The sequence below is a fragment of the Enterobacter asburiae genome (genome assembly GCF_008080435.1).
Classification (GTDB): Bacteria; Pseudomonadota; Gammaproteobacteria; order Enterobacterales; family Enterobacteriaceae; genus Enterobacter; species Enterobacter asburiae_C.
In genome coordinates this window covers 1-57,261 of sequence record NZ_VRKN01000018.1, presented here as the reverse complement: position 1 = coordinate 57,261, position 57,261 = coordinate 1, and the positions used below count along the sequence as shown (strand labels likewise).

The following is a 57,261-nucleotide window of genomic DNA, read 5'->3' as shown; positions in this document are numbered from 1 at the left end:
GCGTTTTACCAGCGAATTCCCGTGGGGCATGTTGAGGCGGGTCTGCGTACCGGCAATCTTTATTCTCCATGGCCGGAAGAGGCCAACCGCACGTTAACGGGCCATCTGGCGATGTACCACTTTGCGCCAACGGAAAACTCGCGTCAGAACCTGCTGCGTGAAAATATCGCCGATAATAAAATCTTTGTGACCGGCAATACGGTCATTGACGCGTTAATTTGGGTACGTGACCGCGTCCTGGCAAACAGCGATCTACAGAAAGAGCTCGCTGCCCGCTATCCGTTCCTCCACAACGGCAAAAAAACCATTCTGGTCACTGGCCACCGACGCGAAAGCTTTGGCCGGGGTTTTGAGCAAATCTGCCATGCGCTGGCTGAAATCGCCGCGCAGAACGACGATGTGCAGATTGTCTATCCAGTACACCTTAATCCTAACGTCAGCGAGCCGGTTAACCGTATTCTGGGCCACGTCGAAAATGTCCTTCTGATTGAACCTCAGGATTACATGCCGTTTGTCTGGCTGATGAACCATGCCTGGCTGATCCTCACCGATTCCGGCGGTATTCAGGAAGAAGCGCCATCCCTCGGCAAACCGGTGCTGGTGATGCGTGAAACGACCGAACGTCCGGAAGCCGTCAAAGCCGGTACGGTACGTCTGGTCGGTACCAACGCGCAGCTCATTGTCGAAGAGGTCACGCGCCTGCTGCACGACGATGAAGCGTATCAGGCGATGAGCCGGGCCCATAATCCGTATGGAGACGGGCAGGCTTGTGGTCGTATTTTGCATGCACTTAAACACAATCGGGTATCGCTATGAGTTTTACTACCATCTCTGTCATTGGTCTTGGCTACATTGGCTTGCCCACCGCGGCGGCGTTTGCCTCTCGTCAAAAACAGGTTGTCGGTGTGGATATCAACGCACGCGCGGTGGAAACCATTAACCGTGGCGAAATTCATATTGTGGAGCCCGATCTTGACCGCGTGGTGAAAGCGGCGGTTGAAGGAGGTTTCCTGCGTGCCAGCACGACCCCAGTTGAAGCGGATGCCTACCTGATTGCCGTTCCAACGCCCTTTAAAGGCGACCACGAACCCGACATGGCGTTCGTCGAGGCGGCGGCAAAATCCATCGCACCTGTGCTGAAGAAAGGGGCGCTGGTGATCCTGGAATCGACCTCTCCGGTCGGTGCTACCGAGCAGATGGCACAGTGGCTGGCCGACGCGCGCCCTGATTTACGTTTCCCGCAGCAGGCGGGGGAGCAAGCGGATATCAACATCGCCTACTGTCCGGAGCGCGTGCTGCCGGGCCAGGTCATGGTCGAACTGATTAAAAACGACCGCGTCATTGGCGGTATGACGCCCGTCTGTTCCGAACGTGCCAGCGCGCTGTACAAGATTTTCCTGGAAGGCGAGTGTGTGGTAACCAATTCCCGCACCGCCGAGATGTGCAAGCTGACGGAAAACAGCTTCCGCGACGTCAATATCGCCTTTGCGAACGAACTGTCGCTGATCTGTGCCGATCAGGGGATTAACGTCTGGGAGCTGATTAGCCTGGCGAATCGCCATCCGCGTGTAAACATTCTCCAGCCTGGCCCGGGCGTGGGCGGACACTGTATCGCCGTCGACCCGTGGTTTATCGTGGCGCAAAATCCGGCACAGGCGCGTCTGATTCGCACCGCGCGTGAAGTGAACGACAGCAAGCCTCACTGGGTGCTCAATCAGGTTAAAGCGACGGTAGCGGATTGTCTGGCAGAGAGCGGCAAGCGCGCCAGCGAGCTGAAAATTGCCTGCTTTGGTCTGGCATTTAAACCCAATATTGACGATCTGCGTGAAAGCCCGGCAATGGAAATTGCTGAGATGATTGCCGAATGGCACAAGGGTGAAACGCTGGTGGTTGAGCCGAATATTCATGAACTACCGGCAAAACTGGCGGGGCACTGCACGCTGACGGCGCTGGACGACGCGCTGGCGACGGCGGACGTGCTGGTGCTGCTGGTGGATCATAAAGAGTTTAAAGCGACGTCCGGTGATGCCGTTCGTCAGCAGTATATTGTGGATACCAAAGGTGTCTGGCGTTGAACAGCCTGAATGGGGTACTCGAGTCCCTGCAGTGGGAGAGTGCCTTTTTCGGCCTGCCGTCGGCCATCGTGCGTCTGCGCGATGACGCGCCGGTGCTGGCCGAATCGGATTTTATCGCCTGGCAACGGGTGCAGGCTAAGATCCCGGCGGAGCGTGCCGATCTGCTTGACGCGCTCCAGCAACACGGCTTTCAGCTGGTTGAAGGTGAGGTAGACCTTTCCATTACCGTCACCCGGCACGAGGCGTCCGGCGCGGAAATTGCAACGGAACAGGACATCCCCGTGCTGCGTCAGATGGCGGCCCAGGCGTTTGCACAGAGCCGCTTTCGCGCGCCCTGGTATGCACCTGACGATAGCGGGCGTTTCTATGCCCAGTGGATAGAGAATGCGGTCAAAGGCACCTTTGACCACGTCTGCCTGGTTTTCCGTGCAGGGGACGGTCAGATCCAGGGGTTCGTCTCGCTGCGTAAGCTCAACGAGCACGAGGCGCGTATTGGCTTATTAGCCGGGCGCGGCATGGGGGAGAAACTCATGCAGGCGGCGCTGCACTGGGCGCAGCAGCAACAGCTTGTGACGCTGCGGGTAGCGACCCAACTGGGCAACACCGCCGCGCTTAAACGTTATATTGCGAGTGGTGCCAACATCGACGCCACCGCCTACTGGTTATACAGGTGACAAGATGATTCCATTTAACGCACCACCCGTTGTCGGAACTGAACTCGACTATATGCAGTCTGCCATGGGCAGCGGCAAACTCTGTGGTGACGGTGGTTTTACCCGTCGCTGTCAGCAGTGGATGGAACAGCGTTTTCGCAGCGCCAAAGTGCTGCTGACCCCGTCCTGTACGGCATCGCTGGAAATGGCGGCACTGTTGCTGGATATCCAGCCCGGTGATGAAGTGATTATGCCGAGCTATACCTTCGTTTCCACGGCGAACGCCTTTGTTCTGCGCGGAGCGAGAATCGTCTTTGTGGATATCCGCCCGGATACCATGAACATTGATGAGACGCTGATTGAAGCAGCGATCACCGACAAAACGCGCGCGATCGTGCCGGTTCACTACGCGGGTGTGGCTTGTGAAATGGACACCATCATGGCCATCGCCAAAAAACATAATCTGTTCGTGGTGGAAGATGCCGCGCAGGGCGTGATGTCCACCTACAAGGGACGCGCGCTGGGCACTATCGGCCACATCGGCTGCTTTAGCTTCCACGAAACCAAAAACTACACGGCGGGCGGAGAAGGTGGCGCGACGCTGATTAACGACCGGGCTCTCGTGGAGCGTGCGGAAGTGATCCGCGAGAAAGGCACCAACCGCAGCCAGTTCTTCCGGGGCCAGGTAGACAAATACACCTGGCGCGATATCGGCTCCAGCTATCTGATGGCGGATCTGCAGGCGGCGTACCTGTGGGCGCAACTGGAAGCGGCGGAACGTATCAACCTGCAGCGTCTTTCACTGTGGCAAACGTATTACGATGCGCTTGAACCTCTGGCCAAAGCCGGGCGTATTGAACTGCCAACCATCCCGGCAGATTGCGTCCACAATGCGCACATGTTCTACATCAAGCTGCGCGATAACGACGACCGCAGCCAGCTCATCGCCTGGCTGAAAGAGGCCGAAATTATGGCGGTGTTCCACTATATCCCGCTGCACTCCAGCCCGGCCGGAGAAGCGTTTGGCACGTTTGTGGGTGAAGACCGCTACACTACCAAAGAAAGTGAGCGTTTGCTTCGCCTGCCACTGTTCTACAACCTCGCGCCTGTTAACCAGCGTACGGTGATTAATACCCTTCTGAGTTATTTCGGCTGATATGTCTCTGGCAAAAGCATCGGTGTGGACCGCCGCGTCCACGCTTGTAAAAATTGGCGCCGGGCTGCTGGTCGTCAAGTTGCTGGCCGTCTCATTTGGCCCCTCTGGTGTGGGGCTGGCGGGTAATTTCCGCCAGCTTGTCACCGTCCTTGGGGTGCTGGCCGGTGCCGGTATCTTCAACGGCGTGACCAAATACGTTGCTCAGTACCATGATGATGCGGCTCAACTGCGCAGGGTGGTGGGCACCGCTTCGGCGATGGTCACGGGTTTTTCGACCCTGATGGCGATTGTCTTTCTGCTGGCAGCGGCGCCCATCAGCCAGGGATTGTTCGGTCACACCCATTACCAGGGGCTGGTGCGTCTGGTCGCGTTGGTTCAGATGGGCATTGCCTGGGCTAACCTGCTGCTGGCGCTGATGAAAGGTTTTCGTGATGCTGCCGGGAACGCGCTTGCTTTAATTCTGGGCAGCGTCATCGGCGTGATTGCCTATTACTTCTGCTATCGCCTGGGCGGCTATGAAGGCGCACTGCTGGGGCTGGCGCTGGTCCCGGCACTGGTTGTTATGCCTGCAGCGTTCATGCTGATGCGTCGGGGCGTTATCCCACTGAGCTACCTGAAACCGCAATGGGATAAGGTGCTTGCCAGCCAATTGGGTAAGTTTACCCTGATGGCGCTCATCACCTCCGTCACGCTGCCGGTGGCCTACGTGATGATGCGAAACCTGCTGGCGGCGCATTATAGCTGGGATGAAGTGGGGATCTGGCAGGGCGTAAGCAGTATTTCCGACGCCTATCTCCAGTTTATTACGGCTTCCTTTAGCGTTTACTTGCTGCCAACCTTATCGCGACTGACGTCCAGACAAGAAATAACGCGCGAGATTTTCCGATCGCTGCGCTTTGTGTTGCCGGCCGTCGCGGCTGCCAGCTTGACCGTCTGGTTATTGCGCGATGTCGCCATCTGGCTGCTGTTCTCGGCGAAGTTCACCGCCATGCGCGATCTCTTTGCCTGGCAGCTGGTGGGTGATGTGCTGAAAGTGGGTGCTTACGTTTTCGGTTATCTGGTGATTGCAAAAGCGTCCCTGCGGCTGTATATCCTGGCGGAAATTAGCCAGTTTGCGTTACTGACAGCCTTTTCACACTGGCTGATACCTGCGCACGGTGCGCTGGGGGCGGCTCAGGCCTACATGGCAACCTATATCGTTTATTTCGTCGCCTGTTGCGGCGTATTTTTATTGTGGCGTAAACGCGCATGACTGCACTGATTCACATCCTGGGATCGGATATCCCACACCATAACCAGACCGTTTTGCGGTTCTTCAACGACGAGCTGGCATCGGGTAATCCTGATGCGCGTGAGTTTATGGTTGCAGGTCAGGATAAGGGCCTGAGCGCAGCATTTCCGGCGCTAACTGTTCGCTTCTGGCCAGATAAGGCCTCACTGGCGAAGGCGGTCGTAGCCAAAGCCAAAGCGGATCGTAAGCAACGTTTCTTTTTCCACGGGCAGTTCAATACCGGCCTGTGGCTGGCACTGCTCAGCGGGGGGATTAAACCCTCCCAGTGCAGCTGGCATATCTGGGGAGCCGATCTCTACGAAGTCTCCCGCGGCTGGAAATTCCGTCTTTTCTATCCGTTGCGCCGCATGGCGCAGGGGCGCGTAGGCTGTGTTTTTGCCACCCGTGGCGATCTCAACTATTTTGCTAAACAGCACCCGAACGTACGCGCAGAACTACTCTATTTCCCAACCCGCATGGATCCGGCGCTGAACGCCATGGCGAATGACACGGTGCGTGAAGGCAAGCTAACGATCCTGGTGGGGAATTCCGGCGATCGCAGTAACGAACATGTTGCGGCGCTCAGGGCGGTACATCAGCAGTTTGGCGACACGGTGAACGTGGTGGTGCCGATGGGCTATCCCGCCAACAACGACGCCTACATTGAAGAGGTTCGCCAGCAGGGACTTGCGCTGTTTAGCGCAGAGAATCTGCATATCCTCAGCGATAAGCTGGAATTTGATGAATATCTTGCACTGCTGAGAAAATGCGATCTTGGCTATTTCATCTTTGCCCGACAGCAGGGAATTGGCACACTGTGTCTGCTGATTCAGGCGGGTGTACCGTGCGTGCTCAACCGCGACAACCCGTTCTGGCAGGACATGGCCGAGCAGCATATTCCGGTGCTGTTTACCTCAGACACGCTAAATGTCGAGGTGGTACGCGAAGCTCAGCGCCAGCTCACGCTGGTGGATAAAAATAGCATCGATTTTTTCAGCCCAAATTACCTCACGCCGTGGCATCGCGCGCTGCGTATTGCGTCAGGAGACAAAGCATGAGTCAGTTGCAATTCAGCGGCTTACTGGTTGTCTGGCTTCTGAGCACCCTGTTTATCGCCACGCTTACCTGGTTTGAATTCCGCCGGGTGCGTTTCAACTTTAACGTGTTTTTCTCGTTACTGTTTCTGCTGACCTTCTTTTTCGGCTTCCCGCTTACCAGCATTCTGGTCTTCCGTTTTGACGTGAGCGTCGCGCCGCCGGAAATCCTGCTCCAGGCGCTTCTGGCGGCGACCTGCTTCTATGCGGTCTACTATGTCACCTATAAAACGCGTCTGCGCTCAGCGCAGGCTGCTGCCCCGCGTCGGGCGCTTTTTACCATGAATCGGGTGGAGACCCACCTGACGTGGGTGATGCTGATGACCATCGCCCTGGTCAGCGTCGGTATCTTCTTCATGCATAACGGCTTCCTGCTGTTTAAGCTCCACTCCTACAGCCAGATTTTTTCGGCCGAAGTCTCGGGCGTGGCGCTTAAGCGTTTCTTCTACTTCTTCATCCCGGCGATGCTGGTGATCTTCTTCCTGCGACAGGACAGCAAAGCGTGGCTGTTCTTCCTGGTCAGCACCGTCGCGTTTGGCATCCTGACCTATATGATTGTGGGCGGTACGCGCGCGAACATTATCATCGCCTTCGCCATCTTCCTGTTTATCGGCATCATCCGCGGCTGGATCTCTCTGTGGATGCTGGTTGCGGCAGGCGTGTTTGGTATTGTGGGGATGTTCTGGCTGGCGCTGAAGCGCTACGGGATGAACGTGGCGGGCGATGAGGCGTTTTACACGTTCCTCTACCTGACGCGCGATACCTTCTCGCCGTGGGAAAACCTGGCATTGCTGCTGCAAAACTACGACAAGATTGATTTCCAGGGGCTGGCGCCGATTGTTCGCGACTTCTACGTCTTTATCCCTTCCTGGCTATGGCCGGACCGGCCTGGCGTGGTGCTTAACACGGCAAATTACTTTACCTGGGAAGTGCTGAACAACCATTCCGGTCTGGCAATCTCGCCAACGTTGATTGGTTCCCTGGTGGTGATGGGGGGGGCATGGTTCATTCTGCCTGGGGCGGTTGCCGTGGGGCTGATTATCAAGTGGTTTGACTGGCTTTACGTGCGTGGCAACGAAGAGACCAACCGCTATAAAGCCGCCATTTTGCACAGTTTCTGCTTTGGTGCCATTTTCAATATGATCGTTCTGGCGCGCGAAGGGCTGGATTCGTTCGTTTCGCGCGTGGTGTTCTTCATGGTCGTTTTCGGCGTCTGCCTGTTACTGGCCAAACTGTTGTACTGGCTGTTTGACAGCGCAGGGCTTGTGCACAAGCGCGAGCGGCAGGGCAGCACAACGCTGTCGCAAGTCTGAGTAAGGATAGTAATGACTGATAAAATTTCTGCACCGCGCTATGCGCTACGTGGTCTGCAGCTTATTGGCTGGCGCGACATGCAGCACGCGCTGGATTTTCTGTTCGCCGACGGCCAGATGAAGTCCGGTACGCTTGTCGCCATCAACGCGGAAAAAATGCTGGCGGTTGAGGATAATGCGGAAGTCAAAAGCCTGATTGAAGCGGCTGAATTTAAATACGCGGACGGGATCAGCGTGGTCCGCTCTATCCGTAAAAAGTATCCTGACGCTAATGTTTCCCGCGTGGCGGGGGCCGATCTCTGGGAGCAGCTTATGGCCCGCGCAGGTGCGCAGGGTACGCCCGTGTTCCTGATTGGCGGGAAGCCGGAGATACTGGCCCAGACGGAGGAGAAACTGCGTCGTCAATGGAATGTTAATATTGTCGGCAGCCAGGACGGTTACTTCAAACCGGAAGATCGGCAGGCTCTGTTTGAGCGCGTTCGCGACAGCGGGGCGAAAATTGTCACCGTGGCGATGGGCTCCCCGCGCCAGGAGATCCTGATGCGTGACTGCCGTCTGGTCTGTCCGGATGCGCTCTACATGGGCGTCGGCGGCACGTACGACGTCTTTACCGGCCATGTTAAGCGTGCACCCAAGGTCTGGCAAAATCTGGGGCTGGAGTGGCTGTACCGCCTGCTATCGCAACCGACGCGTATTAAACGACAGATCCGTCTGCTTCGCTACCTTGCCTGGCATTACACCGGGAAAATGTAATCAAAATGTAGCGCGATATGCTATTCGCGCTGCAACTCGCCTGCAAAACTGCTGATAATCTGTGCAATGCATTCATTTTTTTAATGCATCGTTTGCCATTTGGCAAATTTTAGGAAACCATTCGCTCCGTATTTTAGTACCCCTAAAAAACAATACCCGGTATTAAGCCGGGAAACAGCAAACACAATCGAGGATCTATGGCAGAGAAACAACCGGAGCTACAGCGTGGGCTGGAAGCTCGTCATATTGAACTGATAGCGCTGGGCGGCACTATCGGCGTGGGCCTGTTTATGGGTTCCGCAAGTACGCTCAAATGGGCAGGCCCTTCCGTATTACTGGCGTATATTATCGCCGGGCTGTTTGTTTTCTTCATTATGCGTTCCATGGGCGAAATGCTCTTCCTGGAGCCGGTAACCGGCTCCTTCGCCGTTTACGCGCATCGTTATATGAGCCCGTTCTTCGGCTACCTGACGGCCTGGTCATACTGGTTTATGTGGATGGCGGTGGGCATCTCAGAGATCACCGCGATAGGGGTCTACGTCCAGTTCTGGTTCCCGGACATGGTCCAGTGGATACCCGCGCTCATTGCCGTGGGGCTGGTGGCGCTGGCAAACCTGGCTGCCGTGCGCCTTTACGGTGAAATTGAGTTCTGGTTCGCAATGATCAAAGTCACCACGATTATCGTGATGATTGTCGTTGGCCTGGGCGTGATTTTCTTCGGGTTTGGCAACGGTGGACACGCTATCGGCTTTGGCAACCTGACCGAAAACGGCGGTTTCTTTGCCGGCGGCTGGAAGGGCTTCCTGACGGCGCTGTGTATCGTTGTGGCCTCGTATCAGGGCGTGGAGCTGATCGGTATTACCGCCGGTGAAGCGAAAAACCCGCAGGTCACGCTGCGTAGCGCGGTGGGCAAAGTACTGTGGCGTATCCTGATTTTCTATGTGGGCGCGATCTTCGTCATCGTGACCATCTTCCCGTGGAACGAAATTGGCACGACGGGGAGCCCGTTTGTATTAACCTTCGCCAAAATTGGTATCACGGCGGCGGCGGGTATCATCAACTTTGTGGTCCTGACGGCAGCGTTGTCAGGCTGTAACAGTGGGATGTACAGCTGTGGGCGTATGCTCTATGCGCTCTCGAAGAACAACCAGCTGCCTGCGGCGATGAGCAAAGTCTCACGTGTCGGCGTGCCGGTGGCGGGGGTAGCGGTCTCCATTGTGATCCTGTTGATTGGCTCTTGCCTGAATTACATCATTCCTAACCCGCAGCGTGTGTTCGTTTACGTTTACAGCGCCAGCGTACTGCCGGGCATGGTGCCGTGGTTTGTTATCCTCATCAGCCAGCTGCGTTTCCGTCAAGCGCATAAAAAGGCGATTGAAAGCCATCCGTTCCGCTCAATTCTGTTCCCCTATGCGAACTATTTGACGATGGCGTTCCTGATTTGCGTATTAATCGGGATGTACTTTAATGAAGATACCCGCATGTCGCTGTTTGTCGGGGTGATCTTCCTTGCGGCTGTAACGGCTGCATATAAGCTTTTTGGCCTGGGCCGCCATGCCACCACGCAGAAAGTGGAGGAATAAGCGGCAAAATGTGCAAACCATAACCAAACGCGCATTTTTTTCAAAAAAGCACTAGACAGCGGGGACGGAGGTACGTAATATCCAGCCCCGCAACGGCGCTAAGCGCCCGTAGCTCAGCTGGATAGAGCGCTGCCCTCCGGAGGCAGAGGTCTCAGGTTCGAATCCTGTCGGGCGCACCATTAACCCGGTGCTGGAGCTGCGGTGGTCTGAGAAGTAGTCAGTACCGCGTGAAAGAATACAGTGGTGGCTATAGCTCAGTTGGTAGAGCCCTGGATTGTGATTCCAGTTGTCGTGGGTTCGAATCCCATTAGCCACCCCATTATTTGAAAGAGTTGTGAATTGCGAAGGTGGCGGAATTGGTAGACGCGCTAGCTTCAGGTGTTAGTGTCCTTTGGATGTGGGGGTTCGAGTCCCCCCCCTCGCACCACGACTTTTTAAATGAATTGAACTAAAAATTCAAAAAAGCAGTACATCGGCGAGTAGCGCAGCTTGGTAGCGCAACTGGTTTGGGACCAGTGGGTCGGAGGTTCGAATCCTCTCTCGCCGACCAATTTTGAACCCCGCTTCGGCGGGGTTTTTTGTTTTCTGCGACTTCTCATCCCTGTCGTCATTCCCCAACAGCGTCCTTTTTCATTGTCGCAATCCAGCGACATGCAACTCATTGAAAGTTAAATAAATAACTATTTATGGGTTTTGCTGTCTCCTCCTGGCGACATATTCCCGTCTTTTCCCGATACGTTGTAGAGCTTAAGACGGCGATTAACAGCATAATTTCCTTTTATCTTAAAATGTTGCGTCATGTAAAAGTTCTGGGTGTCATGTTGGCACGTTACGTGCAATAATATGCGTGTAGATGCTCATTCCATCTCTTATGTTCGCCTTAGTGCCTCATAAACTCAGGAATGACGCAGAGCCATTTACGGTGCTTATCGTCCACTGACAGATGTCGCTTCGGCCTCATCAGACACCATGGACATAACGTTGAGTGAAGCACCAAATATGTTGTCTTACAGACCTGTTTTAACGCCTGCTTTTATAGCAGGCGTTTTTTTATGGGCGTAAAAAAGGAGGCCGTCTGGCCTCCTGATTAATTACTGCTGGGTACCGTTGTTTTGCAGCGTCAATAGCAACCCATCGCGCCGCATGGCGGCTGCCTCTTCCGGCTTATGCTGCTTGTCCAGCGTATCGGCAAGCCATGCGTAGTCAAAGGCATCCGGACGCTGTTTCAGCGCCGCGCGGAAGGCGAGGCTCGCCTCCTGCCATTCTCCGTGCTTCATCAGCGATTGACCGAGCGTGCTCCACAGCAGCGGGCGGTCACCGACGGTTTTAATCTGCTGACGCAGTATTTTTTCGATTTGCTCAGGGTTATTGGTTTTCAGGCGCGGGATCACCATCACCAGACGATCGTCGTACTGGCGCTTCAGACCGTCGAGGAGGATCTCTTGAGCCGTGTCATGGTCGTCACATTCAATAAGATGTTCCGCCATGGCAACCTGCAGAGGAACCTGCTGGCGCGTTTTACGGCTCTGATTCTTCCACCACGTTTTCAGTCCGTCGCTGCCCAGGTCGGCGCGCGCCTGATCCATCAGGCCAATCCATGCCAGACGCTGAAGTTCATCACGATGTTCATCGTCGCCTACCTCGGCCTTCGCCATTGACGGAATGATGTCCAGCAGCGAGCCCCACGCGCCGGTACGAATATAGGCCTGCTCGGCAAGACGCAGCACTTCCGGATGGCGCGGCGCGACTTCCAGCAGGCGATCGATACCGTGGCGAGCCGCGTGATTTTCATTGCGCGCCAGCTGCAGACGAACGCGCGTAATTTCCACCGGAATCGGGTCGCCATGAGCCAGCTCCGCCGCCCGCTCCAGATGCTGATTGGCGCGGGCTTCGTCACCGCGCTGCTGCGCCGCTTCGGCAGCGAGCAGATAATTCACCACCGGCTGTTCGGCATGGTCGGCGTTTTTCGACATCAGCTTTTCAACCTGCTGATAGTCACCCTCGGCAAGCTTAAGCAGTGCCTGTTCGGTCTGTTTACGGGCGCGGCGGCGTTTACGGCCAACGAACCAGCCACGCGTGTGCGCTCCGGTACGGAAGATACGGCGCAGGATCCACTCCACGGCAAGCAGCACGACAACGCCAAGGATCAGGATGATCGCTAAGCCCGTCACACTGGTTTCAATGTTGTAGTTATCGGTCTGGATCAGCACATAGCCCTGATGACCCGCAAGCATAGGTCCCAGCACGATCCCCGCGATCAGCAGGATGAAGAGTAAGAGGACTTTTAGCATCATTACTCTCCTTGCGGTGCGCTTTCAGGCGCCGGAGCCGGAGCAGGTGCCGCTCCGCTCGACGGCTCTGCAGGTACACCCGGCTGCGCCAGCAGGTTACGTACGCGTGTCTGCATCAATTTCTCCAGAATCGGCTGGCTGGCCAGCTTATCCGGCACGTTCATGGTGATGTTCTGCTGGCTCAGCTTATCAATGTCTTCGAGGAAGGCGGTGGTCGTCGCATCATCGGTGTTGTAGTAGGCGCGTACCCACGTTGAGACATTATCGAGCGCCTGTTTGTACGTCTCTTCCTGATGACGCGGCACGGCCTGTGCAGCCACCAGCAGGCGCGAACGAATGTTCTCGCGCAGATAGATATCCTGGTTCGGCGCCAGCAGCGGCACGGCGGTTTCGTCGCGACGGCGGATAGTAATGAAGCTGTCCATAAAGTTCTGCCAGCTTTTCTGCAGGTTTATGCGCCATTCGCTCAGGGAGCTGGAAAGCTCGGTACCGTCGGAATCCATCGGGGAGTCGTCGTCGTTATTATCCGCCAGCTGCAGGTTATCAATCTGATTCGAAAGCTGGTTCACCTTGAGGATAATGCCGTCGTAATCCACCTGCGAGACGGCGGAGAGGCTGGCGATGTCTTCGGTGATCGCGCGACGGGCAGTGATGAGGCTTGGGTCGTTCATGTCTGCCAGGCTCGCATCGGCGCTTTTCAGCAGCGCGGCGGCGGTGGTGACGTCCTGATCGCTCCAGAGCTTACGTCCGGCGAGCTTCACCAGGAAGTCAGCCTGCGAGAGCAGCCAGGTTTTGGCATCGGTGCCGGAAATCGTGGCGACTTTCTGCTGCACGTCGCCCAGCTGTTTGGTCAACTCTTCCTGTTTGCTGTTCGCCTCGGCTAGCGCGGCGGCCTGCTGTTTAATCACTGTTTCCAGCTCGGTTTTCTGCGTCTCCTGCGCTTTTTGCAGGGCGGTGAGCTGATTCACCAGCGCATCGCTGGTGGACGTCTGGTTCGCACCCTGTTGCTTCACCAGACCGTACAGGCCAACCCCTGCTGCCAGCGCAATGGCGATGGCAATCGCGCTCAGCGTGAGGCTCGTTTTGTTGCTGCCGTTTTTCTTCTCAGCGGTTTTCTCTGTCGTCTCTGGCTGTGGCGTCGTCTCCACAGTCTCCCTGGTCTCTTCAACCACGGCGGAGGATTTGTCGTGTTCCGTCATTATGGCTTCCCATTTGAGAGTTATTGTAATGCGCGCAGCAGCGCATCGTTGTCGGCGTTATCAGCGATCCGAATATCCTGCCAGCCCAGTTCCCGGGCCTGGTTCGCCAGACGCTCACTGACGACCAGAAGCCGACAGCGGAGTAACCAGTTTTCGCGATACCAAAGCGGTATCAGCGACCAAAGCTGTTGTAACATTTCACCGCTGGTGACCACCAGCGTATTAATGCCGCGCGCGTGCCAGCGCATCGCCTCTTCCGCGCCATCGTAGTGTTTTGCACAGCGCTGATAGCACTCAATAAACGTCACGTCTGCACCACGTTCACGCAGCGTTTCACCCAGCAGCTCGCGGCCACCATTACCGCGCAAAATGAGCGCACGCTTTCCGGCAATAGTTTGTAATTCAGGTAATTGTAGCAAGACTTCACTGATTTCCCGATCTAACGGGTAACGAACGTCCGCGCTGCTTACGGTATGCAGCGCCAGCGCCGTTGTGCGGCCAATCGCGAAATAGCGGGGGGCGGTTGGCCAGGTCAAACCCTGCTGTTGCAGCTGTGCGTGGGCAAATTCCACGGCATGTTGCGACAGCGCAAACAGCAGGTCGCCTTCCTGAAGGGTATTCATCTGGTCGGCGAGCGCAGAGAGCTCCCGACCGGGGGAGAATTCAATGAGCGGAAAACTCCAGGCCACCTGCCCCAGTGCGCGCAGACGGCTCACTAACTGCTCTCCTGCGGGAGAAGGGCGGGTGACGAGAATACTCATGCAGGGGGCTCTCCATTATAAACGTCAGCCAGAATCTCGCGGGCGCCGTTATCCAGTAGCTCTTCAGCCAGCGACACGCCAAGCTGCTCGGCATCTTGCGCTTTACCGCGACGTTCGCCGCGTACCATCTGCGAACCGTCCGGGGCACCCACCAGCGCGCGCAGCCACAGTTCGCCTTCTGTTAATTCAGCATAGCTGCCAATCGGTACCTGGCATCCCCCTTCGAGGCGGGTATTCATTGCACGCTCGGCTTTTACGCGGATAGCGGTCTCGTCATGGTTCAGCGGTGCGAGCAGTTCGCGGGTACGCGCATCGTCCAGACGGCACTCAATGCCGACGGCACCCTGGCCCACGGCCGGCAGCGACAGCTCTGGCGGCAACGCCACGCGAATGCGCGACTCCAGCCCCAGACGCTTCAGGCCGGCAACGGCGAGGATAATGGCATCGTAATCGCCGTTATCCAGCTTGCCCAGACGCGTGCCGACGTTACCGCGCAGCGAGCGAATGATCAGGTCAGGACGACGCTCCGCCAGCTGACACTGACGGCGTAAACTGGACGTGCCAACCACGCTACCTTCTGGCAGCGCGTCGAGGGAGTCATAGTGGTTAGAGACAAACGCATCGCGCGGATCTTCGCGCTCGCAGATGGTCACCAGCCCCAGCCCTTCCGGGAACTCGACGGGCACGTCTTTCATCGAATGTACGGCGATATCGGCGCGGTTCTCAAGCAATGCCAGTTCCAGTTCTTTGACAAACAGGCCTTTGCCGCCCACTTTCGCCAGGGGCGTATCGAGGATCACGTCACCGCGCGTGACCATCGGCACCAGCTCGACGCGCAATCCGCTGTGGCAGGCTTCAAGGCACTGCTTCACATAATGTGCCTGCCAGAGCGCGAGAGGGCTTTGGCGTGTGGCAATTCTCAAAACATTGTCTAACATGCTTGTTACCGTCATTATCAATCGCTAACCATCCTAACATTGTTGACTCTGGGATGGCAGTTTTACGGTTGATGAAGCGTGAGAGGGACAAGGCGGCGTATTCGTCAGCCATAGCCGTATTCAGGAATTTACACGTACAGAACGGTGCTACACTTGTATGTAGCGCATCTTTCTTTACGGTCAACCGGCAAGGTGTTAAATTGATCACGTTTTAGACCATTTTTTCGTCGGTACCACCAAAAATGATAAGGGCGAAAAAGGGTAACGGTTATCTTTTTGAAATACTGCGGGTCCGCTGTTATTCGTGTTTTGAATAGCTTGCGACACCCGGAAACATCAGGCGATACGTCTTGTACCTCTATATTGAGACTCTGAAACAGAGACTGGATGCCATAAATCAACTGCGTGTGGATCGCGCGCTTGCTGCTATGGGCCCTGCTTTCCAGCAGGTATACAGTCTGCTGCCGACATTATTGCACTATCACCATCCGCTAATGCCTGGCTACCTTGACGGTAACGTTCCCCAGGGCATTTGCCTTTTCACGCCTGATGAAACCCAACAGCATTATCTGAACGAGCTGGAACTCTACCGCGGCATGCCGCCACAGGAATCTCCAAAAGGTGAACTGCCGATTACCGGCGTTTACTCTATGGGGAGCACCTCATCGGTAGGTCAAAGCTGTTCTTCGGACCTGGACATCTGGGTCTGTCATCAGTCCTGGCTCGATAACGACGAGCGTCAGCTGCTGCAACGCAAGTGCAGCCTGCTGGAGAGCTGGGCGGCCTCGCTCGGCGTGGAAGTGAGCTTCTTCCTGATTGATGAAAACCGTTTCCGCCATAACGAAAGCGGCAGTCTGGGTGGTGAGGACTGCGGCTCGACTCAGCACATCTTATTGCTGGATGAATTTTATCGTACTGCTGTGCGCCTGGCCGGGAAGCGTATTCTGTGGAATATGGTCCCGTGTGAAGAAGAAGAGCATTACGATGACTACGTCATGTCGCTTTACGCGCAGGGCGTACTGACGCCAAACGAATGGCTGGATCTCGGCGGCCTGAGCTCTCTGTCAGCAGAAGAGTATTTTGGCGCAAGCCTCTGGCAGCTCTATAAGAGTATCGACTCACCGTACAAAGCGGTGCTGAAAACGCTGCTGCTGGAAGCCTATTCCTGGGAATACCCCACGCCGCGCCTGCTGGCGAAAGACATCAAACAGCGTCTGCACGATGGGGAGATCGTCTCTTTCGGGCTGGACGCCTACTGCATGATGCTGGAGCGCGTTACCGAATACCTGAAAGCCATTGATGACCACACGCGTCTTGATCTGGTGCGTCGATGTTTTTATCTCAAAGTCTGTGAGAAATTGAGCCGCGAGCGCGCCTGCGTGGGCTGGCGTCGTGAAGTGGTCAGTCAGTTAGTGAAAGAGTGGGGATGGGACGAAGCGCGTCTGTCCATGCTCGACAACCGGGCCAACTGGAAAATCGATCAGGTGCGTGAAGCGCACAACGAACTGCTCGATGCGATGATGCAAAGCTACCGTAACCTGATCCGCTTTGCGCGTCGTAACAACCTCAGCGTTTCCGCCAGCCCGCAGGACATCGGGGTATTGACCCGTAAGCTGTACGCTGCGTTTGAAGCGCTGCCGGGTAAAGTCACCCTGGTTAACCCGCAGATTTCGCCAGACCTGTCAGAACCGAACCTGACCTTTATCTATGTGCCGCCGGGCCGCGCAAACCGCACCGGGTGGTATCTGTATAACCGTGCGCCAAGCATGGATTCGATCGTCAGCCATCAGCCGCTGGAATATAACCGCTACCTGAACAAGCTGGTGGCCTGGGCCTGGTTTAACGGCCTGCTGACCTCGCGCACGCGCCTGTTTATCAAAGGCAACGAGGTGGTTGATCTCGCTAAGCTGCAGGAGATGGTCGCGGATGTGTCGCACCACTTCCCGCTGCGTCTGCCTGCCCCAACGCCGAAAGCGCTCTACAGTCCATGCGAGATTCGTCATCTGGCGATTATCGTCAACCTGGAATACGACCCGACGGCGGCCTTCCGCAATCAGGTGGTGCACTTTGACTTCCGCAAGCTGGACGTCTTTAGCTTTGGCGAGCAGCAAAACTGCCTGGTGGGCAGCGTGGATCTGCTGTACCGCAACTCGTGGAACGAAGTGCGTACCCTGCATTTCAACGGCGAGCAGGCAATGATCGAAGCGCTGAAAACCATTCTCGGCAAGATGCACCAGGATGCCGCGCCGCCGGACAGCGTTGAAGTGTTCTGCTACAGCCAGCACCTGCGCGGTTTAATTCGTACCCGCGTGCAGCAGCTGGTCTCTGAGTGTATCGAACTGCGTCTCTCCAGTACCCGCCAGGAAACCGGACGCTTTAAAGCGCTGCGCGTCTCCGGCCAGACCTGGGGCCTGTTCTTCGAGCGCCTGAACGTGTCGGTACAGAAGCTGGAAAACGCCATCGAGTTCTACGGCGCGATTTCACACAACAAGCTGCACGGCCTGTCGGTGCAGGTGGAAACCAACCACGTTAAGCTGCCGCAGGTGGTGGACGGATTCGCCAGTGAAGGGATTATTCAGTTCTTCTTTGAAGAGTCGGGCGAGGATGCCGGGTTCAACATCTACATTCTGGATGAAACCAACCGTGCCGAGGTATATCACCACTGTGAAGGCAGTAAAGAGGAGCTGGTGCGCGACGTCAGCCGCTTCTACTCCTCTTCGCATGACCGTTTCACCTACGGCTCAAGCTTTATCAACTTTAACCTGCCGCAGTTCTACCAGATTGTGAACGTCGACGGTCGTACGCAGGTGATCCCGTTCCGGACCCAGGCCGTAACGCCTGCCGCGCCTGCCAATCAGGAAACCGCGCCGCTGTTGCAGCAGTATTTCTCCTGATCCTTTTTGCCGGGTGGCGCTAACGCTTACCCGGCCTACGGTTCGAGTCGCTGTTGCCGGGTGGCGGCAACAAAACTACCTGAAACTCACGACCTCACCCGCCTGCGCGGTCGCCGCCTGTTCCAGCAGATCCCAGAACGGTACGCCGCTACGGTCGCAAACCCATTCCCCGTCTTTCAGATCGAAATGATAGCCGCCCTGTTTAGCGGCCAGCCAGACCTGGTGAAGCGGCTCCTGGCGGTTAATAATAATTTTGCTGCCATTTTCGAAGCTCAGGGTCAGAATGCCGCCGTTGATTTCACAATCGATATCGCTGTCGCCGTCCCAGTCGTCAAGACGTTCTTCGATGGTCATCCACAGGTTGTCGGCAAGGCGATGGAATTCACTGTCGTTCATGGTTTTGTTCCTGTTTTTCGTGATGCCGGCAGTATAACCCTAAATAATTCCCGTTGCAGGAAAGCGGCAAACTCTTGCTTTTGTGTCTTCTCCTGCGATGATAGAAACAGATTTGAACTTACGGGCAACTTTATAATGAAAAACGCTTTCCGAACGCTTGCCGTTCTCATCACGCTGTTTAGCCTGACTGGCTGCGGACTGAAGGGACCACTGTACTTTCCACCTGCGGATAAAACCGCACCGCCGCCGACGAAACCTGTTAACAGCGGCATTGAGTCTTCCACGCCAAATACTAACGACCGTGGCGACAACGGTGGCCCGACTCAGGTTAATCTCTGACGATAACGTTCTGTACCCGCGCAATGGAGCAAATGATGCAGTTCTCTAAAATGCATGGCCTTGGCAACGATTTTATGGTCGTCGACGCGGTAACGCAGAATGTGTTTTTCTCCCCGGAACTGATCCGTCGTCTGGCGGATCGGCACTTGGGCGTGGGGTTCGATCAGCTGCTGGTGGTCGAGCCACCGTACGATCCCGACCTCGATTTCCACTACCGTATTTTTAACGCTGACGGCAGCGAAGTTAACCAGTGCGGCAACGGCGCGCGCTGTTTTGCCCGCTTTGTCCGCCTGAAAGGGCTGACCAACAAGCGTGATATTCGCGTCAGCACCGCCAATGGTCGCATGGTGCTCAGCGTCACCGATGATGAACTGGTGCGCGTGAACATGGGCGAGCCTAACTTCGAGCCCTCCGTCGTGCCGTTTCGCGCAAACAAAGCGGAAAAGACCTATATTATGCGTGCAGCCGAGCAGACAGTATTGTGCGGCGTCGTCTCGATGGGCAACCCGCACTGTGTGATTCAGGTTGATGATGTTGACACCGCCGCGGTTGAAAGCCTCGGTCCGGTACTGGAAAGCCATGAACGCTTTCCGGAGCGGGCGAACATCGGTTTTATGCAGGTGGTGAAGCGTGAGCACATCCGCCTGCGGGTTTACGAGCGAGGCGCGGGCGAGACTCAGGCCTGCGGAAGCGGTGCCTGTGCTGCGGTGGCCGTGGGCATCTCTCAGGGGTTACTGGCAGAAGAGGTTCGCGTGGAATTACCGGGCGGTCGGCTTGATATCGCCTGGAAAGGACCGGGTCATCCACTGTATATGACTGGCCCGGCGGCACATGTCTATGACGGGTTTATCCATCTATGAAACAACCAGGGGAAGAACTGCAGGAAACAGTGACGGAACTGGACGACAGAGCTGTTGTTGATTATCTGCTGCGCAATCCTGAGTTTTTTATTCGCAATGCACGCGTCGTCGAAGAGATGCGCGTGCCGCATCCGGTTCGCGGAACCGTGTCGCTGGTCGAATGGCACATGGCGCGCTCGCGCAACCACATCAATCAGCTTGAAGAGAACATGACGCTGCTGATGGAACAGGCCAGCACCAACGAAAGCCTGTTCTATCGTCTGCTGCATCTGCAGGCGCGTCTGGCGTCGGCTCACAGCCTTGACGAGTTCCTCAGCCGTTTCCACCGCTGGGCCCGCGAGCTGGGTCTGGCAGGCGCAACGATTCGTCTGTTCCCTGACCGCTGGCGTATTGGCGCGCCGTCGGGGTTTACCCATCTGGCTCTCAGCCGTCAGGCGTTTGAACCGCTGCGCATTCAGCGTCTGGGCCATGAGCACCACTATCTGGGGCCGTTGAACGGGCCTGAGCTGCTGGTGGTATTACCGGAAGCCAAAGCGATTGGCTCGGTGGCGATGTCGCTGATGGGGCGCGATGGCGATCTGGGGGTCATGTTATTTACCAGCCGCGATGCGCATCACTATGAGCAGGGGCAAGCCACGCACCTGCTGCAGGAGATCGCTCTGATGCTGCCCGAGCTGCTGGAGCGCTGGATTGAGCGCGTATGACGGACGGACTGCTCGCCACTGACGTCTCGCGCTTTCTCCGCTATCTGGGCGTGGAGCGTCAACTTAGCCCCATCACGCTGCTCAACTACCAGCGTCAGCTTGATGCCATCATGCAGATTGCCGACGAAATCGGCCTGAAAAGCTGGCAACAATGTGACGCTGCGACGGTACGCGGGTTTGTCGTGCGTAGCCGTAGAAAAGGGTTAGGCCCGGCGAGCCTGGCGCTCAGACTCTCAGCGCTGCGCAGTTTCTTCGACTGGCTGGTGAGCCAGGGCGGTTTAAAAGCCAACCCGGCAAAAGGCATCGCCACGCCAAAAGCCCCGCGTCATCTGCCTAAAAATATCGACGTTGACGACGTAAACCGCCTGCTGGATATCGACCTTAACGATCCGCTCGCCGTGCGCGACCGCGCGATGCTGGAGGTGATGTACGGTGCGGGGCTGCGTCTGTCAGAGCTGGTTAATCTTGATATCAAACACCTCGATCTGGAGTCCGGTGAAGTGTGGGTGATGGGCAAGGGCAGCAAAGAGCGCCGCCTGCCGATTGGCCGCAATGCGGTCTCCTGGATTGAGCACTGGCTTGACCTGCGCGGGCTGTTTGGCACCGAAGAGGATGCGCTGTTCCTGTCGAAACTCGGCAAACGGATCTCGGCGCGTAACGTGCAGAAGCGCTTTGCAGAGTGGGGCATTAAGCAGGGGCTGAACAGCCATGTTCACCCGCACAAGCTGCGCCACTCCTTTGCGACACACATGCTTGAGTCGAGCGGCGATCTGCGCGGCGTGCAGGAACTGCTTGGCCACGCAAATCTGTCGACCACTCAAATCTATACCCACTTAGACTTCCAACACCTTGCCTCGGTGTATGACGCGGCGCATCCACGCGCCAAACGGGGGAAATAATGCGTTTTTACCGCCCACTTGGTCAGATCTCAGCCCTGACGTTTGACCTTGATGACACCCTTTATGACAACCGCGAGGTGATCCTGCGTACCGAGCAGGAGTCGCTGGCGTTTGTGCAGAACTACCATCCCGCGCTGAAAGCAATACAGAACAAGGACTTTCAGAAGCTGCGTCAGTCCCTGCGTGAGACCGAGCCGGACATTTACCACGACGTGACCGAATGGCGTCGTCGTGCGGTTGAGCAGGCGATGCTCAACGTGGGCCTGAGCGTGCAGGACGCGGCCATCGGGGCCGAAGCGGCAATGGAAAACTTCGCCAAATGGCGTAGCCGTATCGACGTGCCGCAGGAGACCCACGACACGCTGGCGAAGCTTGCCGAAAAGTGGCCGCTGGTGGCCATCACCAATGGCAATGCCCAGCCAGAGCTGTTTGGACTTAGCGATTACTTTGAATTCGTGCTGCGCGCAGGCCCTCACGGGCGCGCGAAGCCGTTCAGCGATATGTATCACCTCGCGGCGGAAAAACTGAACCTGCCGCTCGGTAAGATCCTGCACGTTGGCGACGACCTCACCACTGACGTGGCCGGGGCTATCCGCTGCGGCATGCAGGCCTGCTGGATCAAGCCGGAAAACGCCGACCTGATGACCACGCTGGACAGCCGTCTTCTGCCGCACGTGGAAATTTCGCGGTTGGCATCCCTCACGACGCTGATATAATCATCAATTGTTCTGTATAAATTAACAGGGTTTTGGCGAATGCTATTCGCCTGCCCGACATGACGTGACGGTGCCAATGGACGTTTCTTACCTGCTCGACAGCCTTAATGACAAACAGCGTGACGCGGTTGCCGCCTCGCGCACCAACATGCTGGTGCTGGCTGGGGCGGGCAGTGGTAAGACGCGCGTGCTGGTTCACCGTATCGCCTGGCTGCAGAGCGTGGAGAACTGCTCCCCGTACTCTATCATGGCGGTGACGTTTACCAACAAGGCGGCGGCGGAGATGCGCCACCGTATCGCCCAACTGATGGGCACCAGCCAGGGCGGCATGTGGGTTGGCACCTTCCACGGTCTGGCGCACCGCCTGCTGCGTGCGCACCATATGGACGCTAACCTGCCGCAGGATTTCCAGATCCTCGACAGCGAAGACCAGCTCCGCTTGCTGAAGCGCCTGATCAAGGCGATGAACCTCGACGAGAAGCAGTGGCCGCCGCGTCAGGCGATGTGGTACATCAACGGTCAGAAGGACGAGGGGCTGCGCCCGCATCACATTCAGAGCTTCGGCAACCCGGTCGAGCAGACCTGGCAGAACGTCTACAAGGCCTATCAGGAAGCGTGCGATCGCGCCGGTCTGGTGGATTTCGCCGAGCTGCTGCTGCGCGCTCACGAGCTGTGGCTCAATAAGCCGCACATCCTGCAGCACTACCGTGAACGCTTCACCAATATCCTGGTGGACGAGTTCCAGGATACCAACAACATCCAGTATGCGTGGATCCGCCTGCTGGCAGGTGATACCGGCAAGGTGATGATCGTGGGCGATGATGACCAGTCGATCTACGGCTGGCGCGGGGCGCAGGTGGAGAACATCCAGCGCTTCCTCAACGATTTCCCCGGTGCGGAAACCATCCGTCTGGAGCAGAACTACCGCTCAACCAGTAACATCCTGAGCGCGGCCAACGCCCTCATTGAGAATAACAACGGGCGTCTGGGTAAAAAGCTGTGGACCGACGGCGTCGACGGCGAACCGATTTCGATTTACTGCGCCTTCAACGAGCTCGACGAAGCCCGCTTCGTGGTGAACCGCATCAAAACCTGGCAGGACAACGGCGGCGCGCTGGAGCAGTGCGCCATTCTCTACCGCAGCAACGCCCAGTCGCGCGTGCTGGAAGAGGCGCTGCTGCAGGTGAGCATGCCGTACCGCATTTATGGCGGTATGCGCTTCTTCGAACGCCAGGAAATCAAAGATGCGCTGTCGTACCTGCGCCTCATTGCGAACCGTAACGACGACGCGGCGTTTGAACGCGTGGTCAATACGCCAACCCGCGGTATTGGCGACCGTACGCTGGACGTCGTCCGTCAGGCCTCGCGCGATCGCCAGCTGACGCTGTGGCAGGCGTGCCGCGAGCTGTTACAGGAAAAAGCGCTCGCCGGACGCGCCGCCAGCGCATTACAGCGCTTCCTTGAGCTGATTGACGCCCTTGCGCAGGAAACCGCCGACATGCCGCTGCACGTGCAGACCGACCGGGTGATTAAAGACTCCGGCCTGCGCATCATGTACGAGCAGGAGAAAGGCGAGAAGGGCCAGACCCGTATTGAGAACTTAGAGGAACTGGTGACGGCAACGCGCCAGTTCAGCTATAACGAAGAAGACGAAGACCTGATGCCGCTGCAGGCGTTCCTCTCCCACGCCGCGCTGGAAGCGGGCGAAGGGCAGGCGGACACCTGGCAGGATGCGGTTCAGCTGATGACCCTGCACTCCGCCAAAGGCCTGGAGTTCCCGCAGGTGTTTATCGTCGGCATGGAAGAAGGAATGTTCCCGAGCCAGATGTCGCTGGATGAAGGCGGCCGTCTGGAAGAAGAGCGTCGTCTGGCCTACGTGGGCGTGACGCGCGCGATGCAAAAGCTGACGCTAACCTACGCCGAAACCCGCCGTCTGTACGGTAAAGAGGTCTACCACCGTCCGTCGCGCTTTATCGGCGAACTGCCGGAGGAGTGCGTGGAAGAGGTGCGTCTGCGGGCGAGCATCAGCCGTCCGGTCAGCCATCAGCGCATGGGGTCACCGATTTCTGAAACTGACACCGGCTACAAGCTGGGCCAGCGCGTGCGCCATTCGAAGTTTGGCGAAGGCACCATTGTGAATCTGGAAGGCAGCGGCGAGCACAGCCGCCTGCAGGTGGCGTTCCAGGGGCAGGGGATCAAATGGCTGGTAGCGGCCTATGCGAAGCTGGAAACAGTCTAACATTCAGAAAAATATCATTATTTTGTAATAATCTGCTAGCCTTATACATTGAAGGTCAATTAATGCCCTTCAGCGTTCCGTTGCGTGTTGACGCCACAGTTATAGCTGGCGTAACATGCGCGCACGATTACGCTAAGAGGACATTCGCCTTGGACACACCCAGTAGATGCTGGCTCAATTCCCTGTCATCCAGGAACAACTCCTAAGGCTATCTCCTCTTGCTGATGGCCTTAGTGGTTGTCAGCGACCTGCATTATTCCCGTCGCGCTGAGTCAGGCTGTTTAATGGTCTGAAACCCAATTTGTTTCTGTGTGCCCACCGAACTGTCCGATATTTTTTGCATTGGGAGTCCCGGTCATGTTGAGCGCATTTCAACTCGAAAATAACCGACTGACTCGGCTTGAAGCCGAAGAGTCACAGCCCCTCATTGATGCCGTATGGGTGGATCTGGTCGAGCCGGACGACGATGAGCGCCTTCGCGTACAATCTGAGCTGGGGCAAAGCCTGGCAACCCGCCCGGAACTGGAAGACATCGAAGCATCCGCGCGTTTTTTTGAAGACGAAGACGGTCTGCATATTCACTCCTTCTTCTTTTTTGAAGATGCGGAAGACCACGCGGGTAACTCCACCGTGGCGTTTACCATTCGCGACGGCCGTCTGTTTACCCTGCGCGAGCGTGAGCTGCCGGCATTCCGTCTCTACCGCATGCGCGCCCGCAGCCAGGCAATGGTGGACGGTAACGCTTACGAACTGCTGCTCGATCTTTTCGAGACCAAAATTGAACAGCTGGCGGACGAAATTGAAAACATCTACAGCGATCTGGAAAAGCTGAGCCGCGTGATCATGGAAGGCCATCAGGGCGATGAGTACGACGCAGCGCTCTCCACGCTGGCGGAACTGGAAGATATCGGCTGGAAAGTGCGTTTGTGTCTGATGGATACCCAGCGCGCGCTGAACTTCCTGGTACGCAAGGCGCGTCTGCCGGGCGGTCAGCTGGAGCAGGCGCGGGAGATCTTACGAGATATCGAATCCCTGCTGCCGCACAACGAATCCCTGTTCCAGAAGGTGAACTTCCTGATGCAGGCGGCGATGGGCTTTATCAACATCGAGCAGAACCGCATCATCAAGATCTTCTCGGTGGTTTCCGTGGTGTTCCTGCCGCCGACGCTGGTGGCGTCCAGCTATGGGATGAACTTTGAGTTTATGCCGGAACTGAAGTGGAGCTTTGGTTACCCGGGGGCGATTATCTTTATGATCCTCGCCGGGCTGGCGCCGTATTTGTACTTTAAGCGTCGTAACTGGCTTTGAGAATCCGCCCGGTGGCGCTGCGCTTACCGGGCCTACAGATCTTGTAGGCCGGATAAGGCGCAGCCGCCATCCGGCAAAAAGGCACTACAGCCCTTTGCGCACCCTGCGCTGGGTATAAATCGCATCTGCGACGAAAATCGCCAGCGCCACCCAGATAAAGGCGAACGTCACCATCTTATCTGCCCCTGGCACCTCACCGTAAAACACCACTGCCAGCAGGAACATCAGCGTCGGGCCAATGTACTGGAAGAAGCCCAGCGTGGAGAGACGCAGACGCGTCGCTGCACCGGTGAAGCACAGCAGTGGAATGGTGGTCACCACGCCTGCCGCCATCAGCATCAGGTTCAGCGACCACGGATTGCTGCCCATATGGCTGGTGGCGCTGTCGGCGATGCCGAAGAGATAAATCGCCGCCACGGGCAGCAGCCACAGGGTTTCAAACAGCATCCCCGTCTGCGCTTCCACCGCAATCTTCTTACGCACCAGGCCGTAGAACGCAAAGCTGAACGCCAGACCGAGGGCAATAATCGGCAGCGAGCCGAAAGTCCAGAGCTGCACCAGTACGCCGCAGAAGGCCAGAATCACCGCCACCCACTGCATCCGGCGGAAGCGCTCACCGAGGAAAATCATTCCCAGCACGATGTTCACCAGTGGGTTAATGAAGTACCCCAGGCTTGCTTCGAGCATGTGATGGTTATTCACCGCCCAGATAAACAGCAGCCAGTTGCCGCCAATCAGCACTGCTGAGAGCGCCAGCAGGAAGACCTTCTTAGGGGTTTTAAACAGCGTTTTGACGCCCGACCACTGACGGCTGAGGCTCATCAGCGCAATCATAAAGAAGAATGACCAGATAACGCGGTGAGTAAGGATCTCATCGGCCGGAACGTAGGCGATAAGTTTGAAATACGCCGGGGCGATACCCCAAATAAAATAAGCGGCAAGGGCGAGTAAAACGCCCTGCCGCGTCTGTTTAGCATCCATCGGGAGAATCCGTTACAAAAAAGTGAATTAATTTTACCCGATTTTGCCGCTTCAACCCACCATATAAGTGGCGGTTGCGCTGGCGATATACACCTGTTCTTCGTTGTGTAATTCAACACGTGCCACGGCAACTTTATTTCCGGCGCGCAGCAGGCTGCTGGTACAGGTAAAGCGATTTCCGCGCCCCGGGCGAAGATAGTCGACGCGCAAATCAATGGTGCCCATGCGCGCCAGACGCTGGCGGAGTTCATCTTCGTTGATGGTGTCATGGCGGGTCAGCGTACTGCCTACGCAGACCAGGCCTGCCGCCACGTCCAGCGCGGAGGCAATCACGCCACCGTGCAAAATACTTTGCGCCCAGTTACCCACCATCATCGGCTGGTTGTTGAAACTCAGCTGGGCAAAGTCTTTCTCATAACGCTCCAGCTCCAGTCCCAGCGCACGGTTAAACGGCATATGGTAAACAAAAATCTCGCCCACGAGTTTTAACACTTCTTCGGCGGTAAGCATGGCTGACATGAGGCATTACATCCTTATTGTTAATGAAATGTTGATTTTATGCCTCGGCAACAAGGAATTCCACTTTCAGAAACGAGGATGCAGCAGTTGTCGCAGAAGTCTGTAGAATGTTCGCCACATAACTATTCAGGTAATTTTATTCTTTTGCAGGAGAACACCACCGATGCGGACGTATCTGGCCTGGTTACTGGCGGCGGTTGCGCTGCCCCTCACAGCATACGCGCAGGAAGCGACGATCAAAGAGGTCCATGATAAACCTGCCGTTCACGGTAGTATTATCGCGAACCTTCTCCAGGAGCATGACAATCCGTTCACGCTCTATCCGTATGACACCAACTATGTGATTTACACCCAGACCAGCGATCTCAACAAAGAGGCGATAAGCTCCTATAACTGGTCTGATAATGCGCGTAAAGATGAGGTGAAGTTCCAGCTCAGTCTCGCCTTCCCATTCTGGCGCGGTATTCTGGGGCCGAACTCGGTGCTCGGGGCTTCTTACACGCAGAAATCCTGGTGGCAGCTCTCTAACAGCGGAGAGTCCTCACCGTTCCGTGAAACCAACTATGAGCCGCAGTTGTTCCTCGGTTTTGCAACGGATTATGAGTTTGCGGGCTGGACGCTGCGTGATGTCGAAGTGGGCTTTAACCACGATTCCAACGGTCGCTCTGACCCTACCTCGCGCAGCTGGAACCGTGCCTATACGCGCCTGATGGCGCAAAACGGTAACTGGATGGTGGAAGTGAAGCCGTGGTATGTGGTGGGCAGCACTGATGACAACCCGGACATCACCAAATATATGGGCTACTACCAGCTTAAAGTCGGCTACCAGTTAGGTGATGCTGTGCTCAGCGCCAAAGGCCAGTACAACTGGAACACCGGCTACGGCGGTGCGGAAGTGGGCTTAAGCTATCCAATGACCAAGCATGTCCGTATCTATACTCAGGTGTACAGCGGTTACGGCGAGTCGCTTATCGATTACAACTTCAACCAGACCCGCATCGGCGTGGGCGTGATGCTGAACGATATTCTCTAGGCTGCTCGAATGTTTTTGCGTTAAACGTTGAAGTTTCTCTCTCAGGCGCTGAAAATAGCGCCTGTTTCATTTCAGGCATATGGGGTTAACGTGGCGCAGGCGGAAGTATTGAATCAGGAGTCGCTGGCTAAACAGGTTTTGCATGAAACCTTTGGCTATCAGCAGTTCCGCCCTGGCCAGGAAACCATCATTGAAACGGTGCTGGAAGGCCGTGACTGCCTGGTGGTGATGCCAACCGGCGGTGGAAAATCACTTTGTTATCAGGTGCCCGCGCTGGTGCTTAACGGCCTGACGGTCGTAGTATCCCCGCTCATTTCCCTGATGAAAGACCAGGTTGACCAGCTGCTCGCCAACGGCGTGGCGGCAGCCTGTCTGAACTCCACGCAAACCCGGGAGCAGCAGCAAGAGGTGATGGCCGGGTGTCGCACCGGACAGATCCGCCTGCTGTATATCGCGCCGGAACGCCTGATGCTGGATAACTTCCTCGACCATCTCGCGCACTGGAATCCGGTCCTGCTGGCGGTGGATGAAGCACACTGTATTTCCCAGTGGGGGCATGATTTCCGCCCGGAATATGCCGCGCTCGGCCAGCTGCGTCAGCGTTTCCCCGAGCTGCCGTTTATGGCGCTTACCGCCACGGCAGATGACACCACCCGTCAGGATATTGTTCGCCTGCTCGGGCTGAACGACCCCTATATTCAGGTCAGCAGCTTCGACCGCCCCAACATCCGCTACATGCTGATGGAAAAATTCAAGCCGCTGGATCAGCTCCTGCGCTACGTCCAGGAGCAGCGCGGCAAGTCCGGCATCATCTACTGCAATAGCCGTGCGAAGGTGGAAGACACCGCCGCGCGTCTGCAAAATCGCGGCTTTAGCGCCGCCGCGTATCACGCCGGGTTAGAGAACCATATCCGCGCCGACGTGCAGGAGAAATTCCAGCGTGACGACCTGCAAATCGTCGTCGCGACGGTAGCGTTCGGCATGGGGATCAACAAGCCCAACGTGCGCTTTGTGGTCCATTTCGACATTCCCCGCAATATCGAATCCTACTATCAGGAAACCGGTCGCGCCGGGCGTGACGGTCTGCCTGCGGAAGCGATGCTGTTTTACGATCCGGCCGATATGGCGTGGCTGCGCCGCTGTCTGGAAGAGAAACCGCAGGGACAGCTGCAGGATATCGAGCGCCACAAGCTCAACGCGATGGGCGCGTTTGCCGAAGCACAAACCTGCCGCCGTCTGGTGCTGCTCAACTACTTTGGTGAAGGGCGCCAGGAGCCGTGCGGCAACTGCGATATCTGCCTGGATCCGCCGAAACAGTACGATGGCCTGATGGACGCGCGTAAGGCGCTCTCGACCATTTACCGTGTGAATCAACGCTTTGGGATGGGCTACGTGGTGGAGGTGCTGCGCGGTGCCAACAACCAGCGTATCCGCGACATGGGCCATGACAAGCTGCCTGTCTACGGTATTGGCAAGGAGCAGAGCCACGAACACTGGGTGAGTATCATTCGCCAGCTGATCCATCTGGGCTTCGCCACGCAGAACATTGCCCAGCACTCCGCCCTGCAGCTGACCGAAGCGGCGCGTCCGGTACTGCGCGGTGACGTTGAACTCAAGCTTGCCGTGCCGCGCGTCATCGCCCTGAAGCCACGCGTGATGCAGAAATCCTACGGCGGTAACTACGACCGCAAGCTGTTCGCCAAACTGCGCAAGCTGCGTAAAGCTATTGCCGATGAAGAGAACATCCCGCCTTACGTGGTGTTCAACGACGCGACGCTGATTGAGATGGCCGAGCAGATGCCGCTCAGCGCCAGCGAGATGCTCAGCGTCAACGGCGTGGGGACACGCAAGCTGGAGCGCTTTGGTAAAGAGTTTATGGCGCTCATCCGCTCTCACGCCGATGGTGATGATGAGGAGTAGTCAGCCGGGCGAAAAAGTGCCAGGATGATGACTCACTGAATTATTTCCCCGCGAGCGAATTATGTTAATGCTATTTCTCACCGTGGCGTTAGTGCACATCGTTGCGCTGATGAGCCCCGGCCCAGACTTTTTCTTCGTATCACAAACGGCCGTCAGCCGCTCCCGCAAAGAGGCGATGATGGGCGTGCTCGGTATCACCATGGGCGTGATGGTCTGGGCGGCCGTTGCGCTGCTCGGTCTGAACCTTATCCTGGCGAAGATGGCCTGGCTGCATAACATCATTATGGTCGGTGGCGGGCTGTACCTGTGCTGGATGGGCTACCAGATGCTGCGCGGGGCGCTGAAGAAAGAAGAGAAAAAACCGGAAGAGCCAAAGGTGGAGCTGGCAACGGGCGGCCGCAGCTTTGTAAAAGGGCTGCTGACCAATCTGGCGAACCCAAAAGCAATTATCTATTTCGGCTCCGTGTTCTCGCTATTTGTCGGCGATAGCGTCGGCGCGGGCGCGCGCTGGGGTATCTTCCTGCTGATCGTCGTCGAGACGTTTGCGTGGTTTACCATCGTGGCCAGCCTGTTCGCCTTACCGGCGATGCGCCGCGGCTACCAGCGTATCGCGAAGTGGATTGACGGCTTCGCCGGCGCACTGTTCGCCGGCTTCGGCATTCATCTCATCATTTCTCGCTAAGCATGACGCGCTGACGCAAGCAGCGCGCCAACCAGCATAAACAGCGAGCCAAAGACTTTATTCAGGGCCTTCATCTGCTTAGGCCCTTTAATCCACGCCGCAATTCGCTGCGCCAGCGTCGCGTAACCAATCATCACGATGATATCGACGATAATGGTGGTCGCGCCCAGCACCACGTACTGCATCACCTGGGGCTGATGCGGAACAATAAACTGCGGGAACAGTGCGGCGAGGAACACAATGCTCTTCGGGTTGGTCAGGTTGACGAACACCGCGCGTTTAAACAGATGGCCGCGGTTTTGCGTCTGAGCGAGCGTATTCAGGTTGATGGAGCCCGCCGCGCGCCACTGCTGGATACCCAGCCAGATCAGATACGCTGCCCCGGCCCATTTCAGCACCTCAAAGGCCAGCACGGAGCGGGAGAACAGGGTCCCCAGACCAATCCCGACCAGGACAATGTGAATGCCCAGCCCGGTCTGCAAACCGGCAATCGACGCCGCCGCACCGCGATAGCCATGGTTAATAGAGGTGGTCATGGTGTTAATGGCGCCCGAGCCCGGTGAAAGACTAAGGATGATGGATGTCAGCAGGTAAGCGAACCACCACTCGAAGGTCATTTGAAACTCCCGAATCGTCTGTTTTTATGCCACAATACGCTATTGTTGAGTCATTTTGTGACCGGTTACGAAAAAACGATATTCCTTGGCTTAGGTGAGTAGAAACCCGATGTTTCAGCAGAAAAAGGACTGGGAAACACGAGAAAACGCATTTGCTGCTTTCTCCATGGGGCCGCTGACCGATTTCTGGCGCCAGCGTGAGGAAGATGAGTTTACGGGCGTCGGCGATATTCCGGTACGCTTCGTGCGTTTTCACGCTAAGAAAAATGACCGGGTCATTGTGGTCTGCCCCGGGCGTATTGAGAGCTATATCAAATACGCCGAACTGGCCTATGACCTGTTCCATCTGGGCTTCGATGTGTTGATTATTGACCACCGCGGGCAGGGGCTGTCGGGCCGCCTGTTATCGGATACGCATCGCGGCCACGTGGATAACTTCAGTGATTACGTCGACGACCTCGCCGCGTTCTGGCAGCAGGAGGTCGAGCCTGGCCCCTGGCGGAAGCGCTATATTCTGGCGCACTCTATGGGCGGTGCGATTTCAACGCTGTTTTTACAGCGCCACGCGCACCAGTGCGACGCCATTGCGCTCACCGCGCCGATGTATGGCATCGTCATGCGTTTTCCTGACTGGATGGTGCGTCATATTCTTGACTGGGCTGAGGGCCATCAGCGCATTCGAGAAGGCTATGCCATCGGGACGGGGCGCTGGCGTGCACTGCCTTTTGCGATGAACGTGCTGACCCACAGCCGACAGCGCTATCGTCGTAACCTGCGTTTTTATGCCGATGAACCGCGCCTGCGCGTGGGCGGCCCGACCTATCACTGGGTGCGGGAAGGTATCCTTGCCGGTGAGCAGGTGCTGGCTGGCGTCGGCAATGACGACACGCCAACGCTTCTGATTCAGGCTGAAGAAGAGCGTGTGGTGGATAACCGCATGCATGACCGTTTTTGCGAACTCCGCGCTGCCGCCGGCCACCCTTGTGAAGGGGGAAAACCGTTGGTCATCAACGGCGCGTACCATGAGATCCTTTTTGAAAAGGACGCTATGCGCTCAGTCGCGCTCAACGCCATTGTTGAATTTTTCAACAGGCATAATTGATTCTTGTTTTCCACCAGAGGTTGAAATCCCTATGTACCAGGTTGTTGCATCTGATTTAGATGGCACGCTGCTTTCCCCCGACCACACCCTGTCGCCTTACGCGAAAGAGACCTTAAAACTCCTGACCGCCCGTGGCGTAAATTTTGTGTTTGCCACCGGTCGCCACCACGTAGACGTCGGGCAGATCCGCGATAATCTTGAGATCAAATCGTACATGATCACCTCCAACGGTGCGCGCGTGCACGATACCGACGGTAACCTGATCTTTACCCACAACCTGGATCGCGATATTGCCGCCGATCTGTTTGGCGTGGTGCACAATAACCCGGATATCGTCACCAACGTCTACCGCGACGACGACTGGTTTATGAACCGCCACCGCCCGGAAGAGATGCGTTTCTTCAAGGAAGCTGTATTCCAGTACTCGCTGTACGAGCCGGGTCTGCTGGAGCCGGAAGGGATCAGTAAGGTGTTCTTCACCTGTGTAAATCATGAGGAATTGCTGCCGCTGGAGCAGGCGATCAACGCCCGCTGGGGCGATCGCGTCAACGTGAGCTTCTCAACCCTGACCTGCCTGGAAGTGATGGCGGGTGGCGTCTCCAAAGGTCACGCGCTGGAAGCGGTTGCGAAACGTCTGGGCTTCGAGCTGAAAGACTGTATCGCCTTTGGTGACGGCATGAACGACGCAGAGATGCTCTCCATGGCGGGCAAGGGCTGCATCATGGAAAACGCGCACCAGCGTCTGAAGGATTTGCACCCGGAGCTGGAAGTCATCGGCACCAACGCAGACAACGCGGTACCGAAGTATCTGCGCAAACTGTTCCTTGAATAATCTTCATTTGGTTGTTTATTGCTCAGATGTCAACTAAAGAGTTCGCTACAATGCCTCTCCTTCTTTTTGAGAGACAAGCATTGTGGCGCTACTCATTATCACCACTATCCTGTGGGCCTTCTCCTTTAGCCTGATTGGCGAATACCTTGCCGGTTCGGTCGACAGCTACTTCTCGGTGCTGATGCGCGTGGGGCTGGCAGCGCTGGTGTTCCTGCCGTTTTTGCGTACGCGCGGGCAATCGCTGAAAACGATTGTGCTGTATATGCTGGTGGGGGCGATGCAGCTCGGCATCATGTATCTGTTTAGCTTCCGGGCTTACGTCTACCTGTCTGTCTCCGAATTCCTGCTGTTCACCGTGCTCACGCCGCTCTATATCACGCTGATTTACGACCTGCTCAGCAGGCGCCGTCTGCGCTGGGGATACCTGCTGAGCGCGGCACTGGCGGTGATCGGCGCGGCGATTATTCGCTATGACAAAGTCAGCGATCACTTCTGGACCGGGCTGATGTTCGTTCAGCTCGCCAACATCAGTTTCGCCATTGGCATGGTGGGCTACAAACGCCTGATGGAAACCCGTCCGATGCCGCAGCATAACGCGTTCGCCTGGTTTTATATGGGGGCTGCGATTGTCGCGGTGGCGGCGTGGTTTATGCTCGGTAACCCGCAAAAGCTGCCGACTACCTCTGTACAGTGGGGCGTTCTGATCTGGCTGGGCGTGGTGGCGTCAGGGCTGGGGTACTTCATGTGGAACTACGGCGCTACCCAGGTAGACGCCGGTACGCTGGGGATCATGAACAACGTGCATGTCCCGGCAGGGCTGCTGGTCAACCTCGCCATCTGGCAGCAACAGCCGCACTGGCCGAGCTTCCTTATTGGGGGAACGGTGATCCTGGCTTCGCTGTGGGTCCATCGACGTTGGGTCGCTCCGCGCTCCGCACAAACGGAAGATGGTCGCACGCGTGGTTCCGCGCTGAGCGAATAAACGCCTCCGTAATCGGCTGACGCTGCTCGCCATCGCGCACGGCGGCGTACAGTCGGCTCCACAGTCCTTCACCCAGGGTTTTGGTCACTACCAGACCCTGGCGTTCAAAACTCTCCACCACCCAGTGCGGCAGCGCCGCGATACCCATTCTGGCCGCCACCATCTGAATCAGCAGCAGCGTGTTATCCACGCTTTTCAGCTGCGGGCTAATGCCGGCAGGCTGCAGGAAGTGGCGCCAGATATCCAGACGACTGCGCTGAACCGGATAAATCAGCAGCGTTTCTGTCGCCAGGTCTTCCGGCGTGATGCGCGTTTTGGTCGCCAGCGGATGGTCCGGCGCCAGCACCAGGCGCACTTCATAATCAAACATCGGCGAATAGTGCAGGCCGCTGCGCGGCAGAATGTCCGAGGTCATCACCAGATCCAGCTCGCCCTGCTGCAGAGATGGCTGCGGGTCAAAGGTCACGCCGGATTTGAAGTCCATCTCCACCTGCGGCCACTTCTGACGGAAGTTCTCAAGCGCGGGGGTCAGCCACTGAATACAGCTGTGGCACTCAATGGCGATACGCAGCTTGGTTTGCTGCGGTTCGTTACACGCCTGCAGCGCGCTGGCGATTTGCGGCAGTACCTGATTCGCCAGCTGAAGAAGAATTTCACCTTGCGGCGTAAAGCGTAGCGGCTGGCTCTTACGCACAAAAAGACGGAAGCCGAGGCGTTGTTCCAGATCGCTGAACTGGTGAGAAAGGGCGGACTGGGTCTGGTGCAGCGTGGCCGCAGCCGCCGCGAGCGAACCGCAGTTCCGCAACGCTTGTAGCGTTTTCAGGTGTTTTATCTCGATCATGAAAGTCCTTCACTTCGCCATGAACATTTTGCGCTTGAGGAATATACAGTACCTGCCAATTATAGATGTGTAAACATCTGGACGTCTAAATAACGATTTTCACAAGGGGTACACCATGACAATCCGCAATCACACTCTCGGTTTCCCTCGCATTGGCCTGCGTCGCGAGCTGAAAAAAGCGCAAGAAAGCTACTGGGCGGGTAACGCCACCCGTGAAGAACTGCTGGCGGTGGGACGTGAGCTGCGCGCCCGTCACTGGGAGCAGCAAAAACAGGCGGGCATTGACCTGCTGCCAGTGGGCGATTTCGCCTGGTACGACCATGTTCTGACGACCAGCCTGCTACTTGGCAACGTGCCGGCTCGTCATCAGAACAAAGATGGATCGGTAGATATTGATACCCTGTTCCGCATCGGCCGTGGCCGCGCGCCAACGGGTGAGCCAGCGGCAGCGGCGGAAATGACCAAGTGGTTTAACACCAACTATCACTATATGGTGCCAGAGTTCGTAAAAGGCCAGCAGTTCAGGCTGACCTGGACGCAGCTTCTGGATGAGGTGGACGAAGCGCTGGCGCTGGGCCACCAGGTGAAACCGGTGCTGCTCGGACCGGTAACGTACCTGTGGCTGGGCAAAGTGAAAGGCGAGCAGTTTGACCGACTCAGCCTGCTGAAGGATATCCTGCCGGTCTACAAACAGGTGCTGATTGAGCTGGGCAAGCGCGGCATTCAGTGGGTACAAATCGACGAACCGGCGCTGGTTCTTGAGCTGCCCCAGGTTTGGCTCGATGCTTTCAAACCGGCGTATGACGCGCTCACCGGTCAGGTAAAACTCCTGCTGACGACCTATTTTGAAGGTGTGACGCCGAACCTGAAGACCATTACCGCGCTGCCGGTGCAGGGCCTGCACGTTGACCTCGTTCACGGTAAAGATGATGTGGCGGAGCTGCACAAGCGTTTGCCAGAGGACTGGCTGCTCTCTGCCGGACTGATTAACGGCCGCAACGTCTGGCGCGCCGATCTCACCGAGAAATACGCACAAATCAAAGGCATCGTCGGCAAGCGTGAGTTGTGGGTGGCATCGTCCTGCTCCCTGCTGCACAGCCCGATCGATCTGAGCGTGGAGACCCGGCTGGATGCTGAGGTGAAAAGCTGGTTTGCCTTCGCCTTGCAAAAATGTGAAGAGCTGACGTTGTTGCGCGATGCGCTGAACAGCGGCGACACGGCGGCGATTACCGAATGGAGCGCACCGATCCAGGCGCGTCGTCGCTCGGCGCGCGTGCATAACCCGGCGGTGGAAAAACGTCTGGCGGCCATCACCGCCCAGGACAGCCAGCGCCAGAGCCCGTATGAGGTGCGCGCCGAAGCGCAGCGCGCCCGCTTCAATCTGCCTGCGTGGCCAACAACGACTATCGGCTCTTTCCCGCAGACTACGGAGATCCGCGGCCTGCGTCTGGACTTCAAAAAGGGCAATCTGGATGCGAATCACTACCGCACCGGCATCGCGGAACACATCAAGCAGGCGATTATCGAGCAGGAACGCCTTGGGCTGGACGTGCTGGTGCACGGAGAGGCCGAGCGTAACGACATGGTGGAATACTTCGGTGAGCACCTGGACGGCTTCGTCTTTACCCAGAACGGCTGGGTGCAGAGCTACGGCTCCCGCTGCGTGAAGCCGCCGGTGGTCATCGGTGACGTCAGCCGCCCGGAAGCGATTACCGTGGGGTGGGCGAAATACGCGCAGTCTCTGACGGACAAGCCAGTGAAAGGCATGCTCACCGGTCCGGTAACGATTCTTTGCTGGTCCTTCCCGCGTGAAGACGTGACCCGTGAAACCATCGCGAAGCAAATTGCGCTGGCATTGCGTGACGAAGTGGCGGATCTCGAAGCCGCAGGTATTGGCATTATTCAGATTGACGAACCGGCGCTGCGCGAAGGCTTGCCGCTGCGGCGCAGCGACTGGGATGCCTACCTGCAGTGGGGCGTGGAAGCGTTCCGCATCAACGCCGCGGTGGCGAAGGACGACACCCAGATCCACACCCACATGTGTTACTGCGAATTTAACGACATCATGGATTCGATTGCCGCGCTGGATGCCGACGTGATCACCATCGAGACCTCGCGTTCAGACATGGAGCTGCTGGAGTCGTTTGAAGAGTTCGACTACCCGAATGAAATCGGGCCGGGCGTGTACGACATTCACTCCCCGAACGTGCCGAGCGTGGAGTGGATTGAGGCCCTGCTGAAAAAAGCGGCCCAGCGCATTCCGGCAGAGCGCCTGTGGGTGAACCCGGACTGCGGACTGAAAACCCGCGGCTGGCCGGAGACGCGCGCGGCGCTGGCGAACATGGTGAAGGCGGCGCAGAACTTGCGTCAAGCGTAGTGGTGCTGGATTTGCCCGGTAAGGCGTAGCCGCCACCGGGCTTTTTGTTATTACGCTTTCTTACCGCCGTACTGGCTAAACCACGCCAGCATTCTCTGCCAGCCATCTTTGGCTGATTCTGCGTGATAGCTCGGACGATAATCGGCGTTAAACGCATGCCCGGCATCCGGATACACCACAATCTCCGCCTTCGCATTTGCCGCACGGAGCGCATGGCGCATAGTCTCTACCGAATCAAGCGAAATACCGGTGTCCTGACCGCCGTAAAGCCCTAACACGGGGGCATTTAACTCAGTGGCGATATCGACGGGATGTTTCGGTGAATTCAGCGTTTTTTCACCCACCAGTTTGCCGTACCAGGCGGCAGCGGCTTTGAGCTGCGGGTTATGTGCGGCATACAGCCAGCTAATGCGTCCGCCCCAGCAGAAACCGGTAACCAGCAGACGATGTGGATCGCCCCCGTTGCGCGCCGCCCAGCTGGCGACGTGATCGAGATCGGCCAGAACCTGCGCGTCCGGGACTTTGCTGACCAGGTTGCTGAGCAATGTTGGAATATCGCTGTAGTCGTTCGGATCGCCCTGACGGAAGTAGAGTTCTGGCGCAACGGCCAGATACCCTTCCAGCGCCAGCCGGCGGCAGAGGTCGCGAATGTGTTCGTGAACACCAAATATCTCCTGAATCACAATCACGATGGGCAGCGGGCCGTCTGCCGATTTTGGCCGTGCGTGATAAGCAGGCATATTCTCCCCCTGCGAGGGAATGGAGGTCTCGCCCGCGGTAATTGCCGCGTCTGGCGTCGACACGATGGTTGAAGCGTGTGGGGCCGCAGCAGGTGCAAAACCGGTTTTTTCAGTCATGGCATTCTCCGTACCAATGAGTTAGCGCAAAGGTAAATATAGACACCAGGTTAACAACTCACAGTGCCTTAAACGGTCTATCTTTTGTGCAGCACCTGGCGATATAACTTGTTAATGTGATGTAAATCACTTTCTGATGGAAATTTAATGCAATCATTTTCATTCATGGTGAAGTTCGTCACGAAAATATGCTTACTGCTTCTGTAAAGTACCGTTTTACTTCTTCTGACTAACCGACCCACAGAGGAGTCACCTATGTCTAAGTCTGATGTTTTTCATCTCGGCCTCACCAAAAACGATTTACAAGGGGCTACGCTCGCTATCGTCCCTGGCGATCCTGAGCGTGTGGAAAAGATCGCCGCGCTGATGGATAAGCCGGTCAAGCTGGCTGCCCATCGCGAGTTCACCACCTGGCGCGCAGAGCTGGATGGCAAAGCGGTGATCGTGTGCTCTACCGGTATCGGTGGTCCATCTACTTCTATTGCTGTTGAAGAACTGGCGCAGCTGGGCATTCGTACTTTCCTGCGTATCGGTACCACCGGCGCTATCCAGCCGCACATCAACGTCGGCGACGTGCTGGTCACGACTGCGTCCGTCCGTCTGGACGGCGCGAGCCTGCACTTTGCACCGATGGAGTTCCCGGCAGTGGCTGATTTCGAGTGCACCACCGCGCTGGTTGAAGCCGCGAAATCCGTAGGCGCAACTACCCACGTGGGCGTAACCGCCTCTTCCGACACCTTCTACCCGGGCCAGGAGCGTTACGACACCTTCTCAGGTCGTGTGGTAAGCCGTTTCAAAGGCTCAATGGAAGAGTGGCAGTCCATGGGTGTGATGAACTACGAAATGGAATCCGCAACGCTGCTGACCATGTGCGCAAGCCAGGGTCTGCGTGCGGGTATGGTGGCGGGCGTTATCGTCAACCGTACCCAGCAGGAGATCCCGAACGCCGAAACCATGAAGCAGACCGAAAGTCATGCAGTGAAAATCGTGGTGGAAGCAGCGCGTCGCCTGATCTAGTCCTCTCTTCTGAATTCAAAGGCCGACACGTTCGGCCTTTATTTTTTGCGTAGCGCCTCGCAGGAAAACCCTTTCAAACTGGACGTTTATACAGCACAATTCTATTTTGTGCGGGTAATACGTTGATGCAGGGGGCATTGTGGATATCTCAATCCTGATTTACGCGGTGATTGCGCTGGCGGGCGTGGGGATAGGCTGGCTGATTTCCAGCTACCAGCATGCACAGCAGAAGGCCGACCAGCTGGCCGAGCGAGAGGAGATGGTCGCCGATTTAAGCGCGACAAAACAGCAGCTTGCGCTGAGTGGACACTGGCGCGACGAGTGTGAATTGCTCAATAACGAACTGCGCAACTTGCGTGATATCAACACGTCACTGGAGGCCGATCTCCGCGAAGTGACCACCCGCCTTGAATCCACCCAACTGCATGCGGAAGACAAAATCCGCCAGATGATCAGCAGCGAGCAGCGCCTCAGCGAACAGTTTGAGAACCTCGCCAACCGAATTTTTGAGCACAGTAACCGCCGCGTTGACGAACAGAACCGCCAGAGCCTGAACAGCCTGCTGACGCCGCTGCGTGAACAGCTGGACGGTTTCCGTCGTCAGGTGCAGGACAGTTTTGGTCAGGAAGCCCGCGAGCGACACACGCTGGCGCATGAGATTCGCAATCTCCAGCAGCTGAATGCGCAAATGGCGCAGGAAGCGGTCAACCTGACCCGCGCGCTGAAAGGGGATAACAAAACCCAGGGCAACTGGGGAGAAGTGGTGCTGACCCGCGTGCTGGAGGCCTCTGGTCTGCGCGAAGGATACGAATACGAAACGCAGGTGAGTATCGAAAACGATGCCCGCTCACGTATGCAGCCGGATGTGATAGTGCGGCTGCCGCAGGGTAAAGATGTGGTGATTGACGCCAAAATGACGCTGGTGGCGTATGAACGCTACTTTAATGCGGACGATGACTACACGCGCGAGTCTGCGCTTCAGGAGCATATTGCCTCCGTGCGTAATCACATTCGCCTGCTCGGCAGAAAAGACTACCAGCAGCTGCCAGGTCTTCGCTCGCTGGACTATGTCCTGATGTTTATCCCGGTAGAACCCGCATTTCTGCTGGCACTCGACAGACAGCCTGAGCTTATCACCGAAGCGCTCAAAAATAACATTATGCTGGTCAGCCCCACCACGTTGCTGGTGGCGTTACGCACCATTGCGAATCTGTGGCGCTATGAGCACCAGAGCCGCAATGCGCAGCAGATAGCCGATCGTGCCAGCAAGCTGTACGACAAAATGCGCCTCTTCGTGGACGACATGTCTTCAGTCGGGCAGAGCCTGGATCGTGCGCAGGATAACTACCGTCAGGCAATGAAAAAACTCGCCTCCGGACGCGGTAATCTGCTGGCACAGGCCGAATCATTCCGCAGCCTGGGGGTAGAGGTTAAACGCGAGATTAATCCGGAATTGGTCGAACAGGCCACCGCCCAGGACGACGAGTTTCGCCTGCGAGAAGGTGCGGACGAACAAAAGACAAACAGTGAAGACAACACGTTAGCGGTGGATTTATCACCAGATGAGCCTCCAGCGCGTTTCTTTCGCGGTGGTTGAAACGTAGGGCAAACGCGCCCAATCTGTTACACTTCACGAACATTTTACTGATAAGCAGGCTCTGAGATGGTTGACGATTCACAAGACACAACGCACTTTGGCTTTCAGACTGTCGCCAAAGCGCAGAAAGCTGACATGGTGGCCCACGTATTTCATTCCGTGGCGGCGAAGTACGATGTGATGAATGACCTGATGTCGTTCGGCATTCATCGCTTGTGGAAGCGCTTCACCATTGACTGTAGCGGTGTACGTCGTGGACAAACGGTGCTGGATTTAGCCGGCGGTACAGGCGATTTAACCGCGAAATTCTCTCGTCTGGTGGGCGAAACCGGTCGTGTTGTTCTCGCCGATATTAATGACTCCATGCTGAAAATGGGACGCGAAAAGCTGCGTAACATCGGCGTGGTGGGGAATGTGGAATATGTGCAGGCAAACGCCGAAGCGCTGCCATTCCCGGACAATACCTTTGACTGCATCACGATCTCTTTCGGTCTGCGTAACGTGACCGATAAAGAAAAAGCGCTGCGCTCCATGTACCGCGTGCTGAAGCCGGGCGGCCGTCTGCTGGTGCTCGAGTTCTCTAAACCGATCATTGAGCCGCTGAGCAAAGCCTACGACGCCTATTCCTTCCACGTGCTGCCGCGTATTGGTGAGCTGGTGGCTAACGACGCTGAAAGCTACCGCTATCTGGCAGAATCTATCCGTATGCACCCGGATCAGGACACATTAAAAGCCATGATGCAGGATGCAGAATTTGAGAATGTTGAATATTTCAACCTGACGGCGGGTGTCGTCGCGCTGCATCGCGGTTACAAATTCTGAGTGGAGGTGTCCCGTGCCCTTTAAACCCTTAGTCTCCGCAGGTATCGAGAATGTAATGAACGCTTTTCTGTATCGCGCTCCGGCGCTGAAAGCTGCACGTCAGCGGCTTAACGGGAAAGTATTACGCATTGTTTTAAAAGAGTTCTCGACGCCGCTTGTGCTGGTATTCAGCGAACGCCAGCTTGACGTTCTGGGGGCGTGGGAAGGTGAAGCCGACTGCTCGGTCATCACGCACATGAGCGTGCTGCCAAAACTGCGCGATCGCCAGCAATTAACGGCGCTTATCCGCAGCGGTGAGCTGGAAGTGGAAGGCGACATTCAGGTTGTGCAGAACTTCGTTGCGCTTACCGATCTGGCGGAGTTCGATCCGGCAGAGCTGCTCGCGCCTTTTATCGGCGACATTGCCGCCGAAGGCATCGGGAAAGTCCTTCATGGTGGCGCGTCCTTTGCGCGTAAAAGCCTCCAACGCCAGCAACGCTATGCGGCGGAAGTGCTGACTGAGGAGTGGCGAATGGCACCCGGGCCACTGGAAGTTGCATGGTTTGCGGAAGAGACCGCTGCTGTTGAACGTGCGGTTGATGCGTTAACCAAACGGCTGGAAAAACTGGAGGGCAAATGACGCCTGGTGAAATTCGGCGCCTCTATTTTATTATTCGCACCTTTTTGAGTTACGGGCTCGACGAGCTTATCCCCAAAATGCGTATCACGCTGCCGCTTCGTATCTGGCGGCGGATGCTGTTCTGGATGCCCAATCGCCATAAAGGTCAACCGCTGGGTGAGCGTCTGCGCCTGGCGCTGCAGGAGCTCGGTCCGGTTTGGATTAAATTCGGACAGATGCTGTCGACCCGCCGCGATCTTTTCCCGCCTCTGATTGCCGATGAGCTCGCGATGCTGCAGGATCGCGTTGCACCGTTTGACGGCGCGCGCGCGAAAAAGCAAATTGAAGAGGCGATGGGAAATGTACCCGTCGATACCTGGTTTGATGATTTCGACATTAAGCCACTGGCATCGGCCTCTATCGCGCAGGTGCACACCGCGCGTCTGAAAGAAAACGGCAAAGAAGTCGTTATTAAGGTCATTCGTCCGGACATCCTGCCAATCATCAAAGCGGACATGAAGCTGATTTATCGTCTGGCGCGCTGGGTGCCACGCTTGCTGCCGGACGGGCGTCGCCTTCGTCCACTGGAAGTGGTGCGGGAATATGAAAAAACGCTGATTGATGAGCTAAACCTGCTGCGCGAATCGGCAAACGCCATTCAGCTTCGTCGCAACTTTGAAAACAGCCCGATGCTCTATGTGCCTGAAGTCTATTCTGACTACTGCAGCCAGAACATGATGGTGATGGAGCGTATCTACGGTATTCCGGTTTCGGATGTGGTGGCCCTGGAGAAACAGGGAACGAACATGAAGCTGTTGGCCGAACGTGGCGTACAGGTCTTCTTTACCCAGGTGTTCCGCGACAGCTTTTTCCATGCGGACATGCATCCGGGCAATATCTTCGTGAGCTACGAACACCCTGAGGATCCGAAGTATATCGGCATCGACTGCGGGATTGTGGGGTCTCTGAACAAAGAAGATAAACGGTATCTGGCTGAGAATTTCATCGCGTTCTTCAACCGTGACTACCGCAAGGTGGCCGAGCTGCACGTCGATTCCGGCTGGGTACCACCGGACACCAACGTCGAAGAGTTCGAGTTCGCGATCCGGACCGTTTGTGAACCGATTTTTGAAAAACCGCTGGCGGAAATCTCCTTCGGGCATGTGTTGTTAAACCTGTTCAACACGGCTCGCCGCTTTAATATGGAAGTTCAGCCACAGCTTGTTTTACTTCAGAAAACATTACTTTACGTTGAGGGTGTAGGCCGACAGCTCTATCCTCAGTTAGACTTGTGGAAGACCGCGAAACCTTTCCTTGAATCCTGGATTAAGGATCAGGTTGGCATTCCGGCGCTGGTGCGCTCGCTGAAAGAGAAAGGCCCGTTCTGGATAGAAAAAATGCCTGAAATTCCTGAACTGGTTTATGACAGTTTGCGTCAGAGCAAGAACCTTCAGCACAGCATGGATAAAATCGCCCGCGAACTTCAGTCCAGCCGTGTTCGCCAGGGACAGTCACGCTATCTCTTTGGGATTGGCGCAACGCTGCTGCTGAGCGGTACGCTGCTGCTGATTAACCGTCCGGACTGGCAGATGATGCCCGCCTGGCTGATGGCTGGCGGGGTGGTAGTCTGGCTTGCCGGCTGGCGAAAAACGCGCTGAGCGTGCGTCGCTATCGACGGGTCGCATACGTATAATGCGACCTGACTCATTAATCATCTATCCCTGAGGAACATGTATGGGTGGTATCAGTATCTGGCAATTAGTCATTATTGCCGTCATCGTCGTGCTGCTGTTTGGCACCAAAAAGCTCGGTTCTATTGGTTCCGATCTGGGCGCGTCTATCAAAGGCTTTAAGAAAGCGATGAGCGATGATGAGAGCAAGCAGGATAAAACCAGCCAGGACGCTGACTTTACTGCTAAATCCATCGACGACAAGCAAGAAGAAGCCAAAAAGGAAGACGCTAAACGCCACGATAAAGAGCAGGTATAAGTCGTGTTCGACATTGGTTTTAGTGAGCTCCTGCTGGTCTTTGTGATTGGCCTGATTGTGCTGGGTCCGCAGCGTTTGCCGGTGGCAGTGAAAACCGTTGCGGGCTGGGTTCGTGCGCTGAGATCGCTGGCATCGACCGTTCAGAATGAACTGGCGCAGGAGCTTAAGCTGCAGGAATTTCAGGAAAGCCTGAAAAAGGTCGAGAAGGCGAGCATGGATAACCTGACGCCGGAACTGAAAGCGTCAATGGATGAGCTGCGCGAAGCGGCGGAATCGATGAAGCGCTCTTATAGCGTTAACGATCCTGAAAAAGCGAGCGATGAAGCGAACACCATCCATAACCCGGTGGTGAAGGGCAGCGAGGAGCAGCGCGAGGGCGTAACGCCTGCCAGCGCTGAACATCAGGCTGCCGCGCCAGAACAGACGCCGCAGGAAACCGAAGTGAAAAAACAGGCGCAGCCGGAAGAGCCGGTAGCAAAAACGGCGGAAGTGAAGCCCGTTGCGCCCGTTTCCGAATCATCCCCCTCGTCGAGTGATAAAGCGTAAACATGGCAGTAGATGATACTCAACCGCTGATTACGCACCTCATTGAGCTGCGTAAGCGCCTGTTAAACTGCATTATTGCGGTTTTACTCATATTCCTGTGCCTGGTCTATTTTGCCAACGATATCTATCAGGTGGTCTCTGCGCCGCTGATCAAGCAGATGCCGCTGGGTGCAACGATGATTGCAACAGACGTTGCTTCTCCGTTCTTTACCCCCATCAAGCTGACCTTCTGGGTGTCGTTGATTGCCTCTGCACCGATCATTCTTTACCAGGTGTGGGCGTTTGTGGCGCCAGCGCTGTATAAGCATGAACGCAAGCTGGTGATCCCGCTGCTGGTGTCCAGCTCGCTGCTGTTCTATATCGGCATGGCGTTTGCCTATTTCGTTGTCTTCCCGCTGGCCTTCGGCTTCCTGACGCATACCGCGCCGGAAGGGGTCCAGGTATCGACGGACATCGCCAGCTACCTCAGCTTTGTGATGGCGCTGTTTATGGCGTTTGGCGTGGCATTCGAAGTGCCGGTGGCCATTGTGCTGCTTTGCTGGGTAGGGGTAACAACCCCGGATGACCTGCGTAAGAAGCGGCCATATATCCTTGTGGGTGCCTTCGTGGTCGGGATGCTGCTGACACCGCCGGATGTGTTCTCGCAGACGCTGCTGGCCATACCGATGTACTGTCTGTTTGAGGTCGGCGTATTCTTCTCGCGTTTCTACGTGGGCAAAGGACGTCGAGCGGATGACGAAGACGATACGTCCGACAAGACCACTGAAGAGTAAAACCAGCCGCCCGTCAGGGCGGTTGTTATATGGGGATGTGCATGTTTGATATCGGACTCAACCTGACCAGCTCGCAGTTTGCGAAAGATCGTGATGAAGTGGTTGCGCGTGCGTTTGCCGCCGGGGTGAAAGGACTGCTGCTGACAGGCACCAACCTGCATGAGAGCGAGCAGGCGCAGCAGCTGGCGCAACGTTACGATCGCTGCTGGTCTACTGCTGGCGTGCATCCTCACGACAGCAGCCAGTGGACCGCGGAAAGTGGCGACACCCTGTACAGGCTGGCGAAGACGCCAGATGTTGTGGCGATCGGCGAATGCGGTCTCGATTTCAACCGTAACTTTTCCACGCCTGAGGATCAGGAAAAGGCGTTCACTGCCCAGCTTGCGCTGGCAGCAGAGCTTGAAATGCCCGTATTTATGCACTGTCGCGACGCGCATGAGCGTTTCCTGGCACTTCTGGATCCGTGGCTGGAGAAACTGCCCGGCGCGGTTCTGCACTGCTTCACCGGTTCACGCCACGAAGCGCTGGATTGCCTGAAGCGAGGGCTTTATCTGGGCATTACCGGCTGGGTTTGCGATGAGCGCCGCGGGCTTGAACTTCGTGAACTACTGCCGGTAATCCCGGCTGACCGACTGCTCCTTGAAACCGATGCGCCTTATCTGCTACCGCGCGATATGAAACCCAAACCGGTATCGCGGCGAAATGAGCCCGCGTATCTGGGGCACATTGTTGAGAGCGTTGCGAAGTGGCGCGGAGACGATCCGCACTGGCTTTCGGCGCAGACGGATGACAACGTGCGTAATCTGTTCGGGATAAACGTTTAAAGTTTGCGGAAGTCGGTGTTTTTAACGCTCTGCAGCACCTGCTTGTTCAGCAGATTGAGCAACAGCATAGAGCGCGCTTCCCCGTCCGGCTCGGCAAAAATCGCCTGCAGGCCTTCGAAAGCGCCTTCGGTAATCACGACGCTATCGCCCGTGTAAGGGGTTTCGGGGTCGGTGATCCCTTCAGGTTGCTGATAAACCGACAGCTGGTGAATGACTGTCGACGGGACCGTTGCCGGGTGGGCGCCAAAACGAACGAAGTGGCTGACGCCACGCGTTGCGCTGATGGTGGTGGTGTGGATGACTTCCGGGTCGAACTCCACGAACAGGTAGTTCGGGAACAACGGCTCACTGACGGTTGTGCGCTTCCCGCGCTGCATTTTTTCAAGCGTGATCACGGGTGTCAGGCAATTAACAGACTGACGTTCAAGATGTTCCTGCGCGCGCTGAAGTTGCCCGCGTTTGCAATACAGTAAATACCAGGCCTGCATAATCACTCTTTCCCTTAGTTCGGGGCGCAAGCATATCAAAACCCTGGCGGGATCGCTAAGTTGATTATAATGGGGGAAAATGGAACAGAACGCATAAGTTCACGCTTATTTAACAAAATTACAGCATCAAGCAGGCTTACGCCGTATAATGAAGCGCTTACAGAGAGGCCATGATTAACTGCATGAAATACCACGATCTCCGCGACTTCCTGACGCTGCTGGAAAAGCAGGGTGAACTCAAACGTATTACACTTCCTGTTGATCCTTATCTGGAGATGACAGAAATTGCTGACCGCACCCTGCGTGCCGGTGGCCCCGCATTACTGTTTGAAAATCCGAAAGGTTACTCAATGCCGGTGCTATGCAACCTGTTTGGTACACCGCGTCGTGTTGCATTGGGGATGGGGCAGGAGGACGTCACGGCGCTGCGTGAAGTCGGTAAACTGCTGGCGTTTCTGAAAGAGCCGGAACCACCGAAAGGTTTCCGCGATCTGTTCGACAAGCTGCCGCAGTTTAAGCAGGTGCTGAACATGCCCACCAAACGCCTGCGCGGCGCGCCGTGCCAGCAGAAAGTGCTGGAAGGCGATGCGGTTGATCTGACCAAAATCCCTATCATGCAGTGCTGGCCTGAAGATGCCGCTCCGCTGATCACCTGGGGGCTGACCGTTACGCGCGGCCCGCACAAAGAGCGGCAAAACCTCGGTATTTACCGCCAGCAGTTGATTGGCAAGAATAAACTCATCATGCGCTGGCTGTCGCATCGCGGCGGCGCGCTGGATTTCCAGGAGTGGTGCGCTGCGCATCCGGGGGAACGTTTCCCGGTGTCTGTCGCCTTAGGCGCCGATCCGGCCACCATTCTGGGCGCCGTCACCCCTGTGCCAGATACCCTTTCTGAATATGCGTTTGCTGGCCTGCTGCGCGGAACGAAAACCGAAGTCGTGAAGTGTATTTCTAACGATCTCGAAGTTCCTGCCAGTGCAGAAATTGTGCTGGAAGGTTACCTTGAGCAGGGTGAACTGGCACCAGAAGGCCCTTACGGCGACCACACTGGCTATTACAACGAAGTGGATAACTTCCCGGTGTTTACCGTTACGCACATTACGCAGCGTGAAGATGCGATTTATCACTCCACGTATACCGGACGTCCACCGGACGAACCGGCGGTGCTGGGCGTGGCGCTGAACGAAGTGTTTGTGCCGATCCTGCAAAAGCAGTTCCCGGAAATTGTTGATTTTTATCTGCCGCCTGAAGGATGCTCGTATCGCATGGCGGTGGTCACGATGAAGAAGCAGTATCCTGGTCACGCTAAACGCGTGATGATGGGCGTATGGTCTTTCCTGCGCCAGTTTATGTATACCAAATTTGTTATTGTCTGCGATGATGACGTTAACGCCCGCGACTGGAATGACGTCATCTGGGCCATTACCACGCGAATGGACCCGGCGCGCGATACGGTGTTAGTCGAAAACACGCCGATAGATTACCTGGATTTTGCCTCGCCGGTTTCCGGTCTTGGCTCAAAGATGGGACTGGATGCCACAAATAAATGGCCTGGCGAAACCGACCGTGAATGGGGTCGCCCGATCAAAAAAGATCCTGCTGTGACCGCGCGAATTGACGCGATCTGGGACGAGCTGGCCATAATGAATAACGGTAAACCCTGAGCTGACCGTTAAGCCCTATAGACTTGCCGACAGAGAGAGCGAATGACAACCTTAAGCTGTAAAGTGACCTCGGTAGATGCTATCACCGACACCGTATATCGCGTCCGTTTAGTGCCAGAAGCGCCATTCTCTTTCCGCGCGGGTCAGTACCTGATGGTCGTGATGGATGAGCGTGATAAGCGTCCTTTCTCTATGGCCTCAACGCCAGCGGAGCAGGAATTTATTGAGCTTCATATTGGTGCGTCAGAGCTTAACCTGTATGCGATGGCGGTGATGGATCGGATCCTGAAGGAACGTGAAATCGTGGTGGATATTCCGCACGGTGATGCGTGGCTGCGCGATGACGAAGACCGTCCGCTGATCCTGATCGCTGGCGGTACGGGCTTCTCTTATGTGCGTTCTATTCTGTTGACCGCGCTGGCGCGTAACCCGGACCGTGACATCACCATTTACTGGGGTGGCCGCGAAGAGAAACATTTGTACGACCTGTCTGAACTGGAAGCGCTGAGCGTAACCCATCCTAACCTGCGCATTGAGCCGGTGGTTGAGCAGCCGGAAGAGGGCTGGCGTGGTCGTAGCGGGACGGTGCTGACGGCGGTGTTGCAGGATCACGGCACGCTGGCAGGGCACGATATCTATATCGCTGGCCGTTTTGAGATGGCGAAAATTGCCCGCGACCTGTTCTGTAACGAACGTGACGCGCGTGAAGACCGCCTGTTTGGCGATGCGTTTGCCTTCATTTAAATAAAAAACCCGCCCCTGACAGGCGGGAAGAACGGCAACTAAACTCTCTCTCTTCGCCAATGACGCCAGTGGCGGTGAGATACCTCTCGTAGGCCGGGAAAGCGCAGCGCCTCCCGGCAAAAGCCCGATGGCGCGATGCTTATCGGGCCTACGTTATAGCCTTACACTCTCTCAAACACCGTCGCGATACCCTGACCCAGCCCGATACACATCGTTGCCAGACCAAACTGGGCATCTTTGCGTTCCATCAGGTTGATAAGCGTCGTGCTGATACGCGCCCCGGAGCAGCCCAGCGGGTGACCGAGGGCGATCGCGCCGCCGTTGAGGTTAATCTTCTGGTCGATCTGCTCCATCAGCCCCAGATCTTTAATGCACGGCAGGATCTGCGCGGCAAACGCTTCGTTCATTTCGAACAGGTCGATGTCGCTGGCGGTTAATCCCGCTTTTTTCAGCGCCAGTTTCGAGGCCGGAACCGGGCCGTAGCCCATGATGGAAGGATCGCAGCCCACGACCGCCATCGAACGTATCCGAGCGCGAGGGGTTAAGCCTAACTCGCGGGCACGGCTTTCGCTCATCACCAGCATCGCGGCGGCACCGTCTGACAGCGCCGACGAAGTACCTGCCGTGACCGTACCGGTGACCGGATCAAACGCAGGGCGCAGTGTTGAAAGCGTTTCTACGGTGGTTTCCGGGCGGATCACTTCATCGTAGTTAAATTGTTTCAGTACGCCGTCTGCGTCGTGACCGCCGGTCGGGATGATCTCATTCTTAAAAGCACCGGATTGTGTCGCCGCCCATGCGCGAGCGTGAGAGCGTGCGGCAAAGGCATCCTGCATTTCACGGCTGATGCCGTGCAGACGAGAGAGCATCTCGGCGGTCAGACCCATCATCCCCGCGGCTTTCGCCACGTTACGGCTCATGCCAGGGTGGAAATCGACCCCGTGGCTCATCGGCACATGGCCCATGTGCTCAACGCCGCCCACCAGGCAGGCCTGCGCATCGCCGGTCATGATCATGCGCGCCGCGTCGTGCAGCGCCTGCATTGATGAACCGCACAGGCGATTCACGGTGACAGCCGGAACCGAATGCGGGATCTCCGCCAGCAGCGACGCGTTACGGGCGATGTTGAAACCTTGCTCCAGGGTCTGCTGCACGCAGCCCCAGTAGATATCGTCCAACGCAGCAGGATCCAGCGCCGGGTTACGCGCCAGCAGGCTACGCATCAGATGCGCGGAAAGGTCTTCCGCACGCACGTTACGGAATGCACCGCCTTTTGAACGGCCCATCGGGGTGCGAATCGCATCAACAATGACAACCTTTTCCATTGTGACTCCTTAAGCCGTTTTCAGCTCGCCAACCGGACGGGCTGGCTCAACTGCTGGATAGTAGGGTTCGTTATGGCGCGCTTTGTTACGCAGCCCTTCCGGCACCTCATAAAGCGGGCCGAGGTGATGATACTGCTGAGCCATATCGAGATAGCGGGCGCTGCCGAGCGTGTCCAGCCAGCGGAACGCGCCGCCGTGGAACGGAGGGAAGCCCAGGCCGTACACCAGCGCCATGTCGGCTTCTGCCGGGCTGGCGATGATGCCTTCTTCGAGGCAACGCACCACTTCGTTTATCATCGGGATCATCATGCGGGCGATGATCTCATCGTCGGTGAAGTCGCGTTTCGGCGGGCAAACGTCGGCCAGCAGACCATCCACCACGGCATCTTCTTCTTTCTTCGGTTTGCCTTTGCTGTCTTCTTTATAGCGCCAGAAGCCCAGGCCGTTTTTCTGGCCGAAGCGGTTAGCGTCGAACAGCGCGTCAATGGCGTCGCGATAATCTTTCTGCATACGCTGCGGGAAGCCTGCCGCCATCACCGCCTGAGCGTGGTGGGCGGTATCAATGCCGACCACGTCCAGCAGATACGCCGGGCCCATCGGCCAGCCGAACTGTTTTTCCATCACTTTATCGATTTTGCGGAAGTCCGCCCCGTCGCGCAGCAGCTGGCTGAAACCGGCGAAGTAAGGGAACAGCACGCGGTTGACGAAGAAGCCCGGGCAGTCGTTAACCACGATCGGCGTTTTGCCCATCTTGCTTGCCCACGCCACCACTTTCGCGATGGTTTCGTCAGAGGTTTTTTCCCCACGGATCACTTCGACCAGCGGCATACGGTGTACCGGGTTGAAGAAGTGCATCCCGCAGAAGTTTTCCGGACGCTTCAGCACGCTCGCCAGTTCGCTGATGGGAATGGTGGAGGTGTTAGAGGCCAGCACGGTCTCAGGACGAACCTTGTCTTCCGTTTCCGCGAGCACCGCTTTTTTGACTTTCGGGTTCTCGACGACGGCTTCAACCACTACGTCGACACGGTCGAAACCGCTGTATTCCAGCACAGGCTGAATGGTGGAGATCACGCCCGCAAGCTTCAGCCCGTCAATTTTTCCACGTTCCAGTTGCTTATTCAGCAGCTTGGCAGCTTCGGTCATGCCCAGCGTCAGGGATTTCTCGCTGATGTCTTTCATTACTACCGGCACGCCTTTCCAGGCCGACTGGTAAGCGATGCCGCCACCCATAATGCCAGCGCCGAGTACCGCCGCATGTTTTGGCGTCTCAACGTTTTTAGTCAGCTGTTTGGCTTTACCTTTCACGAACTGATCGTTGAGGAAGATACCGACCAGCGCGCGGGCTTCATTGGTGTGCGCCAGTGGGACAAAGCTCTGATTTTCGAGCTTCAGCGCTTCATCGCGACCGAGACGGGCAGCCGCTTCAATGGTTTTCACCGCCGTGATCGGTGCCGGGTAGTGTTTGCCCGCCGTCTGCATCACCATGCCTTTGGCGATGGTGAAGCTCATGGTGGCTTCAATCTTGCTGAGCTTTAACGGCTCCAGCTTCGGCTGGCGTTTGGCTTTCCAGTCGAGATCGCCGTTAATGGCCTGGCGCAGAATGGCGACAGCGCCTTCAACAAGTTTCTCGGGTTTCACGACGCCGTCGACCAGGCCGATTTTCTGCGCCTGTTCTGCGCCGACATCTTTACCTGCGGCAATGATCTCCAGTGCGCTATCGGCACCCAACATGCGCGGCATACGCACCGAGCCGCCAAAGCCCGGCATGATACCCAGCTTCGTTTCCGGCAGGCCGATGCGCAGGTCTGGTGTGGCCAGACGGTAGTCGGTCGCCAGTACGCATTCGCAGCCGCCGCCCAGCGCATAGCCGTTAACGGCGGAAATGGTCGGGACAGGCAGATCTTCCAGACGATTAAAGACGCTGTTGGCAAAGTGCAGCCACTGGCTCAGCTGTTCTTCCGGAACCAGGAACAGCGAAAGGAACTCGGTGATATCGGCACCAACAATAAAGGCCGCTTTGTTAGAACGCAGCAGCAGCCCTTTTAATTCAGGTTGTTTTTCAAGAACATCCAGCGCCTGGCCAAGACTGGCCACCGTCGCGGTATCAAGCTTGTTCACTGAGCCGGGGGCATCGAACACCAGTTCGGCAATGCCATCTTCCAGCCAGTTGAGGTACAGGGTGTCGCCTTTGTAGAGCATGTCAGTCTCCTGAATCCAGCAAGTGGATCTGGTCATACCAGATGAATCGGAGTGTGGGATTTATGTTAATAAAATGCAAATTACTCATTAAGAAAATGCTGCATTGATCACGGTCGGTGGAAATCACGCAGCCGGAGTGAGGTGTGCTAAGATGCGATGACTTGAGGTCAATAAAACGAAAGGAAGAATGATGGACTCACTGGCTTCGCTTTATAAAAATCATATCGTTACCCTACAAGAACGTACCCGCGATGTACTGGCCCGCTTTAAGCTGGATGCGCTTCTGATCCACTCTGGCGAGCTGATGAATACCTTTCTGGATGACCACGCTTATCCGTTTAAGGTGAACCCGCAGTTTAAAGCCTGGGTGCCGGTGACTCAGGTTCCAAATTGCTGGCTGCTGGTAGACGGCGTGAACAAGCCGAAACTGTGGTTCTACCTGCCGGTCGATTACTGGCACAACGTTGAACCGCTGCCGACCTCTTTCTGGACGGAAGAGATTGATGTAATTGCACTGCCGAAAGCGGACGGCATTGGCAGCCAGCTGCCTGCTGCGCGTGGCAACATCGGCTACATCGGCCCTGTTCCAGAGCGCGCACTGGGTCTGGATATTCCGGCAGACAAACTCAATCCGAAAGGGGTGCTGGATTACCTGCACTATTACCGCGCGTATAAAACCGACTATGAACTTTACTGCATGCGTGAAGCGCAAAAAACGGCGGTGAATGGCCACCGTGCCGCGCATGAAGCATTCCAGTCGGGGATGAGCGAGTTCGACATCAATCAGGCCTATCTGACCGCGACAGGCCACCGTGATACCGACGTACCGTACAGCAATATCGTCGCGCTGAATGAGCACGCGTCTGTGCTTCACTACACCAAACTGGATCACCATGTTCCGTCAGAAATGCGCAGCTTCCTGCTGGACGCAGGGGCAGAGTATAACGGCTACGCGGCCGACCTGACCCGTACCTGGGCGGCGAATGCGGATACCGATTTCGCGCAGCTGATTAAAGACGTGAACGATGAACAGCTGGCGCTGATTGGCACCATGAAAGCCGGAACCAGCTATGTGGATTACCACATCCAGTTCCATCAGCGCATCGCAAAACTGCTGCGTAAGCATCAGATTGTGAAAGACATGAGCGAAGAGGCGATGGTCGAGAACGATCTGACCGGGCCATTCATGCCGCACGGTATCGGTCACCCGCTGGGTCTGCAGGTTCACGACGTTGCGGGCTTTATGCAGGATGATACCGGCACGCACCTGGCGGCACCGTCTAAATATCCTTACCTGCGCTGCACCCGTATTCTGGCGCCGCGTATGGTGCTGACGATTGAACCGGGGATCTACTTTATCGAATCCCTGCTGGCGCCGTGGCGCGACGGCCAGTTCAGCAAACACTTCAACTGGGAAAAAATTGACGCGCTGAAGCCGTTTGGCGGTATTCGCATCGAAGATAACGTTGTGGTTCACGAAAACGGTATCGAGAACATGACGCGAGACCTGAAGTTGGCCTGATGGAAAGCTGGCTGATACCGGCTGAACCGGTCACCTTTGTTGAGGAAATCAAGAAAAGCCGCTTTATTACGCTGCTGGCGCATACCGACGGCGTAGAGGCAGCAAAGGCTTTTGTCGAGTCCGTTCGGGCGGAGCATCCTGACGCACGCCACCACTGCGTGGCGTGGGTGGCAGGGCCGCCGGACGACTCGCAGCAGCTGGGGTTTTCCGACGACGGTGAACCGGCAGGAACGGCCGGTAAACCCATGCTCTCCCAGCTGATGGGCAGCGGCGTGGGTGAAATTACCGCCGTGGTGGTGCGCTACTATGGCGGTATTTTATTAGGTACGGGTGGGCTGGTAAAAGCGTATGGCGGTGGGGTTCAGCAGGCATTGAATATGCTAATAACCACCCGCAAAACGCCGCTCACCGAATATACTTTATTGTGCGATTACGCCCAGTTATCCGGCATCGAAACGTTGCTGAAGCAATTTAACGGTGTCATCGCGCACAGTGAATATCAGGCAATGGTGCAATTACGCGTGGCGCTTCCTCGGGCGGAACTGGCTGCTTTTTCAGCAAAACTGGCTGATTTTAGTCGTGGTTCGTTGCAATTGCTGCCGATTGAAGAATAATCCCCACCTCACTTTTGAATACCAAAGGAAACGGCAGAGATGCATTTTCGTGCCATAACCCGAATCGTTGGACTGCTGGTCATACTTTTTTCCGGGACGATGATTCTCCCTGGACTGGTGGCGCTTATCTACCGGGACGGCGCGGGGCGGGCATTTACCCAGACCTTCTTTGTTGCGCTGGCGATTGGCTCTCTGCTGTGGTGGCCAAACCGTCGTCAGAAAGGTGAGCTGAAATCTCGCGAAGGCTTTCTGATTGTGGTCCTGTTCTGGACGGTGCTGGGGAGCGTCGGTTCGCTGCCCTTTATCTTCTCTGAACAGCCTAACCTGAGCATCACGGATGCCTTTTTTGAATCGTTCTCCGGTTTAACGACGACCGGGGCGACGACGCTGGTGGGGCTGGATTCACTTCCGCACGCCATTCTCTTTTATCGCCAGATGCTGCAGTGGTTCGGGGGGATGGGGATCATCGTCCTGGCGGTGGCTATTCTGCCGATTCTGGGCGTTGGGGGGATGCAGCTCTATCGCGCCGAAATGCCCGGGCCGCTGAAAGATAACAAGATGCGCCCGCGTATTGCTGAGACGGCGAAAACTCTCTGGCTTATCTATGTATTACTGACGGTGGCCTGTGCGCTGGCGCTATGGTTTGCCGGGATGCCTGCTTTTGATGCCATCGGACACAGCTTCGCGACGATTGCTATCGGCGGGTTCTCCACTCACGATGCCAGCGTCGGCTACTTCGACAGCCCAACGATTAACACTATTATTGCCATTTTCCTGCTAATTTCAGGCTGTAACTACGGTCTGCATTTCTCTTTACTGAGCGGGCGCAGCCTGAAGGTGTACTGGCGTGACCCTGAGTTCCGCATGTTCATTGGCGTCCAGCTTACGCTGGTGATCATCTGTACCCTGGTGCTGTGGTTCCATGATGTCTACAACTCCGCGTTGACCACGCTAAATCAGGCGTTCTTCCAGGTGGTATCGATGGCGACGACCGCCGGGTTTACCACGGACAGCATCGCGCGCTGGCCGCTTTTCCTGCCGGTGCTGCTTTTATGCTCTGCATTTATCGGGGGCTGTGCGGGATCGACGGGCGGTGGCCTGAAGGTGATTCGTATTCTGCTGCTGTTTAAGCAGGGCAACCGTGAGCTGAAGCGCCTGGTCCACCCGAACGCGGTTTACAGCATCAAACTGGGGAACCGCGCGCTGCCGGAACGTATCCTCGAAGCGGTGTGGGGGTTCTTCTCGGCGTATGCGCTGGTCTTTATCGTCAGTATGCTGGCGATTATCGCGACGGGGGTAGATGATTTCTCCGCCTTTGCATCCGTCGTAGCAACATTGAATAACCTCGGACCTGGCCTGGGCGTTGTGGCGGATAACTTTGCCAGTATGAACCCGGTCGCGAAATGGATCCTCATTGCCAATATGCTGTTTGGTCGTCTTGAGGTCTTTACGCTGCTGGTGCTGTTCACCCCTACTTTCTGGCGCGAGTAAGGAGCTGTTGATGAAAACACTGATTCTTTTCTCTACGCGAGACGGGCAAACGCGTGAGATTGCAGCCTATCTGGCATCGGAATTAAAAGAGCTGGGTATTTACTCTGATGTGATAAACCTGAATCGTGCGGAGCAGATAACCTGGCAGGATTACGATCGCGTGGTAATTGGCGCGTCAATTCGTTACGGACATTTCCATCCGGCGCTGGACCGCTTTGTGAAAAAGCACACGGCGGTGCTCAACAAATTGCCCGGTGCGTTTTACTCGGTCAATTTGGTCGCACGTAAAGCCGAGAAGCGTACGCCGCAGACCAACAGCTACACGCGCAAGTTTTTGCTTGGCTCGCCGTGGCAGCCAGACCTGTGCGCCGTCTTTGCCGGCGCGCTGCGCTATCCTCGCTACCGCTGGTATGACCGCTTTATGATCCGCCTGATTATGAAGATGACGGGTGGCGAAACCGATACGCGTAAAGAAGTGGTTTATACCGACTGGTCGCAGGTGGCCAGTTTTGCGCGGGAAATCGCACATTTAACGGGCGATTCGCGACTTAAATAAGCGTTAAGTTTGAAAAGTGAGCGAACGAAAAGTTTTTTGTATTTTGTGCTTGTCACTTCAGAATAACTCCCTATAATGCGCCTCCACTGACACGGAACAACGGCTTACAGGCCGCCGGGTTAGCGGGGTTCAGAGATGAACGCCAGCAGAGAAAAGCGAAAATAATCACTTGACTCTGAATGAGGAAAACGTAATATACGTGACCTCGCAACGGTGAGCGAAAGCCGCGTTGCACTGCTCTTTAACAATTTATCAGACAATCTGTGTGGGCACTCAAAGTGACATGGATTCTTAACGTCTTCGGACAA

The 57,261-nt window shown here is 56.4% G+C and carries 53 protein-coding genes and 4 tRNA genes (1 of these 57 only partly in view); 44 read left to right on the top strand and 13 right to left on the bottom strand.

The window, feature by feature from the left end:
• The 13 genes from wecB to FU672_RS21590 all read left to right on the top strand — a co-directional run.
• Positions 1-816, top strand: the 3' portion of a protein-coding gene (wecB, locus tag FU672_RS21650; protein WP_032646091.1) for a non-hydrolyzing UDP-N-acetylglucosamine 2-epimerase. It extends 315 nt beyond the left edge of the window; only the last 816 of its 1,131 coding nucleotides appear in the window; its start codon lies beyond the left edge, outside the window; the stop codon is at positions 814-816.
• Positions 813-2,075, top strand: coding sequence for a UDP-N-acetyl-D-mannosamine dehydrogenase (gene wecC, locus FU672_RS21645; RefSeq protein ID WP_148244769.1), 1,263 nt, complete (start codon positions 813-815; stop codon positions 2,073-2,075). Before wecB ends, wecC begins: the two co-directional genes overlap by 4 nt.
• Positions 2,072-2,749, top strand: a complete 678-nt coding sequence (gene rffC, locus FU672_RS21640; protein WP_148244768.1) for a dTDP-4-amino-4,6-dideoxy-D-galactose acyltransferase — start codon at positions 2,072-2,074, stop codon at positions 2,747-2,749. Before wecC ends, rffC begins: the two co-directional genes overlap by 4 nt.
• Before the next feature lie 4 nt (positions 2,750-2,753).
• Positions 2,754-3,884, top strand: a complete 1,131-nt coding sequence (gene rffA, locus FU672_RS21635) for a dTDP-4-amino-4,6-dideoxygalactose transaminase (protein ID WP_148244767.1) — start codon at positions 2,754-2,756, stop codon at positions 3,882-3,884.
• 1 nt (position 3,885) lies between these two features.
• On the top strand, positions 3,886-5,136 hold the full coding sequence (wzxE, locus tag FU672_RS21630; protein WP_148244766.1) for a lipid III flippase WzxE: 1,251 nt from the start codon (positions 3,886-3,888) through the stop codon (positions 5,134-5,136).
• Positions 5,133-6,212 (top strand): TDP-N-acetylfucosamine:lipid II N-acetylfucosaminyltransferase, encoded by a 1,080-nt coding sequence (locus FU672_RS21625; protein ID WP_148244765.1) that lies wholly within the window; start codon positions 5,133-5,135, stop codon positions 6,210-6,212. Before wzxE ends, FU672_RS21625 begins: the two co-directional genes overlap by 4 nt.
• Positions 6,209-7,561, top strand: coding sequence for an ECA oligosaccharide polymerase (gene wzyE, locus FU672_RS21620; protein WP_032646083.1), 1,353 nt, complete (start codon positions 6,209-6,211; stop codon positions 7,559-7,561). The genes FU672_RS21625 and wzyE overlap by 4 nt, the downstream gene beginning before the upstream one ends.
• Before the next feature lie 12 nt (positions 7,562-7,573).
• On the top strand, positions 7,574-8,314 hold the full coding sequence (gene wecG, locus FU672_RS21615; RefSeq protein ID WP_029739560.1) for a lipopolysaccharide N-acetylmannosaminouronosyltransferase: 741 nt from the start codon (positions 7,574-7,576) through the stop codon (positions 8,312-8,314).
• A 197-nt stretch (positions 8,315-8,511) separates the two neighbouring features.
• Entirely contained in the window at positions 8,512-9,897 is a 1,386-nt protein-coding gene (gene thrP / locus FU672_RS21610) for a bifunctional threonine/serine APC transporter ThrP (RefSeq protein ID WP_148244764.1), read from the top strand.
• Between the two features lie 102 nt (positions 9,898-9,999).
• Positions 10,000-10,076: transfer RNA gene (locus FU672_RS21605), tRNA-Arg, on the top strand.
• A gap of 64 nt (positions 10,077-10,140) precedes the next feature.
• Positions 10,141-10,216 (top strand) — tRNA-His (locus FU672_RS21600).
• Between the two features lie 22 nt (positions 10,217-10,238).
• Positions 10,239-10,324, top strand: a tRNA-Leu gene (locus FU672_RS21595).
• 46 nt (positions 10,325-10,370) lie between these two features.
• Positions 10,371-10,447 (top strand) — tRNA-Pro (locus FU672_RS21590).
• 541 nt (positions 10,448-10,988) lie between these two features.
• On the opposite strand, the gene hemY is transcribed toward FU672_RS21590, so the two are convergent.
• The 4 genes from hemY to hemC are packed head-to-tail and all read right to left on the bottom strand — an operon-like array spanning position 10,989 to position 15,086.
• The gene (hemY, locus tag FU672_RS21585) at positions 10,989-12,188 is read right to left on the bottom strand and encodes a protoheme IX biogenesis protein HemY (RefSeq protein WP_148244779.1); all 1,200 of its coding nucleotides are present in this window, start codon (positions 12,186-12,188) and stop codon (positions 10,989-10,991) included.
• Positions 12,189-12,190: 2 nt separating this feature from the next.
• Entirely contained in the window at positions 12,191-13,387 is a 1,197-nt protein-coding gene (hemX, locus tag FU672_RS21580; protein WP_148244763.1) for a uroporphyrinogen-III C-methyltransferase, read from the bottom strand.
• 20 nt (positions 13,388-13,407) lie between these two features.
• A complete protein-coding gene (gene hemD / locus FU672_RS21575; RefSeq protein WP_148244762.1) occupies positions 13,408-14,148 on the bottom strand; it encodes a uroporphyrinogen-III synthase in 741 nt (246 codons plus the stop codon).
• The gene (gene hemC / locus FU672_RS21570; RefSeq protein WP_148244761.1) at positions 14,145-15,086 is read right to left on the bottom strand and encodes a hydroxymethylbilane synthase; all 942 of its coding nucleotides are present in this window, start codon (positions 15,084-15,086) and stop codon (positions 14,145-14,147) included. Before hemC ends, hemD begins: the two co-directional genes overlap by 4 nt.
• Positions 15,087-15,436: 350 nt before the next feature.
• Between hemC and cyaA the strand changes: the two genes are divergently transcribed.
• Complete coding sequence (gene cyaA, locus FU672_RS21565; protein WP_148244760.1) at positions 15,437-17,980, top strand: class I adenylate cyclase; 2,544 nt, start codon at positions 15,437-15,439, stop codon at positions 17,978-17,980.
• Between the two features lie 75 nt (positions 17,981-18,055).
• On the opposite strand, the gene cyaY is transcribed toward cyaA, so the two are convergent.
• Positions 18,056-18,376: an iron donor protein CyaY gene (gene cyaY / locus FU672_RS21560; RefSeq protein ID WP_148244759.1), complete on the bottom strand. Its 321-nt coding sequence runs from the start codon at positions 18,374-18,376 to the stop codon at positions 18,056-18,058.
• Positions 18,377-18,511: 135 nt separating this feature from the next.
• Between cyaY and lptM the strand changes: the two genes are divergently transcribed.
• From lptM to corA, 8 genes are all read left to right on the top strand, one after another.
• Positions 18,512-18,715 (top strand): LPS translocon maturation chaperone LptM, encoded by a 204-nt coding sequence (gene lptM, locus FU672_RS21555; RefSeq protein WP_032646076.1) that lies wholly within the window; start codon positions 18,512-18,514, stop codon positions 18,713-18,715.
• 35 nt (positions 18,716-18,750) lie between these two features.
• Positions 18,751-19,575, top strand: a complete 825-nt coding sequence (gene dapF, locus FU672_RS21550; RefSeq protein WP_148244778.1) for a diaminopimelate epimerase — start codon at positions 18,751-18,753, stop codon at positions 19,573-19,575.
• Entirely contained in the window at positions 19,572-20,279 is a 708-nt protein-coding gene (locus tag FU672_RS21545; RefSeq protein WP_023309626.1) for a DUF484 domain-containing protein, read from the top strand. Before dapF ends, FU672_RS21545 begins: the two co-directional genes overlap by 4 nt.
• On the top strand, positions 20,276-21,178 hold the full coding sequence (gene xerC / locus FU672_RS21540) for a tyrosine recombinase XerC (RefSeq protein ID WP_148244758.1): 903 nt from the start codon (positions 20,276-20,278) through the stop codon (positions 21,176-21,178). The genes FU672_RS21545 and xerC overlap by 4 nt, the downstream gene beginning before the upstream one ends.
• Positions 21,178-21,894, top strand: coding sequence for a 5-amino-6-(5-phospho-D-ribitylamino)uracil phosphatase YigB (yigB, locus tag FU672_RS21535; protein WP_148244757.1), 717 nt, complete (start codon positions 21,178-21,180; stop codon positions 21,892-21,894). Before xerC ends, yigB begins: the two co-directional genes overlap by 1 nt.
• A gap of 76 nt (positions 21,895-21,970) precedes the next feature.
• The gene (gene uvrD / locus FU672_RS21530) at positions 21,971-24,133 is read left to right on the top strand and encodes a DNA helicase II (protein ID WP_148244756.1); all 2,163 of its coding nucleotides are present in this window, start codon (positions 21,971-21,973) and stop codon (positions 24,131-24,133) included.
• The gene (gene ysgD, locus FU672_RS25480) at positions 24,094-24,339 is read left to right on the top strand and encodes a YsgD/CorL family protein (RefSeq protein ID WP_410053336.1); all 246 of its coding nucleotides are present in this window, start codon (positions 24,094-24,096) and stop codon (positions 24,337-24,339) included. The genes uvrD and ysgD overlap by 40 nt, the downstream gene beginning before the upstream one ends.
• Before the next feature lie 151 nt (positions 24,340-24,490).
• On the top strand, positions 24,491-25,441 hold the full coding sequence (corA, locus tag FU672_RS21525; protein ID WP_148244755.1) for a magnesium/cobalt transporter CorA: 951 nt from the start codon (positions 24,491-24,493) through the stop codon (positions 25,439-25,441).
• An 84-nt stretch (positions 25,442-25,525) separates the two neighbouring features.
• On the opposite strand, the gene rarD is transcribed toward corA, so the two are convergent.
• Together rarD and yigI are read right to left on the bottom strand one after the other, a co-directional pair.
• The gene (gene rarD / locus FU672_RS21520) at positions 25,526-26,422 is read right to left on the bottom strand and encodes an EamA family transporter RarD (RefSeq protein ID WP_023333804.1); all 897 of its coding nucleotides are present in this window, start codon (positions 26,420-26,422) and stop codon (positions 25,526-25,528) included.
• Between the two features lie 51 nt (positions 26,423-26,473).
• Complete coding sequence (gene yigI, locus FU672_RS21515; RefSeq protein ID WP_008501538.1) at positions 26,474-26,941, bottom strand: acyl-CoA thioesterase YigI; 468 nt, start codon at positions 26,939-26,941, stop codon at positions 26,474-26,476.
• A gap of 163 nt (positions 26,942-27,104) precedes the next feature.
• Here yigI and pldA point away from each other — a divergent pair, with 163 nt between their 5' ends.
• The 3 genes from pldA to rhtC all read left to right on the top strand — a co-directional run bounded on the left by pldA (position 27,105) and on the right by rhtC (position 30,576).
• Positions 27,105-27,974 carry a phospholipase A gene (pldA, locus tag FU672_RS21510; protein ID WP_126331085.1) on the top strand — a complete coding sequence of 290 codons (870 nt, stop codon included), beginning with the start codon at positions 27,105-27,107 and terminating at the stop codon, positions 27,972-27,974.
• 90 nt (positions 27,975-28,064) lie between these two features.
• A complete protein-coding gene (gene recQ, locus FU672_RS21505) occupies positions 28,065-29,894 on the top strand; it encodes an ATP-dependent DNA helicase RecQ (protein WP_148244754.1) in 1,830 nt (609 codons plus the stop codon).
• A gap of 61 nt (positions 29,895-29,955) precedes the next feature.
• Positions 29,956-30,576, top strand: coding sequence for a threonine export protein RhtC (gene rhtC / locus FU672_RS21500; RefSeq protein ID WP_010426287.1), 621 nt, complete (start codon positions 29,956-29,958; stop codon positions 30,574-30,576).
• Here rhtC and rhtB read toward each other — a convergent pair.
• The gene (rhtB, locus tag FU672_RS21495; protein WP_008501533.1) at positions 30,573-31,193 is read right to left on the bottom strand and encodes a homoserine/homoserine lactone efflux protein; all 621 of its coding nucleotides are present in this window, start codon (positions 31,191-31,193) and stop codon (positions 30,573-30,575) included. The genes rhtC and rhtB overlap by 4 nt on opposite strands.
• Positions 31,194-31,302: 109 nt before the next feature.
• Between rhtB and pldB the strand changes: the two genes are divergently transcribed.
• The 3 genes from pldB to FU672_RS21480 all read left to right on the top strand — a co-directional run bounded on the left by pldB (position 31,303) and on the right by FU672_RS21480 (position 34,109).
• Positions 31,303-32,295 (top strand): lysophospholipase L2, encoded by a 993-nt coding sequence (pldB, locus tag FU672_RS21490; protein WP_148244753.1) that lies wholly within the window; start codon positions 31,303-31,305, stop codon positions 32,293-32,295.
• Between the two features lie 31 nt (positions 32,296-32,326).
• Positions 32,327-33,127 (top strand): sugar/pyridoxal phosphate phosphatase YigL, encoded by an 801-nt coding sequence (yigL, locus tag FU672_RS21485; RefSeq protein WP_121423318.1) that lies wholly within the window; start codon positions 32,327-32,329, stop codon positions 33,125-33,127.
• Positions 33,128-33,209: 82 nt separating this feature from the next.
• Positions 33,210-34,109 (top strand): carboxylate/amino acid/amine transporter, encoded by a 900-nt coding sequence (locus FU672_RS21480; protein WP_148244752.1) that lies wholly within the window; start codon positions 33,210-33,212, stop codon positions 34,107-34,109.
• Here the strand turns inward: FU672_RS21480 and metR are convergent.
• The gene (metR, locus tag FU672_RS21475) at positions 33,997-34,950 is read right to left on the bottom strand and encodes an HTH-type transcriptional regulator MetR (protein WP_148244751.1); all 954 of its coding nucleotides are present in this window, start codon (positions 34,948-34,950) and stop codon (positions 33,997-33,999) included. The genes FU672_RS21480 and metR overlap by 113 nt on opposite strands.
• Positions 34,951-35,065: 115 nt before the next feature.
• Between metR and metE the strand changes: the two genes are divergently transcribed.
• Positions 35,066-37,327, top strand: coding sequence for a 5-methyltetrahydropteroyltriglutamate--homocysteine S-methyltransferase (metE, locus tag FU672_RS21470; RefSeq protein ID WP_148244750.1), 2,262 nt, complete (start codon positions 35,066-35,068; stop codon positions 37,325-37,327).
• 50 nt (positions 37,328-37,377) lie between these two features.
• Here metE and FU672_RS21465 read toward each other — a convergent pair whose 3' ends face one another.
• Positions 37,378-38,184 (bottom strand): dienelactone hydrolase family protein, encoded by an 807-nt coding sequence (locus FU672_RS21465; RefSeq protein WP_148244749.1) that lies wholly within the window; start codon positions 38,182-38,184, stop codon positions 37,378-37,380.
• 255 nt (positions 38,185-38,439) lie between these two features.
• On the opposite strand from FU672_RS21465, the gene udp reads away from it, so the two are divergent.
• From udp to tatD, 9 genes are all read left to right on the top strand, one after another.
• Entirely contained in the window at positions 38,440-39,201 is a 762-nt protein-coding gene (gene udp, locus FU672_RS21460; protein WP_003860792.1) for a uridine phosphorylase, read from the top strand.
• A gap of 139 nt (positions 39,202-39,340) precedes the next feature.
• On the top strand, positions 39,341-40,798 hold the full coding sequence (gene rmuC, locus FU672_RS21455; RefSeq protein WP_148244748.1) for a DNA recombination protein RmuC: 1,458 nt from the start codon (positions 39,341-39,343) through the stop codon (positions 40,796-40,798).
• A gap of 66 nt (positions 40,799-40,864) precedes the next feature.
• Positions 40,865-41,620, top strand: coding sequence for a bifunctional demethylmenaquinone methyltransferase/2-methoxy-6-polyprenyl-1,4-benzoquinol methylase UbiE (gene ubiE, locus FU672_RS21450; protein ID WP_008501525.1), 756 nt, complete (start codon positions 40,865-40,867; stop codon positions 41,618-41,620).
• 13 nt (positions 41,621-41,633) lie between these two features.
• Complete coding sequence (gene ubiJ, locus FU672_RS21445; protein WP_148244747.1) at positions 41,634-42,239, top strand: ubiquinone biosynthesis protein UbiJ; 606 nt, start codon at positions 41,634-41,636, stop codon at positions 42,237-42,239.
• On the top strand, positions 42,236-43,876 hold the full coding sequence (gene ubiB / locus FU672_RS21440; RefSeq protein ID WP_148244746.1) for a ubiquinone biosynthesis regulatory protein kinase UbiB: 1,641 nt from the start codon (positions 42,236-42,238) through the stop codon (positions 43,874-43,876). The genes ubiJ and ubiB overlap by 4 nt, the downstream gene beginning before the upstream one ends.
• Positions 43,877-43,952: 76 nt before the next feature.
• Positions 43,953-44,207, top strand: a complete 255-nt coding sequence (gene tatA / locus FU672_RS21435) for a Sec-independent protein translocase subunit TatA (protein WP_148244745.1) — start codon at positions 43,953-43,955, stop codon at positions 44,205-44,207.
• Positions 44,208-44,210: 3 nt separating this feature from the next.
• On the top strand, positions 44,211-44,753 hold the full coding sequence (gene tatB / locus FU672_RS21430; protein ID WP_047652234.1) for a Sec-independent protein translocase protein TatB: 543 nt from the start codon (positions 44,211-44,213) through the stop codon (positions 44,751-44,753).
• A 2-nt stretch (positions 44,754-44,755) separates the two neighbouring features.
• The gene (gene tatC / locus FU672_RS21425) at positions 44,756-45,526 is read left to right on the top strand and encodes a Sec-independent protein translocase subunit TatC (protein WP_148244744.1); all 771 of its coding nucleotides are present in this window, start codon (positions 44,756-44,758) and stop codon (positions 45,524-45,526) included.
• A gap of 41 nt (positions 45,527-45,567) precedes the next feature.
• Positions 45,568-46,350 carry a 3'-5' ssDNA/RNA exonuclease TatD gene (tatD, locus tag FU672_RS21420; RefSeq protein ID WP_148244743.1) on the top strand — a complete coding sequence of 261 codons (783 nt, stop codon included), beginning with the start codon at positions 45,568-45,570 and terminating at the stop codon, positions 46,348-46,350.
• Here the strand turns inward: tatD and rfaH are convergent.
• Positions 46,347-46,838 (bottom strand): transcription/translation regulatory transformer protein RfaH, encoded by a 492-nt coding sequence (gene rfaH / locus FU672_RS21415; RefSeq protein WP_023333788.1) that lies wholly within the window; start codon positions 46,836-46,838, stop codon positions 46,347-46,349. The two genes, tatD and rfaH, sit on opposite strands and share 4 nt — an antisense overlap.
• A 173-nt stretch (positions 46,839-47,011) precedes the next feature.
• Here rfaH and ubiD point away from each other — a divergent pair, with 173 nt between their 5' ends.
• Positions 47,012-48,502, top strand: coding sequence for a 4-hydroxy-3-polyprenylbenzoate decarboxylase (gene ubiD / locus FU672_RS21410; RefSeq protein WP_187360838.1), 1,491 nt, complete (start codon positions 47,012-47,014; stop codon positions 48,500-48,502).
• A 42-nt stretch (positions 48,503-48,544) separates the two neighbouring features.
• Complete coding sequence (fre, locus tag FU672_RS21405) at positions 48,545-49,246, top strand: NAD(P)H-flavin reductase (RefSeq protein WP_008501516.1); 702 nt, start codon at positions 48,545-48,547, stop codon at positions 49,244-49,246.
• Between the two features lie 161 nt (positions 49,247-49,407).
• Here the strand turns inward: fre and fadA are convergent, their stop codons facing one another.
• Both fadA and fadB read right to left on the bottom strand, forming a co-directional pair.
• Positions 49,408-50,571, bottom strand: a complete 1,164-nt coding sequence (gene fadA, locus FU672_RS21400) for an acetyl-CoA C-acyltransferase FadA (protein WP_148244742.1) — start codon at positions 50,569-50,571, stop codon at positions 49,408-49,410.
• A gap of 9 nt (positions 50,572-50,580) precedes the next feature.
• Positions 50,581-52,770 carry a fatty acid oxidation complex subunit alpha FadB gene (gene fadB, locus FU672_RS21395; RefSeq protein WP_148244741.1) on the bottom strand — a complete coding sequence of 730 codons (2,190 nt, stop codon included), beginning with the start codon at positions 52,768-52,770 and terminating at the stop codon, positions 50,581-50,583.
• Between the two features lie 190 nt (positions 52,771-52,960).
• Here fadB and pepQ point away from each other — a divergent pair, with 190 nt between their 5' ends.
• Genes pepQ through hemG form a run of 4 tightly spaced genes read left to right on the top strand, consistent with a single transcriptional unit; the run spans position 52,961 to position 56,953 of the window.
• Entirely contained in the window at positions 52,961-54,292 is a 1,332-nt protein-coding gene (gene pepQ / locus FU672_RS21390) for a Xaa-Pro dipeptidase (protein ID WP_148244776.1), read from the top strand.
• Positions 54,292-54,906, top strand: coding sequence for an IMPACT family protein (locus FU672_RS21385; RefSeq protein WP_148244740.1), 615 nt, complete (start codon positions 54,292-54,294; stop codon positions 54,904-54,906). Before pepQ ends, FU672_RS21385 begins: the two co-directional genes overlap by 1 nt.
• 39 nt (positions 54,907-54,945) lie before the next feature.
• Entirely contained in the window at positions 54,946-56,397 is a 1,452-nt protein-coding gene (gene trkH, locus FU672_RS21380; protein ID WP_023309600.1) for a Trk system potassium transporter TrkH, read from the top strand.
• Between the two features lie 10 nt (positions 56,398-56,407).
• Positions 56,408-56,953: a menaquinone-dependent protoporphyrinogen IX dehydrogenase gene (hemG, locus tag FU672_RS21375; protein WP_148244739.1), complete on the top strand. Its 546-nt coding sequence runs from the start codon at positions 56,408-56,410 to the stop codon at positions 56,951-56,953.
• Positions 56,954-57,261: the final 308 nt, after the last annotated feature.

What these genes read in the sequence shown, in the direction of transcription:
- FU672_RS21385 (WP_148244740.1), top strand. Translation starts at nt 54,292, where the DNA reads ATGGAAAGCTGGCTGATACCGGCTGAACCGGTCACCTTTGTTGAGGAA.
- FU672_RS21465 (WP_148244749.1), bottom strand. Translation starts at nt 38,184, where the DNA reads ATGACTGAAAAAACCGGTTTTGCACCTGCTGCGGCCCCACACGCTTCA.
- FU672_RS21625 (WP_148244765.1), top strand. Translation starts at nt 5,133, where the DNA reads ATGACTGCACTGATTCACATCCTGGGATCGGATATCCCACACCATAAC.
- rhtC (WP_010426287.1), top strand. Translation starts at nt 29,956, where the DNA reads ATGTTAATGCTATTTCTCACCGTGGCGTTAGTGCACATCGTTGCGCTG.
- yigB (WP_148244757.1), top strand. Translation starts at nt 21,178, where the DNA reads ATGCGTTTTTACCGCCCACTTGGTCAGATCTCAGCCCTGACGTTTGAC.
- yigL (WP_121423318.1), top strand. Translation starts at nt 32,327, where the DNA reads ATGTACCAGGTTGTTGCATCTGATTTAGATGGCACGCTGCTTTCCCCC.
- fadA (WP_148244742.1), bottom strand. Translation starts at nt 50,571, where the DNA reads ATGGAAAAGGTTGTCATTGTTGATGCGATTCGCACCCCGATGGGCCGT.
- wecG (WP_029739560.1), top strand. Translation starts at nt 7,574, where the DNA reads ATGACTGATAAAATTTCTGCACCGCGCTATGCGCTACGTGGTCTGCAG.
- pldA (WP_126331085.1), top strand. Translation starts at nt 27,105, where the DNA reads ATGCGGACGTATCTGGCCTGGTTACTGGCGGCGGTTGCGCTGCCCCTC.
- cyaY (WP_148244759.1), bottom strand. Translation starts at nt 18,376, where the DNA reads ATGAACGACAGTGAATTCCATCGCCTTGCCGACAACCTGTGGATGACC.
- corA (WP_148244755.1), top strand. Translation starts at nt 24,491, where the DNA reads ATGTTGAGCGCATTTCAACTCGAAAATAACCGACTGACTCGGCTTGAA.
- pepQ (WP_148244776.1), top strand. Translation starts at nt 52,961, where the DNA reads ATGGACTCACTGGCTTCGCTTTATAAAAATCATATCGTTACCCTACAA.
- hemX (WP_148244763.1), bottom strand. Translation starts at nt 13,387, where the DNA reads ATGACGGAACACGACAAATCCTCCGCCGTGGTTGAAGAGACCAGGGAG.
- lptM (WP_032646076.1), top strand. Translation starts at nt 18,512, where the DNA reads ATGAAAAACGCTTTCCGAACGCTTGCCGTTCTCATCACGCTGTTTAGC.
- hemD (WP_148244762.1), bottom strand. Translation starts at nt 14,148, where the DNA reads ATGAGTATTCTCGTCACCCGCCCTTCTCCCGCAGGAGAGCAGTTAGTG.
- rffA (WP_148244767.1), top strand. Translation starts at nt 2,754, where the DNA reads ATGATTCCATTTAACGCACCACCCGTTGTCGGAACTGAACTCGACTAT.
- wzxE (WP_148244766.1), top strand. Translation starts at nt 3,886, where the DNA reads ATGTCTCTGGCAAAAGCATCGGTGTGGACCGCCGCGTCCACGCTTGTA.
- udp (WP_003860792.1), top strand. Translation starts at nt 38,440, where the DNA reads ATGTCTAAGTCTGATGTTTTTCATCTCGGCCTCACCAAAAACGATTTA.
- FU672_RS21545 (WP_023309626.1), top strand. Translation starts at nt 19,572, where the DNA reads ATGAAACAACCAGGGGAAGAACTGCAGGAAACAGTGACGGAACTGGAC.
- ysgD (WP_410053336.1), top strand. Translation starts at nt 24,094, where the DNA reads ATGGCTGGTAGCGGCCTATGCGAAGCTGGAAACAGTCTAACATTCAGA.
- hemY (WP_148244779.1), bottom strand. Translation starts at nt 12,188, where the DNA reads ATGCTAAAAGTCCTCTTACTCTTCATCCTGCTGATCGCGGGGATCGTG.
- tatC (WP_148244744.1), top strand. Translation starts at nt 44,756, where the DNA reads ATGGCAGTAGATGATACTCAACCGCTGATTACGCACCTCATTGAGCTG.
- tatA (WP_148244745.1), top strand. Translation starts at nt 43,953, where the DNA reads ATGGGTGGTATCAGTATCTGGCAATTAGTCATTATTGCCGTCATCGTC.
- xerC (WP_148244758.1), top strand. Translation starts at nt 20,276, where the DNA reads ATGACGGACGGACTGCTCGCCACTGACGTCTCGCGCTTTCTCCGCTAT.
- rfaH (WP_023333788.1), bottom strand. Translation starts at nt 46,838, where the DNA reads ATGCAGGCCTGGTATTTACTGTATTGCAAACGCGGGCAACTTCAGCGC.
- rhtB (WP_008501533.1), bottom strand. Translation starts at nt 31,193, where the DNA reads ATGACCTTCGAGTGGTGGTTCGCTTACCTGCTGACATCCATCATCCTT.
- dapF (WP_148244778.1), top strand. Translation starts at nt 18,751, where the DNA reads ATGCAGTTCTCTAAAATGCATGGCCTTGGCAACGATTTTATGGTCGTC.
- trkH (WP_023309600.1), top strand. Translation starts at nt 54,946, where the DNA reads ATGCATTTTCGTGCCATAACCCGAATCGTTGGACTGCTGGTCATACTT.
- thrP (WP_148244764.1), top strand. Translation starts at nt 8,512, where the DNA reads ATGGCAGAGAAACAACCGGAGCTACAGCGTGGGCTGGAAGCTCGTCAT.
- ubiE (WP_008501525.1), top strand. Translation starts at nt 40,865, where the DNA reads ATGGTTGACGATTCACAAGACACAACGCACTTTGGCTTTCAGACTGTC.
- metE (WP_148244750.1), top strand. Translation starts at nt 35,066, where the DNA reads ATGACAATCCGCAATCACACTCTCGGTTTCCCTCGCATTGGCCTGCGT.
- wecC (WP_148244769.1), top strand. Translation starts at nt 813, where the DNA reads ATGAGTTTTACTACCATCTCTGTCATTGGTCTTGGCTACATTGGCTTG.
- uvrD (WP_148244756.1), top strand. Translation starts at nt 21,971, where the DNA reads ATGGACGTTTCTTACCTGCTCGACAGCCTTAATGACAAACAGCGTGAC.
- ubiB (WP_148244746.1), top strand. Translation starts at nt 42,236, where the DNA reads ATGACGCCTGGTGAAATTCGGCGCCTCTATTTTATTATTCGCACCTTT.
- yigI (WP_008501538.1), bottom strand. Translation starts at nt 26,941, where the DNA reads ATGTCAGCCATGCTTACCGCCGAAGAAGTGTTAAAACTCGTGGGCGAG.
- fre (WP_008501516.1), top strand. Translation starts at nt 48,545, where the DNA reads ATGACAACCTTAAGCTGTAAAGTGACCTCGGTAGATGCTATCACCGAC.
- tatD (WP_148244743.1), top strand. Translation starts at nt 45,568, where the DNA reads ATGTTTGATATCGGACTCAACCTGACCAGCTCGCAGTTTGCGAAAGAT.
- fadB (WP_148244741.1), bottom strand. Translation starts at nt 52,770, where the DNA reads ATGCTCTACAAAGGCGACACCCTGTACCTCAACTGGCTGGAAGATGGC.
- hemC (WP_148244761.1), bottom strand. Translation starts at nt 15,086, where the DNA reads ATGTTAGACAATGTTTTGAGAATTGCCACACGCCAAAGCCCTCTCGCG.
- metR (WP_148244751.1), bottom strand. Translation starts at nt 34,950, where the DNA reads ATGATCGAGATAAAACACCTGAAAACGCTACAAGCGTTGCGGAACTGC.
- wzyE (WP_032646083.1), top strand. Translation starts at nt 6,209, where the DNA reads ATGAGTCAGTTGCAATTCAGCGGCTTACTGGTTGTCTGGCTTCTGAGC.
- rarD (WP_023333804.1), bottom strand. Translation starts at nt 26,422, where the DNA reads ATGGATGCTAAACAGACGCGGCAGGGCGTTTTACTCGCCCTTGCCGCT.
- hemG (WP_148244739.1), top strand. Translation starts at nt 56,408, where the DNA reads ATGAAAACACTGATTCTTTTCTCTACGCGAGACGGGCAAACGCGTGAG.
- pldB (WP_148244753.1), top strand. Translation starts at nt 31,303, where the DNA reads ATGTTTCAGCAGAAAAAGGACTGGGAAACACGAGAAAACGCATTTGCT.